Annotated in this window: 49 protein-coding genes and 13 tRNA genes; 52 read left to right on the top strand and 10 right to left on the bottom strand. The window is 43.6% G+C overall.

The window, feature by feature from the left end; genetic code table 11:
- Positions 1-187: 187 nt before the first annotated feature.
- The 8 genes from AC0YN6_RS20830 to AC0YN6_RS20865 all read left to right on the top strand — a co-directional run bounded on the left by AC0YN6_RS20830 (position 188) and on the right by AC0YN6_RS20865 (position 1,019).
- A tRNA-Asn gene (locus AC0YN6_RS20830) sits at positions 188-263 on the top strand.
- 4 nt (positions 264-267) lie between these two features.
- Positions 268-343: transfer RNA gene (locus AC0YN6_RS20835), tRNA-Thr, on the top strand.
- 41 nt (positions 344-384) lie between these two features.
- A tRNA-Glu gene (locus AC0YN6_RS20840) sits at positions 385-459 on the top strand.
- Positions 460-491: 32 nt separating this feature from the next.
- A tRNA-Val gene (locus tag AC0YN6_RS20845) sits at positions 492-567 on the top strand.
- A gap of 9 nt (positions 568-576) precedes the next feature.
- Positions 577-651: transfer RNA gene (locus tag AC0YN6_RS20850), tRNA-Gln, on the top strand.
- Between the two features lie 10 nt (positions 652-661).
- Positions 662-737, top strand: a tRNA-Lys gene (locus AC0YN6_RS20855).
- 19 nt (positions 738-756) lie between these two features.
- A tRNA-Leu gene (locus tag AC0YN6_RS20860) sits at positions 757-839 on the top strand.
- Between the two features lie 97 nt (positions 840-936).
- A tRNA-Leu gene (locus tag AC0YN6_RS20865) sits at positions 937-1,019 on the top strand.
- Positions 1,020-1,115: 96 nt separating this feature from the next.
- Here AC0YN6_RS20865 and AC0YN6_RS20870 read toward each other — a convergent pair.
- The gene (locus AC0YN6_RS20870; protein ID WP_475749198.1) at positions 1,116-1,607 is read right to left on the bottom strand and encodes a GNAT family N-acetyltransferase; all 492 of its coding nucleotides are present in this window, start codon (positions 1,605-1,607) and stop codon (positions 1,116-1,118) included.
- 594 nt (positions 1,608-2,201) lie between these two features.
- Here AC0YN6_RS20870 and AC0YN6_RS20875 point away from each other — a divergent pair.
- The 8 genes from AC0YN6_RS20875 (at position 2,202) to ppc (ending at position 9,858) form a co-directional block, all read left to right on the top strand.
- Positions 2,202-4,628, top strand: coding sequence for a phosphodiester glycosidase family protein (locus AC0YN6_RS20875; RefSeq protein ID WP_475749199.1), 2,427 nt, complete (start codon positions 2,202-2,204; stop codon positions 4,626-4,628).
- Between the two features lie 239 nt (positions 4,629-4,867).
- Positions 4,868-5,725 carry an ABC transporter ATP-binding protein gene (locus tag AC0YN6_RS20880; protein ID WP_475749200.1) on the top strand — a complete coding sequence of 286 codons (858 nt, stop codon included), beginning with the start codon at positions 4,868-4,870 and terminating at the stop codon, positions 5,723-5,725.
- 319 nt (positions 5,726-6,044) lie between these two features.
- Positions 6,045-6,119, top strand: a tRNA-Gly gene (locus tag AC0YN6_RS20885).
- 8 nt (positions 6,120-6,127) lie between these two features.
- Positions 6,128-6,204, top strand: a tRNA-Arg gene (locus tag AC0YN6_RS20890).
- Between the two features lie 35 nt (positions 6,205-6,239).
- A tRNA-Pro gene (locus AC0YN6_RS20895) sits at positions 6,240-6,316 on the top strand.
- Positions 6,317-6,331: 15 nt separating this feature from the next.
- A tRNA-Gly gene (locus AC0YN6_RS20900) sits at positions 6,332-6,405 on the top strand.
- Between the two features lie 125 nt (positions 6,406-6,530).
- Positions 6,531-6,604 (top strand) — tRNA-Gly (locus AC0YN6_RS20905).
- A gap of 449 nt (positions 6,605-7,053) precedes the next feature.
- Entirely contained in the window at positions 7,054-9,858 is a 2,805-nt protein-coding gene (ppc, locus tag AC0YN6_RS20910; RefSeq protein ID WP_475749201.1) for a phosphoenolpyruvate carboxylase, read from the top strand.
- A gap of 159 nt (positions 9,859-10,017) precedes the next feature.
- On the opposite strand, the gene AC0YN6_RS20915 is transcribed toward ppc, so the two are convergent.
- Entirely contained in the window at positions 10,018-10,800 is a 783-nt protein-coding gene (locus AC0YN6_RS20915; RefSeq protein ID WP_475749202.1) for a phytanoyl-CoA dioxygenase family protein, read from the bottom strand.
- Between the two features lie 200 nt (positions 10,801-11,000).
- Here AC0YN6_RS20915 and AC0YN6_RS20920 point away from each other — a divergent pair, with 200 nt between their 5' ends.
- On the top strand, positions 11,001-11,828 hold the full coding sequence (locus AC0YN6_RS20920) for a helix-turn-helix domain-containing protein (protein ID WP_475749203.1): 828 nt from the start codon (positions 11,001-11,003) through the stop codon (positions 11,826-11,828).
- A 109-nt stretch (positions 11,829-11,937) separates the two neighbouring features.
- Here the strand turns inward: AC0YN6_RS20920 and AC0YN6_RS20925 are convergent, their stop codons facing one another.
- Positions 11,938-12,786 (bottom strand): phytanoyl-CoA dioxygenase family protein, encoded by an 849-nt coding sequence (locus AC0YN6_RS20925; RefSeq protein WP_475749205.1) that lies wholly within the window; start codon positions 12,784-12,786, stop codon positions 11,938-11,940.
- A 129-nt stretch (positions 12,787-12,915) separates the two neighbouring features.
- On the opposite strand from AC0YN6_RS20925, the gene AC0YN6_RS20930 reads away from it, so the two are divergent.
- From AC0YN6_RS20930 to AC0YN6_RS21035, 22 genes are all read left to right on the top strand, one after another.
- Complete coding sequence (locus AC0YN6_RS20930) at positions 12,916-13,815, top strand: helix-turn-helix transcriptional regulator (RefSeq protein ID WP_475749206.1); 900 nt, start codon at positions 12,916-12,918, stop codon at positions 13,813-13,815.
- A gap of 172 nt (positions 13,816-13,987) precedes the next feature.
- Positions 13,988-14,632, top strand: coding sequence for a class I SAM-dependent DNA methyltransferase (locus AC0YN6_RS20935; RefSeq protein WP_475749207.1), 645 nt, complete (start codon positions 13,988-13,990; stop codon positions 14,630-14,632).
- A 195-nt stretch (positions 14,633-14,827) separates the two neighbouring features.
- Positions 14,828-15,952 (top strand): S1C family serine protease, encoded by a 1,125-nt coding sequence (locus AC0YN6_RS20940; RefSeq protein WP_475749209.1) that lies wholly within the window; start codon positions 14,828-14,830, stop codon positions 15,950-15,952.
- Positions 15,953-16,273: 321 nt separating this feature from the next.
- Positions 16,274-16,840, top strand: a complete 567-nt coding sequence (gene sigW / locus AC0YN6_RS20945; RefSeq protein WP_475749211.1) for an RNA polymerase sigma factor SigW — start codon at positions 16,274-16,276, stop codon at positions 16,838-16,840.
- Positions 16,841-17,045: 205 nt separating this feature from the next.
- On the top strand, positions 17,046-17,684 hold the full coding sequence (locus AC0YN6_RS20950; protein WP_475749212.1) for a zf-HC2 domain-containing protein: 639 nt from the start codon (positions 17,046-17,048) through the stop codon (positions 17,682-17,684).
- A 139-nt stretch (positions 17,685-17,823) separates the two neighbouring features.
- Entirely contained in the window at positions 17,824-18,666 is an 843-nt protein-coding gene (gene cdaA / locus AC0YN6_RS20955; RefSeq protein WP_475749213.1) for a diadenylate cyclase CdaA, read from the top strand.
- Positions 18,659-20,056, top strand: a complete 1,398-nt coding sequence (locus AC0YN6_RS20960) for a CdaR family protein (protein WP_475749215.1) — start codon at positions 18,659-18,661, stop codon at positions 20,054-20,056. Before cdaA ends, AC0YN6_RS20960 begins: the two co-directional genes overlap by 8 nt.
- A gap of 62 nt (positions 20,057-20,118) precedes the next feature.
- Positions 20,119-21,459, top strand: coding sequence for a phosphoglucosamine mutase (glmM, locus tag AC0YN6_RS20965; RefSeq protein ID WP_475749217.1), 1,341 nt, complete (start codon positions 20,119-20,121; stop codon positions 21,457-21,459).
- Between the two features lie 549 nt (positions 21,460-22,008).
- Positions 22,009-23,841 carry a glutamine--fructose-6-phosphate transaminase (isomerizing) gene (gene glmS / locus AC0YN6_RS20970; protein ID WP_475749218.1) on the top strand — a complete coding sequence of 611 codons (1,833 nt, stop codon included), beginning with the start codon at positions 22,009-22,011 and terminating at the stop codon, positions 23,839-23,841.
- Between the two features lie 509 nt (positions 23,842-24,350).
- Positions 24,351-24,872: a GNAT family N-acetyltransferase gene (locus tag AC0YN6_RS20975; protein ID WP_475749219.1), complete on the top strand. Its 522-nt coding sequence runs from the start codon at positions 24,351-24,353 to the stop codon at positions 24,870-24,872.
- A 108-nt stretch (positions 24,873-24,980) separates the two neighbouring features.
- Entirely contained in the window at positions 24,981-25,169 is a 189-nt protein-coding gene (locus AC0YN6_RS20980) for a hypothetical protein (protein ID WP_475749221.1), read from the top strand.
- 296 nt (positions 25,170-25,465) lie between these two features.
- The gene (locus tag AC0YN6_RS20985) at positions 25,466-25,816 is read left to right on the top strand and encodes a hypothetical protein (protein WP_475749223.1); all 351 of its coding nucleotides are present in this window, start codon (positions 25,466-25,468) and stop codon (positions 25,814-25,816) included.
- A gap of 110 nt (positions 25,817-25,926) precedes the next feature.
- On the top strand, positions 25,927-26,577 hold the full coding sequence (locus AC0YN6_RS20990) for a hypothetical protein (protein WP_475749224.1): 651 nt from the start codon (positions 25,927-25,929) through the stop codon (positions 26,575-26,577).
- 193 nt (positions 26,578-26,770) lie between these two features.
- The gene (locus AC0YN6_RS20995; protein WP_475749225.1) at positions 26,771-27,115 is read left to right on the top strand and encodes a hypothetical protein; all 345 of its coding nucleotides are present in this window, start codon (positions 26,771-26,773) and stop codon (positions 27,113-27,115) included.
- A gap of 188 nt (positions 27,116-27,303) precedes the next feature.
- Positions 27,304-27,498, top strand: a complete 195-nt coding sequence (locus tag AC0YN6_RS21000; protein WP_475749227.1) for a hypothetical protein — start codon at positions 27,304-27,306, stop codon at positions 27,496-27,498.
- A gap of 205 nt (positions 27,499-27,703) precedes the next feature.
- Positions 27,704-28,396 (top strand): hypothetical protein, encoded by a 693-nt coding sequence (locus tag AC0YN6_RS21005; RefSeq protein ID WP_475749228.1) that lies wholly within the window; start codon positions 27,704-27,706, stop codon positions 28,394-28,396.
- A 227-nt stretch (positions 28,397-28,623) separates the two neighbouring features.
- Positions 28,624-28,926, top strand: a complete 303-nt coding sequence (locus AC0YN6_RS21010) for a hypothetical protein (protein WP_475749230.1) — start codon at positions 28,624-28,626, stop codon at positions 28,924-28,926.
- 296 nt (positions 28,927-29,222) lie between these two features.
- Complete coding sequence (locus AC0YN6_RS21015) at positions 29,223-29,618, top strand: hypothetical protein (RefSeq protein WP_475749232.1); 396 nt, start codon at positions 29,223-29,225, stop codon at positions 29,616-29,618.
- A 199-nt stretch (positions 29,619-29,817) separates the two neighbouring features.
- Positions 29,818-30,498 (top strand): class I SAM-dependent methyltransferase, encoded by a 681-nt coding sequence (locus tag AC0YN6_RS21020; protein ID WP_475749234.1) that lies wholly within the window; start codon positions 29,818-29,820, stop codon positions 30,496-30,498.
- Between the two features lie 108 nt (positions 30,499-30,606).
- The gene (locus AC0YN6_RS21025) at positions 30,607-30,981 is read left to right on the top strand and encodes a DUF2750 domain-containing protein (protein ID WP_475749236.1); all 375 of its coding nucleotides are present in this window, start codon (positions 30,607-30,609) and stop codon (positions 30,979-30,981) included.
- Between the two features lie 152 nt (positions 30,982-31,133).
- Entirely contained in the window at positions 31,134-31,601 is a 468-nt protein-coding gene (locus AC0YN6_RS21030; protein WP_475749238.1) for a GNAT family N-acetyltransferase, read from the top strand.
- 204 nt (positions 31,602-31,805) lie between these two features.
- Positions 31,806-32,456 (top strand): hypothetical protein, encoded by a 651-nt coding sequence (locus AC0YN6_RS21035; RefSeq protein ID WP_475749240.1) that lies wholly within the window; start codon positions 31,806-31,808, stop codon positions 32,454-32,456.
- 546 nt (positions 32,457-33,002) lie between these two features.
- On the opposite strand, the gene AC0YN6_RS21040 is transcribed toward AC0YN6_RS21035, so the two are convergent.
- A complete protein-coding gene (locus AC0YN6_RS21040; protein ID WP_475749242.1) occupies positions 33,003-33,704 on the bottom strand; it encodes a copper amine oxidase N-terminal domain-containing protein in 702 nt (233 codons plus the stop codon).
- 302 nt (positions 33,705-34,006) lie between these two features.
- Here AC0YN6_RS21040 and AC0YN6_RS21045 point away from each other — a divergent pair, with 302 nt between their 5' ends.
- The 6 genes from AC0YN6_RS21045 (at position 34,007) to AC0YN6_RS21070 (ending at position 39,985) form a co-directional block, all read left to right on the top strand.
- Positions 34,007-34,315, top strand: coding sequence for a hypothetical protein (locus AC0YN6_RS21045; RefSeq protein ID WP_475749244.1), 309 nt, complete (start codon positions 34,007-34,009; stop codon positions 34,313-34,315).
- Positions 34,316-35,546: 1,231 nt separating this feature from the next.
- Entirely contained in the window at positions 35,547-36,155 is a 609-nt protein-coding gene (locus AC0YN6_RS21050; protein WP_475749246.1) for an SGNH/GDSL hydrolase family protein, read from the top strand.
- A gap of 126 nt (positions 36,156-36,281) precedes the next feature.
- Positions 36,282-37,178 carry an AraC family transcriptional regulator gene (locus AC0YN6_RS21055; RefSeq protein WP_475749248.1) on the top strand — a complete coding sequence of 299 codons (897 nt, stop codon included), beginning with the start codon at positions 36,282-36,284 and terminating at the stop codon, positions 37,176-37,178.
- A gap of 112 nt (positions 37,179-37,290) precedes the next feature.
- Positions 37,291-38,376 (top strand): fatty acid desaturase family protein, encoded by a 1,086-nt coding sequence (locus AC0YN6_RS21060; protein ID WP_475749249.1) that lies wholly within the window; start codon positions 37,291-37,293, stop codon positions 38,374-38,376.
- Between the two features lie 32 nt (positions 38,377-38,408).
- Positions 38,409-38,732: a MocE family 2Fe-2S type ferredoxin gene (locus tag AC0YN6_RS21065; protein WP_475749250.1), complete on the top strand. Its 324-nt coding sequence runs from the start codon at positions 38,409-38,411 to the stop codon at positions 38,730-38,732.
- Positions 38,733-38,746: 14 nt separating this feature from the next.
- Complete coding sequence (locus tag AC0YN6_RS21070) at positions 38,747-39,985, top strand: NAD(P)/FAD-dependent oxidoreductase (RefSeq protein ID WP_475749251.1); 1,239 nt, start codon at positions 38,747-38,749, stop codon at positions 39,983-39,985.
- A 3-nt stretch (positions 39,986-39,988) separates the two neighbouring features.
- On the opposite strand, the gene AC0YN6_RS21075 is transcribed toward AC0YN6_RS21070, so the two are convergent.
- Together AC0YN6_RS21075 and AC0YN6_RS21080 are read right to left on the bottom strand one after the other, a co-directional pair.
- On the bottom strand, positions 39,989-40,228 hold the full coding sequence (locus AC0YN6_RS21075) for an IS3 family transposase (RefSeq protein ID WP_475749253.1): 240 nt from the start codon (positions 40,226-40,228) through the stop codon (positions 39,989-39,991).
- Between the two features lie 235 nt (positions 40,229-40,463).
- A complete protein-coding gene (locus AC0YN6_RS21080; RefSeq protein WP_475749255.1) occupies positions 40,464-40,784 on the bottom strand; it encodes a helix-turn-helix domain-containing protein in 321 nt (106 codons plus the stop codon).
- 425 nt (positions 40,785-41,209) lie between these two features.
- Between AC0YN6_RS21080 and AC0YN6_RS21085 the strand changes: the two genes are divergently transcribed.
- The 6 genes from AC0YN6_RS21085 (at position 41,210) to AC0YN6_RS21110 (ending at position 48,809) form a co-directional block, all read left to right on the top strand.
- The gene (locus AC0YN6_RS21085) at positions 41,210-42,952 is read left to right on the top strand and encodes a sensor histidine kinase (protein WP_475749257.1); all 1,743 of its coding nucleotides are present in this window, start codon (positions 41,210-41,212) and stop codon (positions 42,950-42,952) included.
- Positions 42,949-44,421: a response regulator gene (locus AC0YN6_RS21090; protein WP_475749259.1), complete on the top strand. Its 1,473-nt coding sequence runs from the start codon at positions 42,949-42,951 to the stop codon at positions 44,419-44,421. Before AC0YN6_RS21085 ends, AC0YN6_RS21090 begins: the two co-directional genes overlap by 4 nt.
- A gap of 171 nt (positions 44,422-44,592) precedes the next feature.
- Positions 44,593-45,888: an ABC transporter substrate-binding protein gene (locus tag AC0YN6_RS21095; RefSeq protein ID WP_475749261.1), complete on the top strand. Its 1,296-nt coding sequence runs from the start codon at positions 44,593-44,595 to the stop codon at positions 45,886-45,888.
- Between the two features lie 45 nt (positions 45,889-45,933).
- Positions 45,934-46,824 (top strand): carbohydrate ABC transporter permease, encoded by an 891-nt coding sequence (locus AC0YN6_RS21100; RefSeq protein WP_475749263.1) that lies wholly within the window; start codon positions 45,934-45,936, stop codon positions 46,822-46,824.
- Positions 46,809-47,630 (top strand): carbohydrate ABC transporter permease, encoded by an 822-nt coding sequence (locus AC0YN6_RS21105; RefSeq protein WP_475749264.1) that lies wholly within the window; start codon positions 46,809-46,811, stop codon positions 47,628-47,630. The genes AC0YN6_RS21100 and AC0YN6_RS21105 overlap by 16 nt, the downstream gene beginning before the upstream one ends.
- A gap of 39 nt (positions 47,631-47,669) precedes the next feature.
- On the top strand, positions 47,670-48,809 hold the full coding sequence (locus AC0YN6_RS21110; protein WP_475749266.1) for a glycoside hydrolase family 88 protein: 1,140 nt from the start codon (positions 47,670-47,672) through the stop codon (positions 48,807-48,809).
- 121 nt (positions 48,810-48,930) lie between these two features.
- On the opposite strand, the gene AC0YN6_RS21115 is transcribed toward AC0YN6_RS21110, so the two are convergent.
- Together AC0YN6_RS21115 and AC0YN6_RS21120 are read right to left on the bottom strand one after the other, a co-directional pair.
- A complete protein-coding gene (locus AC0YN6_RS21115) occupies positions 48,931-49,746 on the bottom strand; it encodes an MBL fold metallo-hydrolase (RefSeq protein ID WP_475749268.1) in 816 nt (271 codons plus the stop codon).
- Between the two features lie 38 nt (positions 49,747-49,784).
- Positions 49,785-50,645 (bottom strand): DMT family transporter, encoded by an 861-nt coding sequence (locus AC0YN6_RS21120; RefSeq protein ID WP_475749270.1) that lies wholly within the window; start codon positions 50,643-50,645, stop codon positions 49,785-49,787.
- A gap of 479 nt (positions 50,646-51,124) precedes the next feature.
- On the opposite strand from AC0YN6_RS21120, the gene AC0YN6_RS21125 reads away from it, so the two are divergent.
- Positions 51,125-52,234 (top strand): GerAB/ArcD/ProY family transporter, encoded by a 1,110-nt coding sequence (locus AC0YN6_RS21125; protein WP_475749271.1) that lies wholly within the window; start codon positions 51,125-51,127, stop codon positions 52,232-52,234.
- Positions 52,235-52,295: 61 nt separating this feature from the next.
- Here AC0YN6_RS21125 and AC0YN6_RS21130 read toward each other — a convergent pair whose 3' ends face one another.
- Together AC0YN6_RS21130 and AC0YN6_RS21135 are read right to left on the bottom strand one after the other, a co-directional pair.
- The gene (locus tag AC0YN6_RS21130) at positions 52,296-54,446 is read right to left on the bottom strand and encodes a fibronectin type III domain-containing protein (RefSeq protein ID WP_475749272.1); all 2,151 of its coding nucleotides are present in this window, start codon (positions 54,444-54,446) and stop codon (positions 52,296-52,298) included.
- A gap of 827 nt (positions 54,447-55,273) precedes the next feature.
- Positions 55,274-56,551 (bottom strand): IS110 family RNA-guided transposase, encoded by a 1,278-nt coding sequence (locus tag AC0YN6_RS21135; protein WP_475749273.1) that lies wholly within the window; start codon positions 56,549-56,551, stop codon positions 55,274-55,276.
- Positions 56,552-57,671: the final 1,120 nt, after the last annotated feature.

Here is a 57,671-nt window from a genome sequence, read left to right on the forward strand (position 1 = left end):
AATCGGTCGAGGGCTTATCCTAAACACGTTTGCCGTGACCCATACATCCGGTAGACAGCAGCATAAAAGGTTTTCAGCAAACCTTATCTTTCGTATCCAGTTTTCAGGGCGCAATACGCCTTGATATTCAACCGTGCCTATTTTGAAGTTCGATGCTTTGGTAATATGTCGAGTCAAAATACAATGTTCCCTGATAGCTCAGTTGGTAGAGCACTCGACTGTTAATCGAGTTGTCACAGGTTCGAGTCCTGTTCGGGGAGCCATTATGCTCTCATAGCTCAGTAGGTAGAGTGCATCCATGGTAAGGATGAGGTCACCGGTTCGAATCCGGTTGAGAGCTCCAGAAAACTTTCAACTGTAAGGACAAGCATCAATTTTTAGCATGGCCCGTTGGTCAAGTGGTTAAGACACCTCCCTTTCACGGAGGTAACAGGGGTTCGAGTCCCCTACGGGTCACCAAATTATTTTCACAAATAAGGCGCCTTTATTATGGACGCTTAGCTCAGCTGGGAGAGCATCTGCCTTACAAGCAGAGGGTCGGCGGTTCGATCCCGTCAGCGTCCACCATATCGCTCTTGGGGATTAGCCAAGCGGTAAGGCAACGGACTTTGACTCCGTCATTCTCAGGTTCGATCCCTGAATCCCCAGCCACTTATACTATGAGTCATTAGCTCAGTCGGTAGAGCACCTGACTTTTAATCAGGGTGTCGTAGGTTCGAATCCTACATGACTCACCATTTTCTTTACTTGATACGCGCGCGTATGGCGGAATTGGCAGACGCACTAGACTTAGGATCTAGCGGGCGACCGTGGGGGTTCAAGTCCCTCTACGCGCACCATCTTTAACACCCTTCATAGGGAAGCACTCTGTATGTCAACAGAGTAATGTAGGTGGAAGCCCTACAAAACATGGTTTAGCTTCAAAGAATCACATATGCGCGTATGGCGGAATTGGCAGACGCACTAGACTTAGGATCTAGCGGGCGACCGTGGGGGTTCAAGTCCCTCTACGCGCACCATACCATGAAGAAACCCTTGGCGAACAAGGGTTTTTTGCTGTCTATAAACATAAATATTGCCTCGTTAAACAAAACCTCATGTCATAAAATCAAAGTTCACGAATGATGTTCCATACCGTACAGCGCTTGTTCAGCACCATATCGTTGCAATGTACTTTCTAATTTCATCCCTAATTTCTCTAGGAGCTTGCAGGAAGATACATTTGCTGTTTGCGTTTCGGCTATTACTTTGCCAAGCTTTAACTCATGAAGGGCGTACAATAGTAGTTGATTAAGCACTTCCGCTGCATAGCCATTTCCCCAGCTTTGAGGCAGAAATTCGTATGATATTTCTTTATGTTTTCCGTCCGTGTGATTGTCTAGAGAGATAACTCCAATAAATTCATTGTTTGCTTTTAATCTAACCGTCCACGCTAATGACTCCTCTGTGCGGGAGCGATCTAAAGCCTCTAGAAACTTGTGCAATAGATGTTCCTCAGCGATAGTTCCTCCTAAGTATTTTCTCACTTCTTCATTGGTGTATAGGCTTCTCATATTCTCAAAATCGTTTTCTTGTAAATGTTCTAATTTGCATCTCGTTGTTTCCATGAAATATTGAACCTCCTTTTCCGTTATTGCATACAGGGCGTTAAGTTTAAACGAGGTTAATCGTTTGGGTGATTAATCGTAAATCGTATTATTAATTTATAGAAAGAAGTGATAGCAGCATTAAACGTACGTTATAAAGGTCTAGAAAATAGACCTAATGTACGCGGAAGCGACGGATATGAGCTCAAACGTGGATTGGCTGACGGAATAGATCTAGAAAGTAGATCTATTCCACAAACTAAGGCTTGTTTCAGTGAAATAGGTCTAGAAAATAGACCTATTGCTCGCGGAAGCGACGGATATGAGCTCAAACGTGGATTGGCTGACTGAATAGATCTAGAAAGTAGATCTATTCCACAAACTAAGGCTCGTTTCAGTAAAATAGGTCTAGAAAGTAGACCTATTGCTCGCGGAAGCGGCGGATATGAGCGATTTTTCCGTGATCGTATCATAGGATATGGAATTTTGACAAGCTATTCGTCTACTCAGCAAGAGTGACTACTATCCATATAATCCCTTCATTTTTACAATTAACCTGTCGATATAGTTCAATGGGACTAACTAGTATTTAAACAGGAGAAGGAGATAGGCATTATGTATCAACAGACAAGTAAATGGAGCATGAGAGTTTTAGCTATTCTAATTATAATAGCGATGAATGTCAGTTATATAGGAAGCAGTGAATTATCTTCTAATGGAGCTTATGGGGATAATGTGGTTTCCGCAGCAGCGGCTGACACAAAGGTTGCTTCTGCTAGCAAAGCAAAAATTGAATATTGGAGATTCACAGCAGAAGGAACCTTGTATCCACCGATTGCAATGCCAAACGGCAAGCTGCTTGTCGTAACTAACAATGGATGGGTATCTTTGATAGACAACGATGGGAAAGAAGTAAAACGAATAAATACATACTCAAAATTATCTGCTCCAGCTATAAACGATAAGGGACAGGTGTTTGTGGCAGGAACGGGTGCCAGACTTTTTCAGTATGATGAAGCAGGTAATGGCGGTCAGCAGGAGATCTTTTATTTTAAAGGGAAAAAGGAACAATTACAGTCATCAAAAATGGTAACTGATGCGGAAGGTACGCCTTATTTCACTTATCAGCATGCGATCCTATCGCTAACTGGTGAGGGAGGAAAGCAGGCAGCTCTACTTCCTGAGAATGTGACGGCTACGGAGCTGGTCGCAGGTAAGCGCGGCGTATATGTGCTGGGCAGCAACGGGATATTGTATGCCGTGCGCGGCGGTGCTGTTGTGTGGGAGGCGTCGCTTGAGCAGACGCTGCAAGGGGCGAAGCTGATCGCCGATCGAGTGAGCGGAGGCGTCATGCTGCTTGCGGGCAAAGCGTTGGCTGCGTATGAAGAGGACGGTAAAGTCCGCTTCACACGCGAGCTTGCGGCAGCGCCCGCAGGCGGCTGGACGTCCCCGGTGCGTATGCCCGGGGACACAGGGGCTGCCGTTGCCGCTGAGCTTAGCGGCAACGGCATAGCTGCGTTCCGCCTCGCAGACGGGGCGGAACTATGGCGCATAAGCGCCAGCGGGGCGGCCGGATTCGGCCCCGCGGCGCTGGCGCCGGACCTTGCTGCCGGCACGGTGCTGGCCGGCAGCCGTTCCGGCGCTGTGTACGCGATCGACGGCTCTGCCGGGTCGATCTTGTACACTTATCACGCCGCGGCGGTTCCCGCGAGCGGCGTGGCGCCGCTAGGCAGCGGACGCTTCGCTTATGCGTCCGCCAACAAGCTAATCGCAGCGGGGCCATTTCGCCCCGTTGCGGTAACCTATGCAGCAGCGTCGATTAAGCTGCCGCTGGGGACAAGGCTCCTGCTCACGGACAGGCTGAAGCTATCCGCTCCCGTCGCTGTAAGTTTTCGCTCAGACAATCCAGCGGTCGTTCGCATTAATGAAAGAAGCGTCGTAACCCCGGTTGCAGCTGGCAAAGCTAACTTATATGTAAAAGTTACAACAAGCGGCTACAAAGGGCAGCTGAAGCTTCCAGTTCAGGTTACGGCACCAGCTCTAAACCTAAAAGTGAAGCATGAATCCAAGAAGGTTGTTGCAGCAGGCAAGTCGTTTACCGTTCAAACGGTAACGATTCCAAAGGGAATGCCGGTTACTGCGGGTTTTGCGAGTCGAAAAGTAGGTGTCGTTCAACCGCTTCTCTCGATTGCCAAAGACTATGGAGCAGACGCTGCCATAAACGGTACGTATTTTAACGCTTATGAAGGCATACCGGAACCTTACGGAACGGTTATCGCAGACGGTAATGTGGAGCATATTGGCAACACAGGTACAGCGATTGGTTTTACATGGGATGGCACGGTAGTCATGGATACGCTTCGTGTTAAGATTTTAGGAGGAACGAATGGCTCCTTCAAATCACCAAACAACTGGTATGCGTACTTTATGAACCGCACACCTGCGCCAGGTGCATCCTCCGCGATTATGTTCACGCCTAAGCGCGGAGCCAAGCTTGGATTTGCCCTTGGTACAGCGGTAACTGTAAGCAACGGTGTAGTGACCAAAATAAGCAAAAAAGAGAATGTCAGCATACCGGCAAACGGATATGTCCTCGTCTATACAGGCTCTGAAGAGAAACTGGCAGCACGCTTTCAGGTTGGTACTAAGGTTGACTATAAAATTGAAATGACCAATGTGGCTAATGTTCCGATTAATTGGTCTCGCGTTCATACTGCAATTGGTGCCGGACCGAGGCTGGTGAAGGATGGGAAGCCAGCAGTTGATCCGGTAAAGGAAGGCTTTAGCAGTCCAAAAATATTAACTGATTCTGCAACAAGAAGCGGAATTCTTGTCAAAAAAGACGGAACCATTATTATCGCTACCGTACCTAGCGCAACGATCAAGCAATGGAGCCAAATCATGATTCAGCTTGGCGCTCAGCAAGCGATGAATTTAGATGGTGGAGCCTCCTCTGGTATGTATGCCCAAGGAAAGCTCATAACCGTACCTGGCAGACAGATTAGCAATGGGCTTGTATTTGGCACAAAGCTGAAATGGTGACTTCTTCTTAATTAATAAAAGCGGGGCTTTTTATATAGGGAAGTCTCGCTTTTTCTATATCAGGCAAATTCATTATCTTCCCGTATGCACGCTGCTAATATAGTCATTGACTTTTAATATGAGAAACATTATCATTATGAAATAAATGATAATCGTTATCAACATTCGTTACTAAACGAAATATAAATATATATTGAGAAAATGTCTGCCACTGGCAGCAGAAGGAGCGTGCAAATCCAATGATTCGTTTAACAACCTCGGGTCTAGATATTGCTTATGATGACCGTCTTATCGTTGAGAACTTAAACATTGCTATACCTCAAGGGAAAATTACGGCGCTTGTAGGAGCGAACGGTTCTGGTAAATCTACTATTTTGAAGACAATGGCCCGTATTATGAACCCCTCTAAGGGTAGTGTGCTTCTGGACGGTAAATCGATTCATAAGCAATCGACGAAAGAGGTTGCGAAGCAGTTGGCAATTTTGCCGCAAAATCCGACCGCGCCAGATGGGTTAACAGTAGCAGAGCTTGTTTCTTATGGCCGTTTTCCATATCAGAAGGGCTTTGGATCTATGAGCAAGGATGACCGCAGCATTGTGCAATGGGCTATCGAAGCGACTGGCATGACTGATTTTGCGGATCGTCCCGTCGATCATTTATCTGGCGGCCAACGCCAGCGTGCATGGATCGCGATGGCCTTGGCGCAGGAGACTGATATTTTATTTCTTGATGAGCCTACTACTTTCCTCGATATGGCGCATCAGCTGGAAGTTCTTCATTTGCTGCAAAAGCTAAACGCCGCCAACAATCGTACGGTTGTTATGGTTGTCCATGATTTGAATCATGCGACACGTTATGCTCATCATATGATCGCGATCAAGACGGGTGTTGTTGTTGGTGAAGGTACGCCAACTGAGGTTATGACACCAGATATTATGCGTGAAGTATTTAATATCGAAGCAGACATTGTGCCAGATCCTCGTACAGGTGTTCCGCTTTGTTTGCCGTATGCGCTTGCTGGTCAGCCAGCAGCTGACAAAGTAGAAATGATTAACCGCACTCCGTTGGAGAGACCGCTTGCGGCTGCAGGAGCTTAACAAGCTTATATTGCTTATATTGAAGCAAACAATCCGTGTTCCTTTGGGAATGCGGATTGTTATTTATATGCTGAATAATGTCGTAACTATGGTTTAGCGATTCGAATGGTGGAATAGGCTGCTCTTAATGTTGCTGGTCAAACAGGTGAAATTCCGCGTCATATCAGGCTTTTTACGTATATTGAACAAGTCGATTTAGGGTGATTTAAAATAATTTAAAACTTTTTTAAAAAAACAGTTGCATTTTGTTTTCAGGGGTGATATATTATTACTTGTCGCCGCGATGATAAACGAAACAAACGGCTGACAAAAATACCGTGCGGAAGTGGCTCAGCGGTAGAGCATCGCCTTGCCAAGGCGAGGGTCGCGGGTTCGATTCCCGTCTTCCGCTCCATAAATTGTGCGGCCTTAGCTCAGCTGGATAGAGCGTTTGACTACGAATCAAAAGGCCAGGAGTTCGAATCTCTTAGGCCGCGCCATTTTCCCAATCTTCAGACAAAATTCATTTACACTTCGGGACGTAGCTCAGCTTGGTAGAGCACCTGGTTTGGGACCAGGGGGTCGCATGTTCAAATCGTGTCGTCCCGACCATATTCATTTTTTCACGCGGGTGTAGTTCAATGGTAGAACTTTAGCCTTCCAAGCTAATAGCGTGGGTTCGATTCCCATCACCCGCTCCAACTAACTAAATTTAGAAAGCCTTGCTATGCAGGGATTTTTTTAATTTCTAATCTTTATGTACCTGGTTTGAGACCAGAGGGTCACATGTTCAAATTGTGTCGTCCCGACTATATTCTTTTTTTACGCGGGTGTAGTTCAATGGTAGAACTTTAGCCTTCCAAGCTAATAGCGTGGGTTCGATTCCCATCACCCGCTCCAACTAACTAAACTCCGAAAGCCTTGCGATGCAGGGCTTTTTTTTATTTTCTTCTTTTAATGAAATTACTAATAAGATAGTAAAAGGTACCACGGAAAGGTGATTGCGGTCTTTTTTTATAAATCTTGCTTGGTATTATATACTGGATAATATGCAAACTTTCGTTTGCTTTGTTCCAATAAATGACATGCTTGTCGTTCTTTGTTGATAGTTGTCAGTTTTTTCTGAATTATAATAGCTAAAGGCAAGCGGGTACCTGCTTCGCTCCTATTGGTTTGTTTTTGTGAGGATGGCTTTAGGGCTTCAACCCTGTAGGATTTTGTAGTATGATGGTAGAAGTCAAAAAAACGTTCATGTTGTACAAGCAAGCTTTCGTAGCGATTATTGCTTCGAAAAACAAGTAAATGCTTACGAAGCGATCATTGCTTCGCAAAAATTTAGGAGGAACAGTATGTCGGATCAATCTGCATCTACTTTGACCACAAATCGGCAGCAGGCTAACAATTTGTTGCGACGCGATGTCCGGTTTCTAGGCAACATTCTCGGTGAGGTTCTTGTCCATCAGGGCGGCCGCGAGCTACTTGAAATCGTGGAACAGATTCGTGAGCAAAGTAAATCTCTTCGCGCTGAATTTGTACCGGAATTATTTGATCAATTTAAAGGAAATGTATCTTCTCTAAACCCAGAAATACGTCATCAAGTCATTAGAGCTTTTGCTATTTATTTTCAGCTTGTCAATATTGCTGAGCAAAATCATCGGATTAGACGGAAACGTGATTACGAAGTATCTGCCGGTGAGGCGGTACAACGGGGTTCCATTGAGAGTGCGATACAAGATCTGAAGGAACGCGATATTGCAATCGATGAAGTTCGAGATATTTTGAGCAATATTTCGCTAGAGCTAGTAATGACTGCGCACCCGACCGAGGCGACTCGCCGTGCGGTGCTTGATATTCATAAACGGATTGCTGTAGATGTGATGGAGCTTGATAATCCAACACTGACATATCGCGAGCGCGAAAAGCTGCGTGAGAAGCTCATGAATGAGGTTCTAATTTTGTGGCAAACAGATGAGCTCCGTGACCGCAAACCAACCGTTATCGATGAAGTGCGTAACGGCTTGTACTATTTTGATGAGACATTGTTCGAAGTGCTGCCCGATGTTTATGAAGAACTTGAGCGCTGCTTGAGCAAGTACTACCCTGATGAGCACTGGCACGTGCCTGATTACTTGCGCTTCGGCTCATGGATCGGCGGCGATCGCGATGGTAACCCATCCGTGACAGCACAGGTAACTTGGGAGACGCTAACGCTGCACCGCCAGCTGGCGATTCGCAAGTATGAAGAAAAACTAGGCGAGTTTATGGATCTGCTCAGCTTCAGCACAAACCTCGTAGAGGTATCGGCTGAGCTTGTGGAATCGATTCGTTCGGACCGCGAGCATGTCGAGCTGAAATGCGTTGATTTATGGAGAAATACGACGGAGCCTTACCGTATTAAGCTTGGCTTCATGCTAGAGAAGCTTGCGAATACACGCGATGAATCGCTTAAGGGATCGGCAATGCGCTATAACCACCCTGAAGAGCTTCGTGAGGACTTGCTCGTAATTGATCGCAGCTTGCGTCATCATTTCGCTGATTATGTTGCAGATACAGCACTTGCTAAGTTAGTACGTCAAGTTGAGCTGTTTGGTTTCCACCTTATGGCACTTGATGTTCGTCAGCATAGCCAAGAGCATGAGAATGCAATGTCTGAGATTTTGGCGAAAATGAATGTAGCAGCAGACTATGCCTCACTTCCGGAAGAAGAGAAGACTGACCTGCTTCACCGTCTCCTTAACGATCCGCGCCCGCTTACTTCGGGGCATCTTGATTATTCGGAGTCTACGCGTGAATGCTTGAACGTGTACCATACGATTTATAAGGCGCAGCAAGAGTTTGGCGTTAATTGTATCTCAAGTTATTTGATCAGTATGACTGAAGCGGCTAGCGATATGCTTGAAGTTATGGTATTCGCGAAGGAAGTCGGCCTGTTCCGTAAGGAGTCAGACGGCACTATTCGTTGTACTCTGCAATCAGTACCTCTATTTGAAACGATAGATGATCTTCATGCGGCACCAGCTATTATGAAGCAGCTATTCGAAATGCCGATTTACCGTCAAGCGGTAGAAGCTCGCGGCAACATGCATGAAATTATGCTTGGTTATTCCGATAGCAACAAAGACGGCGGAGTTGTTACGGCGAACTGGGAGCTGCGCGTGGCGTTGAATGATATTACAGCTGCTGGCAAAGAGTATGACGTCAAGCTGAAATTCTTCCATGGTCGCGGCGGAGCACTTGGTCGCGGCGGCATGCCGCTTAACCGCAGTATTCTAGCGCAACCGCCTCATACTGTTGGCGGCGGCATTAAGATTACCGAGCAAGGTGAGGTTCTTTCCTCGCGTTATTCGATGCAAGGTATTGCATACCGCAGCTTGGAGCAAGCGACTTGGGCGCTTATTACGGCCGCTCGTCTGGCGAAATACCCAGAGCAAGCGCCGCAAGCAGAAGCTGAGTGGGAAGAAATTGCACGTTCGATTTCCGAGACAGCACTCGAGAAGTATCAGGATCTTATTTTCCGCGATCCAGATTTCTTGACGTACTTCAAGGAGTCAACACCGCTGCCTGAGGTTGGCGAGCTGAACATCGGTTCTCGTCCTTCTAAGCGGAAAAACAGTGATCGTTTCGAGGATTTGCGTGCCATTCCTTGGGTATTCGCATGGACGCAAAGCCGTTACTTGCTGCCTGCATGGTATGCAGCGGGTACAGCGATGAAGCAATATATCGGTGATGACGAGGCGAAGCTGAACACACTTCGTACAATGTATGAGAAGTTCCCATTCTTCCGCTCGCTTATTGATAATCTGCAAATGGCGCTTGCTAAAGCAGATTTGCTTATTGCGAAGGAATATGCAGATATGATTAAGGACAAAACGATCCGCGATCGTATTTTTGAGCAAATTGAACAAGAATACAAGCTGACGTCTGAGCTTATTCTAAGCGTCACTGGCCAAACGGAAATTTTGGATAATGTTCCTGTTATCCAAGAATCGATTCGTCTGCGTAACCCGTATGTCGATCCGCTTAGCTACATGCAAGTACAGCTGCTTACCGAGCTTCGTGCGCTTCGCGATAACGAAGAGGATGATCAAGATCTGCTCCGCGAGGTGCTTCTTACGATCAACGGTATTGCTGCAGGACTTCGGAATACAGGCTAACTTGAGGTAAATATAAAGTATTTAGAAAGCCAACCATGGTAATAACTGTGGTTGGTTTTTTTTCGTTGATGCAGCGGCGGTAAAGGGGGAATTTGAAGGCTGTGATTTCAACTAGAGACTACCCCCAAAAAAAACAGAGCAGTCTCAACATTCCAATATCTAAATTCCGAAATTCTCGCAGCCTAAGAAGCTCATATGGCGAGACGAATCATATTTAGGAAGCGGGAGATAATTGTTCGGTACGTCGCCCTTATTGCCTCGCAAGTGGTAAATAGGGTGATTTCCTTTCGTGACCAATGTACTCGTAGGAATATATCGAATGGTCAAACCGCAACGGCGCTTTGGAGACAGATTCGCTTTAGAGCCATGGATGATGTTCGGGTGATGGATGGAGACGCTTCCCGATTTTAATACGAGATCCACTGCTTTGGACTCATCGACGAATTTCTTCTCGATTTCCGAGCTCAGTACGTTATCGACTTCGAAGCTGCCTTTCATTTCCTGCAGTTGTAGACGATGTGTCTCGGGGATGACCCGCATGCAACCGTTCTCTGTTGTAGAGTCATCGACCGCAAGCCATAACGTAATGACTTTCATGGGTTCCAAGGGCCAATAGCTTCCATCTTGATGCCATAACACAGGCTGGCCGGTGAAAGCTGGTTTACAAATGTAATGGGAAGCAAACAAAGCAATATCTGGTCCGATAAAGGTTTGCGCGATATCCAATAGCCGGTCATCGCTTATAAGCCGCAGCCAGAATGGATCATCATGAATCAAATTAGTATGAAGCTGCTCTGGACGAAGATTCGAATTTTTATTGATCAGCCATTGCACATGCTCCTTAGCTTCCCCCATCAGCTCCGCATCAAGGACATCTGGAAAAGTAAGATACCCCTTATTCTCGTATTCATTGTGCAATTCTGAGGTTATTAAGTCTGTCATCGTCATCTTCTCCTTTAACTATGGTTAAATATCATCTTCTCTTTAAATTTATTTCAATTTCACCTTCCAGTCTTTGTACCTTCATGCCCTTGTTTTGTATCAGTACGCCATCCTATAATTAATAGGAATTATAGAACGGAATGGAGGCGTGACCCATCAACATCAATCAACTCAATTCGATGATTCACGAGCTCCGAGGCTTGGAGGCTGCATATCATGTACATTATTGGGGCAGTATCTCTGAGCATTACACCCATGCTCTCCATAAGCATTCCTTCTTCGAGATCTGCTATGTCACCCGAGGCGATGGATTTTATCTAGATAACGGCATTCGGTATACGTTGCACCCTGGCGACATGTTTCTCTCAAAGCCAGGCGTATGGCACTGTATTGAAGGCGGAAGCTCTGGCATCGGGCTCGTATATCTTGCATTTGAATTAATAGAAGAATTGTCGGCTTCCGATATCGTAAGCGGATATCGCCGATTATTGAACAACGAACGGGTTTACGTGCCTTCAGAAACCCCGTCCACTGCCGCCTCGTTATGGAAGACATTGATGGATGGTGAATTTAATGGCTTAGGCAATCAACAATTGCTGCAGCATATCGCCCTGTCATTGATCTTATCCCTATTCCAGTTATTTCTTAATGAGGATAATCCTCAAAGAAAAACATCTATGCCAAGCGAATCCGTCATACTATATCAGGCGAAGTTATATATAACCGACAATTTATCGATACGGATTAAGTTTCAGGATCTAGCCAAGCATTTGCATATTTCGGAAAGGCAGCTTTCCCGTCTCTTTAAGGAAGAGCTAGGAGAGAGCTTCTCGGAATATTATCTTAAGGCCAAAATCCATGCAGCTAATTCTCGCTTGGAAACGACCGGATACTCATTAAAGCAAATTGCCGAATCGTCTGGGTTTTACTCCATCCACCATTTTACGAAAGCGTATAAACAAGCTACCGGTTATACCCCTGGACAATGGAGAAAAATGAAACAAATGGAGAGACGGCTCGAACACTAGTCGATCATGAAAAAGGCGTAATTGCATAAAAAATGCACCCCCTAGAATTTTATCGGATAAACCTGAGGGGGTTTTCCAATGTCTATTCTAAGGGGTGCACTTCCTTCAATTATGCCGTTTCGCCTTTTTTGTGAGTGATCGGGAACATGTCTCCCTGAACGATATCGCCATCTTTGCCGCCTGAAGCAATAAATTGTTTAATCGATAAGTACATGTGTCGCTCATCGTACCGAAAGCGTGTTTCGCCGGTCATTAAGTGAAGCGCCGACGAGCGGCGTACCCGGTCCGAAATGTTAGGTCCGCTTCCGTGTAATGTCAAGCTGTGATGGAAGCTGACTTGACCCGCTTTCATAACGATCGGCGCAGTCCGAAACACTTGTCCCGCAGGCACGTTCATACCATTTTTTTGATTATCTAAATTTTGTTCGTAAAAGTCACTGCCATTTAGCAGCCCCCAGTGGTTGCTGCCCGGCACCATCATCATGCAGCCATTCTCTTCGTCAACGTCATCGTAAGCTACCCATGCAGTAAGCAGCGTCTCTGGGTTCTGAAAGCACTTCCAATACGTATAGTCCTGATGCCAACCGACGTTTGAAGCATGTCCTCCTGATCGTTCAGGTTTATGCAGAAGCTGATCGGCCCAGAAACGGATTGTATCGCTCTCCGTCAAAGCAGCGGCAATCTCTCCGATCACCGGATCGAGGGCGAGTGCACGGATCGTTAAGTCAGCATAGCTCGCCATATCTGTTTTGCGAAGCGTTTTCGGGTGACCTTTTTCGTAGCTCCAGATGGCTTCGGGAGGCGTTCCCGTTTCGAATTCGTTCCGGTAAACTTTCTCCATTCTTTCGCGAAGCATGGACAGCCTTTCATCGTCGATAATTTTTGGAGACACCCAGTAGCCATTTTCCTTGAAAAATTTAACGTCATCTTGCGTCGGTATTCCATTTGCATTTGGCACTTCAGCTCATCCTCTCGGCGCGAGTTCACTCTCGCTTATAACATCATTATGATTTGATGCGGGACATTCTGTCTTTGTCTGAAAATATTTAATTTATCCGATTGTATGATAATATTACAATAAAGGTTGGTGATTACTTTCAATCCTATGTTCGTTTGTCCATTTGTACGATTCGCGATTCGTGTCCCCTTGCTCGCGGGCGATCGGCATGGTCCACGGATCTGTTATGTCCCCTCCCTGTATCTCATCGAGTCCGGCTGTGGCAGCATCATCTACGAAGACCGCCCGAATATACGGTTGCAGCCAGGAACTTTGTTATTTATCCAGCCTGGCGTAGCCCACACTTGGGAGGTGGATGTGGATAGTCCACTCACGTTTCGTTGTGTATTTTTCGAATGGACCTATCGATTGAAGACAGGGATACGGATTCCCAATGATTTATTGTGTCAATGTTCCGAGAAATCAGATGATCGTTTGACCGACGTACAGCTCGAATGTGGGATTCCTTACTCGTTAGTCGTGGATTCAATTAGCATATGGAAAGGATTGTTCGAGGCGGTAACGTCTGAGTTCGAGGTGGTATCTCCCGATTTAACGGTTCTCGATCACGAGAATTATCCGAATTCACTAGCCATCACTGGTCATTTCAACCTCCTGCTTCACCAAGTCTATCGGCTAGCTAGGCGTCAATCCGATATTACAGATCCGCGCATTACCAAGCTGATAACATCGATGGAACGGCTGGCAGGTGGTGAATATGAAGACGTCGAGGGTTGGGCGGATAAGCTTGGACTTAGCCGCAGCCATTTCCATGCGCTTTTCCGGACGCATACCGGCTTTACGCCCAAATGGTATTGGAATCGGTGCCGTATCAACAAAGCCAGGAACGACCTGCTAAGTACGAACGATACGGTAACGATGATCGCCGAACGGTACGGTTTTTCCTCGGTTCATGCCTTTACCAAATTGTTTCAAAAGATGGAAGGCGTAGCTCCGACGGTCTTCCGCCGTCAATATCGATTGATCTAATGAATAACAATAGAAAAGTCAGTCACGGTGCCTACACCGCGGCTGGCATTTTTTTGCGTTAGGAGAAGTTATTCTGTCGCAGGAGCGTACCAATTCTCATATGCTGAATAAATACATGCTTAATTCCATGAATTTAGTAGGAATTAGACCTTTTTGAAGGGTGGATAAGGCGATGGGAAGAGAGTTTATCGATCTGTTTGACCATTGGGCGGAACAGTATGATCAAACGGTAAGCGGGCATGACAAGGAATATGAGGAGGTTTTCCGAGGCTATGACTCCATTCTCGAGACAGTAGCGGATCTCTCCTATGGTACAGTGCTTGAATTTGGCCCCGGAACGGGCAATTTGACGGAGAAGCTTCTTCGGCAGTGCAACAGCGTTTATGCAGTTGAACCGTCGTCAGGAATGCGAAAGGAATTTGCAAAAAGAGAGTTGAATGCTGTGCTGCTGGATGGCGATTTTTTACAGTTCCCGTCTATTCCGGTTCAACTGGATACAATCGTGAGCACATATGCCTTTCATCATTTGACAGATACGGAGAAGGAGCGGGCTGTCGCTTTTTACAGCACACTGCTTGGAGAGCGGGGACAACTTATTTTTGCGGATGGTGTTTATGAGAATGAAGAATCACGCGAACAAATCAAGACCGACGCAGAGCAAGCAGGTTATTTGAATCTGCTTCAGGATTTGCAGAGCGAATACTATACAACGATTAATGTGCTCGAAAGAATATGCAAAGCCAATGGCTTCGAAGTCTCATTTCAGCAGCTTAATCGTTATGTCTGGCTGATGCATGCTAGAAAGGAATCCGTTTAAGGTGGTGGTATTTACGGCAAACGGGTATGGCGCATGAGCACCGATGGAGAATGGTTGCGTTAGGCCGGGATTAGCTTATCCGCCTAAGCACCATTTTCTTATGTTCATTTATAAACCGCTTAAGTTTCGTTTAAGGTACATCCTGCATGATAGGTACATAGGGAACAGCAACCTACCATTGAGAGGATGATAGTGATGAACGAGGAAAACAAACGCACGAATACGAGCGATGATACTTATATGCGGAATACGTCGAACCATACATCGAATGAAGTGAACCGGACTCCTGTCACTGCTTATATTTATGAATCTAACAAATCGACAAATGAGCTTAGAGCATCTTATGAGAGGGAGCTTGAGCTGCGAGAGAGTAGGATCAGTTCGGACAAAGATAAAAAAAATCGTTCGAAACGCGCAGGGGGCAGCTCTTTGAAAACGCTGCTTGCTTCGTTCTTGATCGGTGCGTTCGTCATTGGCGGGCTCTCTTACATGGCGGATAAAAACAATCTGTTCACAGGCAAGGAGCAGGCGATGCAGAGCACAGATCCCAGTGTAGTTAGCTCAGCACAGCAGGAAGCGGGCTTGACTAATGTATCGTTAAATACAAGTGAAGATATTGCTGCTATCTACGCAGCAGCAAGTCCAGCGGTAGTGAAGATAGAAAACTATGCAGAGCCTGCACGTTCGAACTCGATGTTCGATGACCCGCGTTTTCAACAGTTTTTTGGAGACGGGCAACAGCAGCAAGAACAGGAGCAACGTTCTGCTGAGCTGGCTCTGGTAGGTTCAGGTACTGGATTTTTCTTTGAGCAGGATGGTTATATTCTGACCAACGAGCATGTTATAGCCGATGCGAAAGAAGTTAAGGTTACCGTCCAAGGCTATGATGAGCCGTTAACGGCTAAAGTGCTTGGTTCGAGCTACGAGCTGGACTTGGCGGTATTGAAGGTGGAAAGTCCGGATGGCAAAGCATTCCCAGCGCTTAAGCTCGGAAACTCAGATCAGACACAAATCGGTGACTGGGTCATCGCAATTGGCAATCCATATGGCTTTGATCAGACACTGACTATGGGTGTGCTAAGTGCGAAAGAGCGTCCAATCACCATTGCAGACGAGGAAGGTAATCACGATTACGAGCATTTGCTGCAGACAGATGCATCCATTAATCCGGGCAACTCCGGAGGACCGCTTCTCAATGAGAAGGGGGAGGTTATCGGCATCAACACGGCGGTTAATGCTGAGGCGCAAGGCATTGGCTTTGCAATCCCGACTACGACGATCACGAAGGTGCTGGAGCAGCTTAAAACAAATACCCTCTAATTAAATTGAGGCGCAATATGAGAAAACGGTCTGGGAGCATATGTCTCCTAGACCTTTTTCGTTCTGATTTATACGATTCCTAGCCAAAAGTCTGAAAACAACTAGTCTAAGGTCGATTGCTGACTGCAGATCAAACCGATATAATTATTAGACCGAAAAGTAATTATAGCAGTGTATATTGGAAGTATCTTTCTCAATTGTCTTGCTTTTTCAGTTCATGTGCATTACGATTTTTCTAGTGCATGGCATTGAGAACATGATAATCGCAAAAAATAGAGCAAGGCGATCAACCGATCGAATGGAAGGTTTGGAGGAGTTTAGGTGATTGTATTGGAAGCACGCCTAGCGAAATTATCGCTTAAAGGCGATCAGCAGGCTTTTGCTGAGCTTGTAGACCTCTATCAAGACAAGCTCTTTCATATGGCTTATCGAATGTTAAACAGTCGCCAGGAGGCGGAGGATGTTGTTCAGGATACCTTTCTTCGCGTTTACAAAAACCTGGATAGATATGATGAAACCTTGAAATTTTCTACATGGATATATAGAATTGCTACGAACTTATGTATTGATCGCCTGCGTAAGCGCAAGCCGACTTATTCGCTGGATGCGGAGTCATCCGAACATGAAGGACTTGATGGTTATTCGATGATACCAAGCGATAATCGGACGCCTGAATCAGAGCTTCTTCTGTCAGATACGCAGCGAATTATTCATGCCGCTATCGCATCGTTGCCCCCGAAATATAAGAGCGTGATGACGCTTAGATATATGCAGGATCTGTCGCTGCAGGAGATTGGCGACGTGATGGATATGCCGGTCACAACAATCAAGACCCGTGTTCATCGCGGAAGAGAGTTTCTTCGGAAGAAGCTCGAGCATAAACTATAAAGAAAAATAAAAACACGATTCGTCAAAGGAAGGCCATGTCATGGACATAGGCTTCTTTTTGGGAGAAATCCAGGTTTAATCTCTACTTGTAAAGATTACTTATACGAATTCGAAAAAAAGTGAAACATCCTTCTTGCTAACAACGTATCCTAATAGCGAGATAAGAACTTAATGCGCGAGCAACTGAAAGAAAGGACTGGCTGCTATGAATTGCAACGTCGCTATCGTATGGATGCATGATTATTTGGACGGCGAGCTGCCGCGTGAAGATATCGTAACGTTAAAATCTCATTTGCTTTCCTGTCCCGCTTGTCGCAGCCGGTTTGAACAGCTCCAGATTACGGACGCCTCGGTGTTCCAGACTTTAGAAGCGGTTAAACCTGCGGCGGATTATGACAAGAAGGCATCGGAGCTTTTGAACCAGCGAATTATGGAGCAGCTGCCGAAGAAGAAGAGTTTGCAGAGAAACGGAATCGTACGTTTTATCTATCGGTACCCCGGAGTCACTGCCGCTGCTGTGTTTGTGCTGGTTATGTTAGGCAGCTTCTTCACGATGTGGGAAGAGGATACCAAGCTGATTGTAGCTGGCGAGGATCTTCAGCAGGTCATTATAGAAGGTAATACAGTCATTGTACCCGAGGGTGCTCATCTAACGGGTAACTTGACCGTTGAGAACGGAGTAGCTGATGTTAAGGGCGAGGTTGATGGTAACGTAACCGTTATTGACGGCACCTTGAATTTAGCTTCTACTGGTCATATTGCGGGGCAGAGCAGAACGATCGATCAAGCACTTGATTGGTTCTGGTATAAGGTTACGCAAACTTTTGGCGGTAACGCTCGTTAAAGTAAGCTGCCTCCCTCTTGTAGGGGGGCATTTTTTATTTTTTTTGAAAAAAAGGATTTCCAATCCCATATATAGAAAATAATAAGGTTGAAAACCGAAATTAGATAAGAATAAGGGGACGGCTGTTGGGGGTTGGCATATGAGTTATTTCTCGGATTTAACATGGCATGACTATATAAAGGACATCATCGATGTTGGCATAGTCAGTTTTATTATTTATAAAATGATTTTGCTTGTGCGCGGAACCCGTGCAGTTCAGCTTTTGAAAGGGATTTTTATTCTCGTTGCGGTATGGGCGATCAGTACTTGGTTCAATCTGTATACGCTCAAATGGCTAATGAATCAGATGTTCACATTCGGAATCGTGAGCGTGCTCATTATTTTCCAACCAGAGCTTAGACGTGTATTGGAGCAGCTCGGCCGTGGTAAGCTGTTTGCGCGCTCCTTCTCACTCGATCGGGATGTCGTTAATGAACAAATTGACGGCGTCATTAAGGCTGTACGATTTATGGCCGAACGAAAGATCGGGGCGTTAATCGTATTTGAGCGAAGCACAGGACTTAGTGAATTGATTGAATCAGGCATCCGCATGGAATCAAAAATTACATCGGAGCTGCTGATTAACATTTTCACACCGAATACACCGCTCCATGACGGGGCTGTCATTATTCGGTCTAATCAAATTATGGCCGCGGGCTGTTATTTGCCTTTGTCCGAGAATCCTTTTATAAGCAAGGAGCTTGGAACACGCCACCGTGCTGCCATTGGAGTGAGTGAGGTAACAGATGCGGTATCGGTAACTGTCTCGGAAGAAACGGGGCAGATATCATTATCGCTTGGCGGTATGATTGTAAGAGATATTAATGAGGAATCGCTGATCTCGAAGCTCTTTGATGAGCTGACGCCGAAGACGAACGGTCGCACGAAGGAACGTGTAACGATCTCGTCGCTCTGGAAGCGGAAAGGAGGCCGTGATGGATAAATGGCTTAGTCACCCTACCTCACTCAAAATCATTTCCGTTATTGTCGGATTGCTGCTCTGGGCTGTTGTACATATTGATCCTGACACATCACCACAGACGGCCACATCGAATATTGATACAAAAACAATCGAAGCATCGGTTATTACGACAGATGGTTTAGATACAGATAAATACGTGCTTACAGCAATGGAGCCTACCGTTGTTCGGCTTGATGTGCAAGGAAGGCTCACCGTTTTGTTCAATGCTTCTTCGGTAGATGATTATGTCGTTAAGGTGGATTTGCGGAACGTAAAAGCAGGCATTCAGGAATTGCCCCTGACTGTAAAACTGCCAAAAGGGGTTACGCTTGTAGAGATGTCGCCTCGTACCGTTACGGTACAGATCGAAGAAATTGTAACGAAGACATTCGAGCCTCAGGTTGTGGTAGAAGGAAAGCCTGCTGAAGGTTATATTGTCGGCGATGCGACCATTGTCGCTCCAACGACAGGCGTTGAGATTACGCTGCCTAAGGATGATATGAACAGAGTCGGAGCTGTAACGACAGAGATTAATGTCGAAGGCGCAGATAAATCGGTTGTGAACAAAAAGTCGAAAGTTGTCGTATATGATATAGATGGAATAGAAATGACGAATGCGATCGTCTCTCCGGAAACGCTGCATGTCGAAGTCAAGGTAACGCCTCCCCTCAAGCAGCTGCCTCTGCAGGTGCGCTATACGGGTACATTGCCTGATGGACTAAGCTTAGTGTCAGTGAAGCCTGCAATCGATAAGGTGACGGTTTACGGCGAACAGAAGGTGTTAGACGGACTCCAGGTTTATGACGGGGTCGTGCTTGATCTCTCGAAGGTGAAGCAGACAGGAAACGTCAAGGTGAAGACGGAATTAATCGATGGCATTAAAGGGATTGATCCGGCAGAGATAACGCTGGAGGTCGTTGTCGCTCCAGTAGTGACTAGAACCTTTAAAGGAATGGATGTTGCGATAGAGGGTACTGCTGAAGGGGTGTCCGCTGCAATCAAGACACCGGCGGATGGAAAGATAGATTTAACCGTTAGCGGTGCAGAACCGGTGCTGACTGCACTTAAAGCTGATGCAATCAGCCTGATCGCGAATATAGAGGGTCTAGCGCCTGGAACACATGTCATCACGCTTCAGGTCGATGTGCCCGCCTATGTGCAGCCAGTACTCGCTGATGGGCAAACATTGACTGTAACCGTTGAAATCACAGACGACTCGATTCCAGGGTCGGGTGGTGAAGACTCGGAGGAGGTCGGAGGCACTCCGACAGAGGAGTCTCCGCCGCCTACTGGGACACCGCCTCCGGATACCAGTGAGGAGACTGGCGATGGAGACGGCAACGCAGCAGGCGGTTCGCCTGCGAATCCTTAAATAACAGAGCAGAATAATTTAAAAATAACGAAAGCAATATATGATAAAGGAGCTTTTTAAATATGGGGAAATATTTCGGTACTGACGGTGTTCGGGGCGTTGCGAATCGCGAGCTGACACCTGAGCTAGCATACAAAATCGGTCGCTGCGGCGGCTATGTTCTTACACATAAGGCTCACAAGCCTAAAGTAGTAATCGGGTTAGATACACGTATCTCCGGTCCAATGCTTGAATCAGCACTTATTGCAGGTTTATTATCGATTGGCGCAAGTGTAGTACGTCTAGGTGTCGTATCCACACCAGCAGTTGCTTATATTACGCGTGAGTTGAATGCTGACGCAGGCGTTATGATATCCGCATCACATAATCCTGTAGAGGATAACGGCATTAAATTTTTCGCTGGCGACGGCTTTAAATTGTCGGATGATACCGAGCTCGAAATCGAGCGGTTAATTGATGCTCTAACTGATGAATTGCCGCGTCCTGAGGGCGGGGATATCGGAGCGGTATCAAGCGATAAAGGCGCTAAACAGCGTTATTTGGATTATTTGAAAACAACGATCAAAGGCGATTTTAAAGGTCTGAAAATCGTGTTGGACTGCGCGAACGGCTCCGCTTACGAGCTGGCTCCTTCTGTATTCCGCGAGCTTGGAGCGGACATTATTACAGTTGGCGCTGAGCCGGACGGTTTGAATATTAATGCTGGCGTTGGTTCGACGCATCCTGAATATTTGCGCGAGCAGGTACTGGCACATGGGGCAGACCTTGGGCTTTCTTTTGACGGGGATGCTGACCGCCTTATTGCCATTGATGAGAATGGTGAAGAAGTAGACGGTGACTTTATTTTGTGCATCATCGGTGATGCGATGAAGCGGGCAGGCAAGCTTAAGGAAGATACGGTTGTTACGACGGTTATGGCGAACATCGGTTTCTTCAAGGGCGCGGAGCGCATTGGTCTGAAAACAGCGCAAACAGCAGTAGGCGACCGTTACGTAATGGAAGAAATGCGTCGCGGCGGGTTCAACCTAGGCGGCGAACAATCCGGCCATGTTATTTTCCTAGATCATATTACGACTGGTGATGGCATTCTTACAGCGCTGCAGCTTGTTGATACGATTGCAGCTTCCGGCAAGAAGCTAAGCGAGCTCAAAGGGCTTATGCGTAAATACCCGCAAAAGCTTGTGAACGTACGAGTAGCAGACAAGAGCTTGTATCAAGGCAATACCGCGATTGAAGAAGCAGTTAAACGTGTTGAACTTGAGCTTGGCGACAACGGCCGTGTGCTTGTTCGTCCATCTGGTACCGAGTCTTTGATTCGCGTCATGGCTGAAGGACCGGAGAAAGATCAGGTTGAAGCTTACGTGGATCAAATAGCTGATGTCGTTAAACGTGAACTAGGTTAATCCTAGAGAAAATAAGGTCGAGGGCTTGTCGGTTCTTGGAGCCGACAGGCCTTTTTGCGTATTATTTTGGGAAATGTTTGCATCTATTTTCGACGAAAGGTTGCATACCAACTGGAAAATGAATATGATAGGTAGTGTGATTCAAGAAGGAAAGCGAGGATCGAGGTTAAACAATAGATTAAGCGCCAGAGCTTGCGTGATGAACGATCGGTGGTAGAGCGGGAAAAATTGCTTGAAGCGGGTGTTCATACGGGAAGCTGACGAGGTGAAGGTGTTCGAAACATTCGGCGGGGACCTTCCGGTATTACAAGCCAACCGAAAGCTGTTACGTAAAACGTCCGGGCGACCGGTCATACAATCGTGCAGCAGGCTTCGATTATTCATTACTCCCGTATGTCCAAGATGCCACCAGCGGGGTGGGCATGGGCAGTGGGGTTACATTTTCCGCACTCATTCGGATTATTTTGTGACAACTTCATAGTGCCTGTGCCACGCATTGGCGGCATCCGATTAGGACGGGGAAATAACCTATCGGAGGCCTATTAAATTATGTGTGGAATTGTAGGATATATTGGTAAACGCGACTCGCAGGACATTTTGCTCGAAGGATTGAAGAAGTTGGAGTACCGGGGTTATGATTCCGCTGGTATCGCTGTCTTCACGAAAAACGGGCTCGAAATTACGAAGTCCAAAGGACGTCTCGCGAATCTTGAGGGATTGCTGCGCGAAGAACCGCTCGAAGGATTTGTAGGAATCGGTCATACGCGCTGGGCTACTCATGGTAAACCATCTGATGTGAACTCGCATCCACATACGGACAACTCGGCTAAATTCTCCGTTGTTCACAACGGTATTATTGAAAATTATTTGAACCTGAAAGAAGAATTGACGGCTAAGGGGCATGTTTTCGTATCGGAGACAGACACGGAAGTCATTTCCCATCTCGTCGCTGATGAATATAACGGCAACATCGCAGAAGCTGTTCAGCGTGCAGTTAAACGTATGCGTGGAGCGTTCGCGTTAGGCGTTTTGACAGAGTTTGAACCTGAGCGTCTCGTTGCGGTTCGCTATGCAAGCCCGCTTGTTATCGGTGTTGGAGAAGGCGAAAACTTCATTGGTTCGGATATTCCAGCTATTTTGGAGCATACGCGCGACGTATATATTTTGAACGACGGCGAAATGGCAATCCTGACACGCGATGCTGTCGAAGTGATGACGACTGAAGGCGAAAGTATTTCCAAGGAAATATTTCATGTCGATTGGGATCTAGTAACAGCAGAGAAAGCTGGATTTGATCACTTCATGCTGAAAGAAATTCATGAACAGCCAAAAGCATACCGCGATACAATGATGAGCCGTGTTACGGAAGACGGCAAATCCGTTGATTTAAAAGAGATAGGTATGTCTGCTGAATATATTAAATCGATTCGTAAAGTACAGATCGTAGCCTGTGGAACGGCTTACCATGCGGGTCTTGTCGGTAAAACGGTCATTGAGTCGCTTGTTCGCATCCCGGTAGAGACGGATGTTGCATCCGAGTATCGTTACCGCTCACCGATCATTACACCGGATACACTCGTTATCGTTGTAAGCCAATCAGGCGAAACCGCTGATACACTTGCAGCTCTACGTGAAGCACAGCGCAACGGTGCTCGTGTCCTTGCGATCACGAACGTAGTAGGCAGCTCGGTAGCCCGCGAAGCGGACCATGTACTTATTACTTGGGCAGGTCTAGAAATCGCGGTTGCTTCGACAAAAGCATACAGCTCGCAGTTGATTGCTTTCTATCTGCTTGGTCTACATCTAGCAGGTACGCTTGAGACAAAAGAAGCTTCATATATTGCAGAAGTTATTGCAGCTATGAACGAGCTTCCGGCACAAGTTGAGCGCATTCTAGAGCAAGCGCACGTGGTTAAACAAGTTGCAGAATCGATCTCGCATCACAAACATTTGTTCTTCATCGGCCGCGGCGTTGACTATGCAGTCGCACAAGAGGGATCGCTGAAGCTGAAGGAAATCTCGTACATTCACTCTGAGGCGTACGCAGCAGGAGAACTGAAGCATGGAACACTGGCACTCATAGAGGATGGTATTCCGGTTATCTCTCTTGTTACGCAAGAAGAGCTGTACGAGAAAACACTTAGCAACATTAAAGAAGTAAAAGCGCGCGGTGCTCATGTTATCGGCATAGCGAACGAAGGTGCAGAGGAAGAGGTAGCGAAATCTGTCGACGAGCTATTCGCAATTCCGAAGACACTTCCGATCTTGTCGCCAGCACTGTCGGTTATTCCGCTTCAACTGATTTCCTATTATGCTTCTCTAGCTCTTGAGCATGACGTGGATAAGCCGCGGAATTTGGCTAAGAGTGTTACGGTGGAGTAGGGACTGGTTATCTCATAGATATTTGTTTGTGAGTTATAACTAATACTGTCACAAGTTATATTTAATAATGTCACCGAATTATAACTAAAATGTGTCACAAAGATAAGCCTTGATTTCAGCCGAAATGCTGTAAAATCAAGGCTTCTTTTTATTTATTAACGGAAAGTTTTCTTATGGTCGATAAGTTGATTGTTTGATTATAAATCTGCAATACTTCGCAAACTTCTTATAATAAATATTGTCATAATCTGTAGACCGCAAAATAATTCTCCAACTACCACAAGTCCACCCCTAAGCACTTAAAGTTTAACGCTGAGCCGACCGATCTTCAGGGTTTCCCCTGATCTTCGTTCGGCTTTTTTCTCGCTCTTTTCCCCAGTCACCCCCTTCAAAGCCGCCAAACCTTTTCCTCAGGCATTCCCTGATCATTTCCCCTACCTTTTCTGAATCCCAGAGACCAGTTCCACGCCTGCATTCTCAAGCATTTCCTCGGCTCTTTTAAATGTTAAATGATTTTAGAAACTCAACGACTACTATTAAGACAATTTAAAAAAGATGATTGTATTCCTCTCCACAGGATTTTCTTAGACCCTCAAACGATGGAATTTTATCCAGCTCCCTTTAGTATCCATCAAACTGAAGACTGGATTGAACGGAATTTAAACAGATACCACGAAGATGGTTATGGACATTGGGCTGTATGTTTAAAGGATAATAATGAACTTATAGGCGATTGTGGACTTGTAAAACAACAAGTTGATGATAAGACAGAAGTTGAAATTGGATACCACATCAATAAGGAATATTGGTTAAAGGGTTATGCATCAGAAGCAGCAAGAGCTTGTATGGAATTTGGTTTAAATAAATTATCATTGAATAAATTGATAAGTATCATTGACCCCAAAAATGTTGCATCAATTCGTGTTGCAGAAAAGATTGGTTTCACTAAGGAAAAAGAAGCATTTATCTTTAGAAAGAACCATTACATATATTCAAGTGTTAACGCTTCTGGGGTAGGATTGTTAAACTAACGGGGAACGATAGTGGAGCATGCTGCCGCGGTGCAGATGCTCCATTTTTCACTCAACTAACTGGCAGTTATGTGTAACAAAACTAAATGAATCAAAAGGAGAATGTATATGAGCATGTTTAATCCAATGGGGGTTGTTTGGATTTTAGTATTACTGGGAATTGTCTTCCTAATTTTAACTAGTATTATTAAATACTCGATTGATAGGTCTAACCTAAGTAAAGAATTAAGAAAAGAGATAAGTGATATTAAGCTTGAGATCAGGGTAGTAAGAGAATTGCTTGAAAAGAAAGAGTGAATTTTACCACTTGGAGAAGCGAAAAATATGATGCTACTTTATTAGACACCTGTAGATATGCTTGAAACTGCGAAATACAATTTCAGCAACAACCTACTTGAAAATTAGACTTTGAAAAAGCAAAGCTTTCTCGTTTAGCTACATCACTTGTTAAGCTAATGGGACACGATAGCACAATGCTGAAGGACTGTCTCGCGCCAGCCCTTCGCTACGCTAACGGGCAGGTTACGGCAACATAATGCAAATAGGATTCGTCTGATATTACTGAATCCAAAAGAACGGGGTGCTTAATCTTCTTGAAGAAAAAAACCATTATATTATTACTATTTATCCTGTCCATTGGAATAGTATCATCATGTACTGATACTAAAAACCCAGAAGCATCAGATAGTCAATCATTGAAGATTATCATTTTTCAGGGATTAAATTTGAGGGTAACTGATGAAAAAGTCAATGACCAAGACATTGAACAAAAAGTTGGAGAAGTAAAGTCGTACTCAAATAAAAGTGGCGAGCACTATGTTGAAGACGCTTTCTCAAACACATACCAAATCGGCACTGAACTTTATAAAATCAAAGATAACGACGTGATAGAGGCTATTGCAGTAAAAAATGAGGACACATATCTTAAAGCAGTTAGACGGTGAGATTATGCTGACGGACAGTATAGTTATAAAAAAGCCCTATCGGTTTAACGCAACAAAATGCTTTGATATTCGTTTAATAACAAGAAGTTTTGAAATATAAGGTGGGGATAATGAAAAAAATATGGTTGTCTGTCGGACTGAGCTGTGCCACCCTTTTAACGGGTGTCTGTATCGTAGTTTTTCAACCAAAGGAAATCAAGGCGGACAGAGTTTTCGGAACTGGAAAATGCATGAATAAATATAGCCTTTCAATTAGTCCTGCAGGCGAAAACATGATCCCCAGCACACTGGAACATTACAACGAGGTAAGTGATGATTCCGCAACTAATATTTCTTATACGGTCGTCTATGAGCAGAGCAAATGGTTCAAGAACGATCAGCGCATTCTTAGGTTACTTCGGTTCGAGAGACCATTTCCTGCCGATCAAAATGCAAAAGTGCAAAGCTTTTATTACAGACTGGTGGATGAATCGCTTGACGTGTTCAATGATCACACCTCTGTTTTTACTCGATTGTATGAAAAACGTGAAACCAACAACAATCTATTTGATCTGATTCCGCAGTCTATTGTTATTCCTGGAAAAACAGATATCAAAGAAGCAAGGCTGTGGTTGCAGCAGCACGATCCGCAGTTTTTATATCTGAAGGATAAAACCATCATCAATACCTCTGTGCTTGATAGTTGGAAACAGGATGGTTACCACCAAAGTTACAGTGACACATCTCCTGAGGGGCTTTCGCTGAAGGATATTATCGAATAAACACGATGAAACGGCTGCCGTGAATCTGGCTGCCGTTTTCTCAACTAACGGGCAGGATAGTTGAGTTGGCTATCAATTTACATAATTTAACTCTAATTGGACAAATAAATTCTATTAAATACTCCCCTGTCATAGAAATAAATTAGGAGAACGCCATATCGGATTAAATGATACAAGTAACTGGGAGGAGTCAATGATGAAGTTTAAGTTTGTTATTCTAATTTTCCTGTTTATTTTGTCTGCTTGTGGTAATTCTCAACTAGCAACATCTGTTCAAGTAAAAAAAGAAAGAATCGGATTGCTTCCAAGTCATGTTAAGTGGAATCAACAAGATTATAAAATAACTGGGCAACAAGTTGTATCAATTGGAAAGCCTTTAGGTACAACAGAATCCAACAAGGTGTTCGGTTCAAAAAAAGTTTATCAAATACCAGGGATAGACTATCAGAAAGAAATTGCAATTCTTCTGTCTTCCAAATACTTTATAGCATCATATAATGTCACGCATGATAATGTGGAACTCATCACAAGTGAATAAAACGATAAATTAATTTATTAACTTAACGGGTAACGTTAGTTGAACAAAACAAGGAGCAGTATGCCGCGGCAGCTTCTCCTTGTTTATTAGGCTAACGGGCAGGATTGCGTGAAGGAAAGGGGCTTGTTTAGCGAATGTATTTAAGGCTCTCTTGTTAAATCAAACGGATTTTGAAGGGAGGTCATAAAATGAAATCAATTGGATTTTTACTAATGGGGCTTGCATTGTTAACATTTGCATTAATAAAAGTAATAAATGAAGCTATCTCAATGCAACAGAGTGTCAGTAATGATTATGTACCTGGTTATGTATATTTGATAATTCTCCTTGTATTTATAATGGGTGGGGTTGCTTTTATCAAAAATTTCAGTAGTGAAAAATAATCCTTTTTTGCGATGTTGTTAAACTAATGGGAAACTATTGCGTAACAATCAACAGGACGAGGCTGCCGAGGAACGGCAGCCTCGTTGAGATAAGAAATTTAGTTCTAATTATGGTAACATAAGGCTTATTTGATAGTTTAGATCAAATCTTATTAAGAAGATGAAATCACAAAAATATAAACTTTCTGATCAAGGAGAAATCTCTGTGAGTTATGATCTGCATATTACTAAATCCAATCACTGGATTGATAGTGAGAATCTTCCCATTACATCAAATGAATTGCTCATGATTGCTCATATTATGGAAACATATAAAGGAATTCCTTTCCTGTTTCAGAGTGGGCGTATTACACTGTGTGGAGCGGACGAGCGCGTAATTGGTCTTATGATTGAAATGGCGGAGAGGATCGGAGCTCGCGTTCAAGGCGATGAAGGGGAGTATTACGATAACAGTAGCTTTGATTATCCTCCACCACCTGATTATTTTTGTGAAGATTTCGAACTGAAGCAGAATGCACCAAGTATAGGAAATGACGGCTCAATTCATATCAATCTATCAAAATCAGTTATAGAAAAACCTACAGAGCGCAAAGAAGTATATCGACTTCAGGGACAAAGTAACAACTGGCAAGTAGAACTGATGCAACATATGGGTTCGGGTAGAGTGACTTGGAAGTTAACGTATATTGGAGAGGAGACTTTCATCAAAACCTTGAGCTATCATATTACGAGTAACCACAGAAAGTGTAAAGGTGGAATCGGCAGCTCCAGGGATAAAACCACAGGTTTCATATATAAGTTGGTTACTAACTTGGGTGAAAGTGGTCTATTGAAAGAGCAAACAATTTTAATAAAGCTAAAGTGGAATGATCATGAAGAGGAAATATCGTTCCCTTAAGCTTATTGGAAATATCAACTCATTATATATTGATTATTGAGCTAACGGGGAACGATAGTTCAATCAGACAGGGAGTAGACCGCCGCGGCAGTTGCTCCCTATTTTCATTGAAGTAACGGGCAGGATAGTTTAATTCACTTCGCGAATACCTCAAATATGGAAGCTTCGTTAAGATTAATTAAGACGGTAGCTGAATACCCTGAAAACATGTAAAAGAGGAAGATAACATGGATATTTTCTTAAATGCTTGGGGTGTATATCAATCGAAAGTCTACATTTGCAAGTCAATACAAAATAAACATCTAATTATTCAAAATGGTAGAACCGAACTGAAAATACATTTTGATGATTTCAAAAGAATTAAAGAACCAAAGTATCATTTTGGAGTACAAGTAGAAGTCATGTATTCAGAGAAAACAGGACATGTCGAAGATATTTATTGGCATTACAAGTCTGAAAAACACATTTACTTTTTAATCATTGATGGTAAGAAAAAATCAAGACGATTTTATGAGGAAGAGCTCATGTAAGTCAATCAATGTATTTCAAATAACACCTTTCACGCATCGGGCTATTCGTCCCTTGGTCCGCCAGAGGCATTCCGTCGAGGTGGATTAAGACGGAAAACCCTGCGAAACGTAGTTACTTGTATCGCAGTAATCATTAAGCTAACGGGTAACGATAGTTCAATACCATGAGGCTGCCAGCGGGCGGCCCTTCGTTACGTTAACGGGCAGTAATGCTGAGAATAAAACAACCAATGCATTGAAGGTGGCTTCCACTTCATAAATATAATCAAAGGAATTAAAAGGGGCAGGATGAAAAGATGAGATTCAGAATTATCGTCACAACAATAATAAGCCTCATTGTACTAACCGCTTGCAATACTTCTTTAAGTCGAACCGATGCAATAAGATTCACTCTGTCGGAAGTTAATAAATTAAATGAACCCCATTTAAATGTGGATTTTCCTAAACGGACTGGAACTAAGAAAATGAAGGTCCCAATAGGAGGCCCCTTAGGTTCAAAAGCAAATTTAGAGTTAACCACAAAGGTTGCTGTAATCGATAAAGATACTTACGAAGTTACACTTATCAAAGATTGGAACATGAAAGTCAATGATGTGGTTGTTCTTAGTTATTGGAAATTCAGGGTTGTAAAAGGAAATATAACTCTTTTAGAAAAAGATGACAAAGACGATATAATGTCGGTAATTGCTTGAAGTTAATGAATTTCATATTGAACTAACAGGCAGGATAGTCAAAACGTTGGTGTCGTTGATTATCTTATGATAGGATTGGAATATATAGGAAATGGAGGCGATTTACATGAAAAGTAATAACTATAATGGGCCAAAAAACGGGGAACACAGCGCATAATTAGCCCTTTAACTGCGACTCCCCATAAGGGAGAAAAATGTCTTGAATAATCCTTTTCTAAATATCCAAAACCCAACTCCATTAGGCGCGGGATCATACGAAATGGCTCTGCCACTGATTACTGCTTTAGAATTGAAGCCAGGTATGCGTGTGTTGGAAATAGGCGCTGGCACTGGTCAAGTTGCGGCAACGTTAGCTAAACATTGGGGAGTAGCTGTTATTACTTTAGAACTGTGGGAAAATTTGAATGTTATCCAAGAATACGCATCAGTTCTAGGCGTAGAAAATAACGTTCTGGCAGTGAAGGCGAACGCTGAACTTATGCCATTTCCTGACGAATCATTTGATGCAGTCTTTAGTATCGGTTCCTTTTTTATGATTGAGGATAGGAAACAAGCTCTGGAAGAAATCACACGCGTTACTCGTATTAACGGTTTTTTTGGTTTTGCGGAGCCTATGTGTACATTGAATCCAGTGCCGCCTGGTTTGGAAAATTTCGATATCTTTCAATCTTATAAAAAATGGCTTCGGACGTTGGACTGGAATCGTAATTTACTTCGAGGTCAAGGTTTTTGTATTACGGAAAGCTATTACTTCAGTGAGGGTTACCAATGGATGCTCGATAATTTCCAATATTACGATGGCGAAAAGGATTTTATTCTGCATGATGAAGGACGTTGGTTGGGGCTAGGGCTCACTGTTGGCAAGAAAGTACGGCGGTGAGTGTTAATTTAACAGGGAACGATTTTGAACAACGAAAGGGCTACCGAGTGGTAGCCATTTCGTTAAGCTAACGGGACACTTTAGTTCTATTCTTAAGGAGAAGATATTTTGAATCAGAAAGAATTCGAAGCCGTCATCAAGCTTCCAGCGAATATTCGATATGAGTACTTTATTAAGAAGATTGCTGACTCTGAAGAAGTTTGGGGATTGTACGATGACGGTTGGGCAATCACTTCAGACATTAACGGGAAATTGCTTATTCCATTCTGGCCAAAGAAAGAGTTTGCGGAGTATTGTGCCTTTGAAGAGTGGTCTAATTATAACGCACAGAGTATCTCATTGGACGAGTTTATTAATGACTGGTTACCTGGTATAGAGGAAGCACAGCATAAGCCGTCCATCTTTTGGAACAGAGATGATTCTGCAGTTCTTGAGGTTCACGTGCTGCTGAATGATATAAAGCAGGAACTCGAAAATTATTGAACCATCGTTACGCTAACGGGGAACGTTAGTTCAATAGCACACAACGACGAGCAGGCACTGCGGTAGCCTGCTCGTTTTATTAAACTAACGGGCAGGATAATGGAAAAGTTTGGCGTATTCTGAATAATGAAATGTTATTTAGGGGGTGCGTTATGAAGCTTTTCATTGACAAGATGAGTGCAGATGTTGCTAGCGATATATTAGGTTGGACGTACGATGAACCATATGACTTTTACAACAATGAACTAACCCCTAAAGCGGTAAGTGAAATGCTTGCAGAATCATATTTTGCTGTACTTGAAACTGGAAAAGGGTTAGTCGGCTTCTTTTGTGTAGGTAAATCAGCACAAGTTCCAAATGATTTATATACATATTCCCAAGATTTTATCGATATTGGCATAGGAATGAGACCCGAGTTAACAGGTCAGGGATTTGGAACTTCGTTTTTTAGAGTTGTTCTTAGCCATATTAATAAAACGTTTGAGAATCTCCCAAAAAGGCTAACGGTGGCAAAGTTTAATCACAGAGCGATACGCCTGTATGAAAAATTTGGATTTAGCCAGGAAGTCGAATTTATTAAAGGATCCACTGAATTTATCACTATGATTCATAGACATTAATTGAAAGAGTTTTTAGAGAAATAAAAAGGCGATTTTGTTAAGCTAACGGGAAACGTTAGTTCCACCAACTAACTAGGACGAGGCTGCGGCAAGATCGGTGGCCTTGTGCCCTTTTGCCGCAACTTGGTCGATCTATAAAGAGGGGAATTCTGTTATAATGACGATTGCTTGATTGTTAATTACTCTGTACGAGGGAGAATGATTATGGGGTCCATATGGTGGAAAATAGTATGTTATATCGTCGCGTTCGTATTTGCCCTATTCATGACAGTCAATGGTTATTCTCCGGTTCTGACAGTCGGAATCGTTGCCGTTGCCGCCTTTCTAGTGTTTCTTTTGCCCTTCTATTATGCTCTGTTGCTGGAAAAGCGCATAGACCGCCTGGAAACCTTTCTGTGCAAGCAGAAAAAAACGCCAGCGATTTACATCAACTTTGTCCTTGCGAACAGGCTTGAGGATGAAGCGATATCGATAATGGAGCAGCTTATTCTCAAATATAAACGGCGAGAGACGCAGGCGCCGTTCAAGGCGGCTTACGGCGTATATCGCAAAGACATGATTGCCGTTCGGGAAGCCGTTCCATATATCCGGGTATCCGATTATCGCTTGTATTACGAAGCGATCCTGCTATCACACGACGGAAGAAGCGATCAAGCGCGAGAAACCCTTCAGTCCATCAAGAAGTTCTGGATGAGATCTGCGCTGCTCGCCGAAATGGAGCTCAGAGCGGGTCGCCGCGAAGCAGCAGTCCAGCATGCTAGGGAAGCAGTACAGTCCTCCAGAGGCGTCCACCGCTATGTGCTATATAAGGAATACGAGAGGCTATTGCCGCAAGCTGTGGAAGCCACGTCGTGACCTCGACGCGTTCGGTTATAAAGGAAAGGCAGCGTGAAAAGAGTTCACGCTGCCTTTGTTAATCAATTGTATCGTTAATTATCGGTTCTACATGAACAAGCCGCAGACTTAACCCGCTAAGAGGACCGCGCGAGAAACACGAGCTGCAGCAATGTACGGATAAGAAGCTTAGGTGTGGGTCTCCCACCGATTCCCGGTTGGCAGGGAACATGGTCAGGGAATAGGATCATGTTCTTGTCATTTGTGGGGGATAATGTTATGTATCCGACAGCTGGTAACAATACTGGTATCGAGTCTAGTCAGCTTGAAAAGGCTGCAAAATCGAGATTAATATTACACATCACACTAGATATGCGCGCGGACTAACTATAAAAGCCAAATAGACATGTGATTCCACGCTAATTACTCCTTGTAAGTCACATATCCCTTGCCGCTACTACTGGAACCGAGAAGGCAGCTGTTGAATTGCAACAGTGAAAATAATTAGCGGCCAAACCATTACTCGCTTATTTCGGTTACTAATGGTGGGAGCAAAGACACCAATACTCACTTGGACGAAAACGGATCTATTTTGTAAGTAAATCCAGGGAATACACGATGTTCAGCTACCGGAGTTGAAGTTTTTTCTCCTATTTTTTTCACTATATACCCCATCTTATTAGGATCACCAGTTTGAACTACAGTAAGATCCCAATAATCGATGATTGTAATGTCATCTAGTGTCCAAGTTTGAACCGCTACTTTAACTTGAAATTCTGAAGGTTTCCCTTGTGCCACCTTTAATCTTCTTATATCAACAATCTGAGTAGAAAGCATGATTGGTCCCATTGAAAAATGTGCTTCCGCCAATTTATTAACATCCAAATCACTTGTAACTGATTTTTCAATAAGGTCTGGTAAACCCTGGTCCATTCCAGCCATGAATACCTGTACAGTATTATTTATTGCAGCCATGTCGAATTGAATAAGATTCACATCTTCTTTCCAAACATCCACAGGCGTTATTCCATAGCTCATAACTCCAACCGTATGCGTTTTCTGATCCCATGAGATATCTGCACCAAGTGCCTTGGAAACAAAACTGATTGGTACCATAACACGATTGTTAATCATTCGTGGTGCAACATCAGCTGCAACGTTTTTACCATTCACAACTATTTTTATTGCACCACTTGCATACACTACACCGAAAATCATACTTACCGTCAGAAGAGTAAACAAAACAGTAAGTAATACTTTTTTCTTCATTATAAAAAAACTCCTCTCAATTTGGCAAAAATGGTTTTCATTTCTATAAACTATAGACGCAGTGCTCCATAAAAAGTTACTAAGACGAATTGCATTACAAAAACCAACCCTAGTTTTTCATAAACTTATCATCGCCATTGCAATAACGAGGAACGATAGTTAAACAAACAAGGGTTTGCTGCGGCAGTTGCTCCATTACTTTGTTAAGCTAACGGGGAGGATAGTTCCAATATGTGGTATATTTAGGATTGGAACCATTATAGGCATGAATGCTATTATTCATATTTCAAGGAGGGAAGGGTATGGAGATTGATTTGGAAAAAAGGTTGAAAGAAATATGTAAAGATCTGGTTGTGAAGCTAAGGGGAAATCAAGGAGAGAATGGAAATGCAATTATTGATCGGGACTTAATTAAACTTTTACATATAACTCTGGATGATTATAAAGATTCAATTGATAATGAAGGATTGGTTTCTAAAGAATTGGTAGGTGCACTTTTTTATACCTGTAGCAGGTTTTATATACAAAGTAAATATTCTAATAACGCTGAAGACCTGTTGAAGGAATTCGATAAATTAAATACTAAGTTACTTAAAGTATTCTTCATATAAATTAACGATTAAAAAATCAATCGTACGTTGAACTAACGGGTACGTTAGTTCAATAAAACAGCGATAGTCTAGGACTTTATTTTCTCGTCCTTGGCTGTCGCTGTTTCAATTTCTAGGCTCAGTCTAAAACTTATTTTATGGAGTCTGACGGTATGATAATTCGAAAAGCCGCGTGGAATAAAGACATCCAGTCTAATACTTTATTTTCTGCTGACACTTAATAGCATTTCTATATTAATTCTTATCAAACTTTATTATAAAAACTTTTTAGGTACATTAATAATGTATCATTCTTTTTATCAATCATTATTACAAAAGTACTTGATGTTCGCAAAGGAATGTCAAGTATTTTTGTTAAATAAATTATCAAACCTTATTTTAAAGCTACATATGGTGTTAGAAAAAAAAGTATTAGACTAACAGTGCTTCATTAAGCTAAACGGAGTATAGTTTATTTTTAATTGTGAAGAGATATAAGATCCATTAGACCGATAGAATCAACGATGTATCTGTAGACATCCATTTCAGTCTGCACTTATCCCACAAAGTTTACCTCTCATCAAAATAAGTTTACCTATAAGCCGACGATTTTCGGGATTTCCTCCTGAATCTCGCTCGGCTTTTTTCTATCCCTTTTTCTCAGGATAACGCCCCAAATCCCTTGATCTTTCATGCTTTTCTCGATTTTTTACTCGATTTTTCCTCGAATTTTTGTGTTTTCTCATGTCTTTTTTCGGGTTTCACATCAAACTTTCAGTGGTTTAACGTAATAAAGAATGGGAGGCGAAAAGTGGCGGGAAGCCTTGTGGGAGTAGGCGGTAGCGGGATTTGTGGAGGGGGGGAGTGTGGGAGCTGTAGACTTATTTGGATGGGGACAATGACTTCTATCCGCTTTTTTGCGCCACGCTTTGCTTGTTCGGCGAACTAATGGATTGGTATATGATGACTGTTAGTTATGGCAGGAAATTATAAAATATTACAATGACGTCTGACACTTACTTCTTGTTGAATTTATCTATAAATCTTCTTGGTGTTATTTCCATAATCTCGGTAAAGACTCTTTGAGTGAAGATCCTACAGCAGCGGTCAATAAAAATGAGTTAATTAAACAAGCCGCTTCTTTCGATGAAGGAAAGCGGCTTTTCTTGTCCCAACGAATTTTTGGTAATTGTAATACAATCGTATCTGAGCTACATTTATTCCAGATTCAATTTAAGTGGGGGATATAATCATGCATGCTTTGAAGACGATTGCTAATCTTGAAGCTGGCAAAAGCCAGTGTATCGTCACATATGGAACAAGCTTGACTGATGGAGCAGCCTGGGTGGAGGATATGAATGCTCAGCTACAGGAGCGATATCCTGGACTTGCTACAGTCATCAACAGCGCGAAAGCCGCCATGTGGTCACAGTGGGCGATCGACAACTTGTCGGAAAAGGTGCTCGCTCATAAGCCCGATTTAGTTTTTATCGAATTTGCCATCAACGACGCTTATTTGCCGTATGAAACGACCATTGATCAATGCAGAAGCCGTTTGAAATCTATGATTAACCAAATTCTTGAAATTAATTCCGCATGCGAAATCGTACTGATGACCATGAATCCTCCTGTAGGAGTTTCGCTGGAGTCACGACCTATTTTTAATGACTACTACGATGTATACCGCTTGGTTGCCAAGGAAAGGGATCTGCGTCTGATCGATCATTTTGAACAATGGAATACGATATTACAACACAATCCAGAACAGTTTCATCAATGGGTACCAGACAGCATCCATCCGATTCCCGAGGGCAGCCTGGACGTGACGGCAAAAGGGGTCCGCGAATTGTTATTCAGGTAGATTTCATATTGGGTGCAAGATAGTTCTTGAAGTGAAAGAGTCCTCATCTTGAGGGCTTTTCTTTCTCATTTTGTATAATAAGCAGTAGAGTAAACGTGTAAAATTTATAGATTGGAAGGGGTCCCCATGGCAGTTAAATCTGATTACAAGAAGATGAGCCGTTTACTGAATGAAGCTGCCATAAATTTGCATGGTGAAGATCTAAGCTTCAAGGTGCATTATTGGGGGGCTGTGCCTGAACATTTTGATAATCCGATGCATCGTCATTCCTTTTTTGAGGTCTGTTATGTGCTAGCGGGGGAAGGGAGTTATGTGGAGTCGGGTGAAGAATACCCCTTGCAGCAAGGGACGTTGTTTTGCTCTAGGCCTGGCCAATGGCATCAAATTAAGAGTGAGTCAGGCATTGAACTCTACTATGTTGCCTTCGAGCTGGATCCAGCTTGTTCAACAGAATCGACATTGAATCGTTATCTGCACATGATGAATCTAAATAAAATTATTGTGCCTATGGCTGACGAAACGGTGTCGGCGCAAACGTGGCGCATGCTATTTACGCTATGCAAGCAGGATCGTGCCATGATGAAGGAGATGATAAGCAGTTACGCGTATGCATTGCTTATATCTTTTTGCAGTGAATTTGTAAATGTGAGTGAAAACAACGAGGTTCCGGAGCATCAGCAAATTGCTTCATATTACTTAGAGAGAGCGAAGCTATTTATCGAAGATAATCTCATGTCAGCTCTAAATATTCAGCAGGTAGCTGCCTATTTACATATAACCGAGCGACATTTGTCACGCTTGTTTGCCACAAAAGTCGGACAATCCTTCGCTCATTATGTGCAAGAACGAAGGGTTCGTAAATCGATAGAATTTCTGCTCGAAACCGATTGGACTATCAGTCATATCGCACAGGAAACTGGGTTTGAATCGGTGCACTATTATACAAGAGTTTTCTCTCGCAAAATAGGCGTCCCCCCAGGAAAATTTCGTAAATCCCAACTGTCTGAATTACTTAGTCATTAAAAGTGAAATGTCTGTATAGTGCAAGTGACTGTCTTGCTAATTCAAAGACAATGAGCCTTTGATCTTTTACTATAATAGTAAGCGCTAACATGATGATTAAGGAGGGAATACAGTGTCTACGACCTATACGAAAAGAGATTATTCGCTGACAGGACCAGAGAACAAGCGTGCACAGGATAAAGGCTTAGCAGCTGCTGAATGGTATGTGAGCCCGATTCCACGGAAGCGCCTCAAAGAGCTCATGAAGCGCAAGGATGGACCTGCAATAAGGGATACGATTTTAATGTTCCTTTGGCTGATCGGAACGGGGATACTTGCCTACTATGCATGGGGTTCATGGTGGGGAATACCTGCGTTCGCTATATACGGAATTAGCTATGCTTCGATGGCGGATTCAAGATGGCATGAATGTGGCCATGGCACGGCATTCAAGACACCATGGATGAATGATGCCCTTTATCAAATTGCCTCCTTTATGGACTTGAGACCGCCAACGCCTTGGCGTTGGAGCCATGCTCGCCATCATACTGACACGTATATCGTTGGTCGCGATCCGGAAATTGCGATGTCGAGACCGCCTGTTTGGCGTATCATTTTTGGAGAAATTGTACACATTTATGGAGGCGCTAGAGATCTCAAAAGCGTTATCTTACACTGTTTCGGCAAGCTTACGCCGTCAGAACAGGATTATGTGCCAGAGTCAGAGTATAAGAAGGCGGTTTGGATTTCACGTATTTGGGTGTTGATCTTACTAGGATTCATTATTTGGTCGATCCAAATTGGCAGTATTTTACCGCTGATGTTCGTGGGTCTTCCGACTTTTTATGGACCGATTCTCCTATTATTAGTAGGACTTACTCAGCATTTGGGACTGCATGAAGATGTGCTGGATCATCGTTTAAATACACGTACCATTTATTTGAATCCTTTCTTTAGATTCCTCTATTGGAACATGAACTATCACATTGAGCATCACATGTTTCCGATGGTACCTTATCACGCCTTGCCTGCTCTGCACAAAGAATTGATGTTCGATTACCCAGCGCCAAATCCTAGTCTGTGGGCGGCTCTTAAAGAAGTTATTGCAGCATTGATTAAACAGAAGGAAGATCCGACATATGTGGTTGATCGTCCTCTGCCATCTACGGCTCACCCGTATTATTACGGTGTACAAACAGAAGAAAAAGTAGCTTATTAAACAAACCAACACTTATTTACTTGGGGGTACTTATGCAGCATTTATTAGGTTGGGTTGAAGCATGTGAAGTGGATGAGATTGATGAAGAGGATGTTATCCGATTCGATCATGGCAATCGCACGTTTGCTATTTATCGTTCCGCGAGAAGCGATTATTTTGCAACAGATGGATATTGTACCCATGAGAGGGTTCATTTAGCCGACGGGCTTGTGATGGGCAATCTTATTGAGTGTCCGAAGCATAATGGTCGCTTTGATTATACAACGGGTGAAGCAAAGCGTACGCCAGTTTGCGAAGCTTTAAAAACATATCCTATAAAGATTGAAGATGACAAGATCTTCATCAAGATTGACTGAGGAGAGAATAGAACATGGCTGATTTAGGAATGGTGATTGTCGGTGCAGGTGAAGCGGGTGCGCGTGCTGCCGTGGAGCTTCGAGCGGAGGGCTGGAGCGGGCAGATCACGCTAATAGGAAAAGAAAAGCTGGCACCGTATGAACGACCGCCGCTTTCCAAAAGCGTATTGGTGGGAGAAGATGAGCCTACTCCAATGACTATTCTTGACGAAGCTAAGCAATCCCAGTACAACATTCAATTCATAACGGATAGCTCGGTAGTTAAGATTGATCGGGACCACCACGTTACAGAACTAAGCAATGGGCAGCAGATCAGGTACGAGAGACTCTTGCTTGCCACAGGTGCCTATCCACGTCGATTAAACATCGAGAGCTCCGATTGTTCGGAATTATTATATCTCCGTACCTTCGCTGACTCGCTTGTTTTACGCGCTAGATTTCAATCCGGAAAGCACATTGCTGTCATTGGTGCTGGCTTTATTGGACTTGAAGTAGCGGCAAGCGCACGGGAGAAAGGTTGTAAGGTTACTGTTATTGAAGTCGGACCTCGTATTCTGATGCGAGGCGTACCTGAGGAAATTGCTAATATTGTAGAAGCGCGTCATCATCAAGCAGGTGTAGCTTTTAAACTAGGAGTAGGGATTCGACGCATCGAAAAAACGAGAGAAGGACATTTGATTACACTTGTAGATGGATCCGTTGTCCAATGTGACGAGATTGTCGTAGGCATCGGTGCGATCCCTGAAACAACATTAGCTGTTCAAAGTGGACTTATAGTTGATAATGGCATATGGGTGGATGAGAGACTCGCAACGAGTGACGCTGATATTTTTGCAGCAGGTGATTGTTGTTCCTTTCCGCATCGTCTCTTTGGAGGCAAGCGTATTCGTCTGGAGGCTTGGCGAAATGCACAAGATCAAGGAACACATGCCGCACAAAGCATGCTGGGTTCATCCGAACCATATCTCGCTATCCCTTGGTTCTGGTCGGATCAATATGAACAAACCTTACAAGTCACTGGATTACCAGATTGCGGCGTGAAGACCGTGGTTAGACATGTGACGGAGTCCGATAAGCTGTTCTTCCATTTGTCGGCCGCAGATCAATTGGTTTCAGCCAGCGCGGTTGGATTGAACGGAAAAATTGCCAAGGATATTCGATTTGCGGAAATGCTGATCCAAAAACAGGCAGTACTCGATCCTACAGTCTTAGCAAATCCGGATGTGAAATTAAAGGCGCTTTTGAATTCATAATCCTCATTTTAAGGAGTAAAGAATGAGTAATTGGAATTGTATTAATGATGGGACCCACAAACTGCCCAATAGTCCTACAAGTGCCCAGTATTCATTTTTGTGAACAACAAGAGTTGAACTAACGAGGAACGAGAGTTGAAAAACGGCCTTAGTCCTGAATTCCATTGGACTAAGGCCGTTTAGTTTTGCCTGTAATCGTTCGTTATTGTAAAAGTGAATGTAGGCTTCTCCGTTTCTTTGCATAAGTGAAGGGTTAATCGACAGTACCCGTAGATACCGCCTACCTTCTCATGCAGCGAGATCATCGCTCTTGTGAGTTTTTGGTTTTCCAGTTCACGTACACTAGGCTTGCGTTTCAGCCATTTGTAATAGCTTGAGCGTGGAATCTTTGCAATTTCACACAGTATCTTTATGCTGAACTGCCCGTCTTGCCGTAGAGCTTGAATGGCAAGATAGATGTTTTCTTGACATACTTGACTTAGCGTCGCCTTCTTTCGAGTTCCTCTAACTTTTTTAGGAATGCATTTTCTGCGCGTAGACGTTCAATTTCAGCCTGCATCTTCTTCATGGCAAGCTTTTGTCGGTCTATGTCAGTTAATTCTTCATCGGTCTTTTTACGTCCCCGTCCATCCTGCAGCGCATCTTGCCCGCCGTCTTGGTATTTCTTCACCCACTGATATACCTGTTGGTATGAAACCTGATGTTGCTCCGCAGTCTTCCCATAGTCATCATTATTTGTCAGACAATATTGAACAATCTCTATCCGTTCTTTCCATGTCGTAGAACGTCCTTTCGTCATAGTTTTTGCTCCCCCTTTATAGGCTTTTAAGCTGCTATGACTATTATGCTTCTTTACCAGTTCGATAGCTGTGTTCTACTCGCAATCTTGTATTTATCAATGGTTCTGCGGAATAGACATGAAAATGCTCCCCTCATCGCAGCAGGTGAATTTAGCTATCTAAACTAAAGCATGGATTAAATGAGCCTGCGATTTGATCAAATACAATTATTAATTACATTAAGTCTATTATTCAGGTATTAAGAGCTACGTATAATCAATACCATGATAGTATTGAGAAAGTTTTGGGGAACATCAGCGTCAAGATTCATTTTACTCTGTTGTTATAGATGAAAGGCAGTCGCACACAGAGCTCGACTTTCGACGCAGTTAGGCAAAATGAATGTACGATCAACAAGTGGGTTAATGCAAGAGGGGGCCGCTGCATGGAACGAGGGCGTATAGGGATGCGAATGACGCTGCGCACGAAATTTATTATTGTGCTGCTTGCTGTTGGTGTGTTACCGATGCTGCTCATCGGTTGGACGGGTTATTATGTCTCTCAAAATCTCATTATCCGCCAAGCGAGTCATATACAGCAGCAAGCGCTGCAGCAAAGTGTAGCTAGTCTTGAGGAGAAGATGTCGATGATGCAAACATTAGCTGGCTCGCTCATTCTAGAGGATAAAATGGAGAAGATGCTTAATCCGAATGCGTCTTCCCGCAATTTAGCCGAGTATGGACAAGAGTGGGGACAATTCGAGTCGATGCTCAATAAGCATACATTCATGAACTTTATGCATACGCCGATTGTAACGATTTACGGCTACAATGGAAAAGTGTTTTCCAGCTGGGTGTCGAACGGCGAGCCTTTATTTGAATTTCTGCACAACAATCATGAATTTATCCGTCTGCTTAAGGAGGGCGGCGATTCCAAGTTTCATTGGGCAGCTCCGCATGAGAATTTTACGGCATCAGGCGGACAAGAGCCGCTAGTGTCGTATGTTCTTGGATATATTGAAAGTGATACAGGGAAAGAATGGGGTAAAATTATTATATCAACAAAAATAGAGTTGATGACTGCCCCCTTTAAAGATTTGTTAGGCCAGTTTACGATTTATGACATAAATCATAAGGCTATCTATAGCTCGATAGATTCGCAATTTGTCTCCAAGAGTTCAGATCCATACGACAGCGAGAAAATGCTATATGTAAACAGCACATTGAATAACGGCTGGAGCATCGAAGAGAGCATCCCATACAAAAGCATCCTATCCGAATTAATGAATTTTCGGAATATTATGTTCGCAATTGTCGGTTTTTGTGCAGTCGTATCGATTGTGCTGGGTCAAGTGTTTATCGGACGTATCGTCCGTCCGATCAAGCAGCTTGTTCAGCTAATGAAGCAATTTGGACACGGACATGTGGAAAGCGATACCAGTATTACAGCGGATCCTGAATTGAGCATCCTGCAAAAGTCATTCCGCGAGATGAAATCGGATCTTAAGTCGCTTCAGGATCAAGCTAAGCAGCAGCAACGCGTAGAGCTTGAGCTGGAATTCAAAGCTTTGCTATCGCAAATACAGCCGCATTTTGTTAAAAATACACTTGCAGCGATCAATGGGCTAGCGCTCCAGGGAGATACGAAGCAAATATGCTTGCTGGTTGACTCGCTGGGATACTTCCTAGCTACACGCATATACCTAGATCGCCCTGTCGTTACGTTAGACGAAGAATTAACAGCGCTAGACCATTATTTAAATATTATGCGCATCCGATATCCTGACAAGTTCCATGTAATTGTTGATGTACCCGATGCGCTTCGGAATCAGAGTATCGTTCGGTTTGCTCTGCAGCCGATCGTCGAGAACGCCATTTATCACGGTATGCATAGTGGCGATTCTGTTCTGCATATTTGGATTCAAGCTTATGATGTCGGTGACTTATGTACGGTCATGATTGCTGACGATGGTAAAGGCACAGAGAGGAATCCTCTTCACAAACGGATTGTCCAGAGCGGAATGGCAGACAGCCTGCAAAGCTTCTCTGGTATTGGACTTCACAATATTGAGCAGCGCATACGCATCTTATTCGGTCCATCGTATGGATTGCATTTTGAGAGTGAGCTTGGAAGCGGTACGCAGGTAGAAATTCGAATGGCAAGACAGAGAATGGAGGAGCCCAAATGATCCGTGTTATGTTGGCTGAAGACGAAATGCTCATACGAGAAGGACTAAGAAGGATGATCCCGTGGCAAACATATGGTTTTCAGGTAGTGGGTGAGGCGGACAATGGGGCTGAAGCGCTGACCATGTTCGAGCAGCTCCGGCCGGATGTGGTATTTACCGACATACGAATGCCTGTTATGGATGGGATGACGCTCATTACTCATATTCGAGAAATAAGTCCTAAAACGCCAGTATGTGTGCTAAGCAGTCATACTGATTTTAATTTAGTGCAGCAGGGCATTCGCAACGGCGTATTCGAATATTTGGACAAGCTTCATCTATCCTCGGGCGATATTGAGGAGTGCTTAAAGCGACTGAAGATGAAATTCGAACAATCAGATACGGATTCAGGCGCGTCATACAAAGCAGAGCTTTTGCCGAACAAACCTAACGTAGAGCTTAATCCGCTGACTTGGTTGAAAGCATATCGCCATAATAGCCAAGTGGAAGGTCGGTGGTGTTGGATTATTGGAGAAATTGCCGAGTCTAACTTCTACCCTTGGGAGCATGATGGGTTCTTGGGGGATTTTCCTTATGTGAATGCGGTTAAGCAGAACAGGATTTTCCTGGATGCGAGCAAGCGGATTCATATGGTGCTGAATGCAGCTGAAGAAAATCCTGAATTTTTCCGAACGTGGTTTAATCCTTATTTGAAATGTGCATTCGCTGTCAGCGATGAAGTTCAGAGCTTCTCACAGTGGGAGCATGCGTTTCGGCAGGCGGAGGAGCTGCTTACGGATTTGTTCTATGAAGGCTGGAACAGTTTTTTGAAGTACTCGAATAAACGCGATTACAGGCTAGATGCCTCTGTATTTAATAAACAATTATCGGACGAAATGCTTCGTCTTCTATCAACAGACCGTGCAGAAGCGTGCATTCAAGCTATGGAAGAGGCGATGAATCACGCTAATCAAGCCGGAGTGCATCCACGCAAACTGAAGCAGGCTGTTACGATGCTGCTGCTAAAGGGTGTTCAACCGAATCGATCGGAGCACGCGAATTCAGCGCATATTGGGGAAGCAATTGGCCAATTGCAGAAAAGTCGTACCAGGGAAGATATGATGAGTGCGCTTGCTGCCTTTGTGCATGAGTTCGCTGATCTAACGCCGCAATCCACTTATTCGGAGGAAGTAGCCAAGACGCTTTCTTATATGGAAAAGCATTTGAGCGAGAAAATTTCGATCGGACGCTTGGCGGAGGTGGCTCATTTGAACCCGAACTATTTTGCGACCTTATTCAAAGGGCAAACGGGTGTAACTCCAATGGGGTACTTAACCGAGCTTCGCATGAATCGTGCCAAGGAGCTGTTACTAAATACGAATTTATACATTCAAGAAATAGCCGAGCAGACAGGATTCGTAAATCTCAGCCATTTCTCGAGATTGTTCAAGCAAGTTACAGGCCGTTCTCCGTCAGAATATCGCCTCTAATTCAGCACGATCTAAGGAACAGAACAAGCATGCTGAGAAGCAGCACAATGAACTTGGCATAATATGAATGCGATTACATTTTGACTGAATCTCAAGCAAAGACGGCGTGCTGCCCTCCCGTATATACTCGGAATGTAAGAACCAACACAAACAAACTAGGAGGGCAATATTATGAGAAAGTGGATTTCGGCTTTGCTCACAGTGGGACTTAGTGTCTCCTTGCTGGCTGGTTGCGGCAACAAGCAGGAAGCGGCATCTACAGAGGCACCTGCACCTGCACCAACAGAAGCGGCTAAAGCGCCAGTATCAATTAAGTTTATGCATTGGACAGACACAGCATCAGAGCGTATGTACGCAGATCTTGTGAAAGCGTTCGAAGAGAAGAACAAGAATGTTAAAGTTGAGCTTGTAAAAGCAGACATCAAAACATACTCCGAGAAATTAACAATAACGATGACAGGCGGAAATGACATTGATGCTTTTGCTTTCAAGAGCTTAGGAGACTATTACAAATTCGCAACAACAAATCGCGTTCCAGCGCTTGACGATCAAATCAAGAAAAACGAGAACGATTTGAAAGGCGTTAACAGCAAGTTAGATGTCGTTAAAGTGGACGGCAAAGTATACGGTCTTCCTTTCCGCAATGACGTATGGGCGCTTTATTACAACAAAAAGCTGTTTGATGAGGCGGGCGTTCCTTATCCAAAGGACGATATGAACTGGGAAGAATACTTGGAACTGGCTAAACAAATGACCAAAGGAACAGGCCAAAACAAAATTTGGGGTTCCTTCATGCCAGACTGGGCTCAAACATGGTATATCTACGGTAGTCAACTAGGCAAAACATTGTTTGACGAAGACTTGACACCGTTCCAGAAAGGTATTGAGCTGCGCAAAGAGCTTTCTACAAGCGGTGCGCAACCTACTGTAGCGGAGAATAAAGCAACAAATGCGCACTATCGCACAGCATTCCTGACAGGCAAATATGCAATGGTAGTAACAGGAACTTGGTTCCCAGGCATGCTTGAGCAAGACAAGAAAGACGGTAAGCTGAATTTCGATTGGGATATGACTTATGTTCCGCATCCGCAAGGCGTGGAGAGAGGAACGAACATGTCTACGCCTGTTGTTCACTCGCTAAACGGTCAATCTAATCACAAAGATGAAGCATTCGCATTCATTAGCTTTATTTCCAGCGAAGAAGGACAAAAAATTGTAGCGAAATACCAAACACCTGCTTCAAACAGCGACAGCGTTATAGAGATTTATAAAACAAGCTTCACGCAAAAATTCAATTTGAATCCTGTGTTTGATGTAATCCCTGTTCCAGAGCGTGTTCTAAAAAATGGACTGGCTCAACTTGACACGATCATCGATCAAGAAGGCGTACGCGCGCTGCTTGGAGAAATTACGCCAGAAGAAGCACTTAAGAACATTAAGGATCGTCGTTCAAAAGAAATCAAATAAAAAGTCCTGCATGCGCAAACGGGTTTAGGATAGGAGTGACATACTATGCATAGTAGTTTTTTTAAGCGAGCGTTTCATCCTCAAGCATTAACAGCGTATTTGTTCCTGCTGCCCAATCTGATCGGTTTCCTGATCTTCATCGCGGCTCCAGGCGCAATGGCCTTGATGCTGGGCTTTACGAAATGGGACGGCTATAATCCGATGGAGTGGGTCGGTCTGGAAAACTATAAGATGATGTTAACAGACGAGAACTTCCGGATTGCGCTAGTCAATACATTGCTCTATACGTTCGGCTCTTGTCTGTTTGTCGTGTTAGTTGCGATTGGACTTGCATTACTTGTGAATCAGAAGTGGAGAGGCATCTCGATTTTCCGAGCTGCCTTCTTCTTTCCCCATATCGCATCATTCATAGCAGTAGCGGTCGTCTGGCAGGCGATTTTCCATCCGACACTTGGACCGATTAATATGTTTTTGAGTAAATTTACAGATCATCCTCCAGGGTGGTTGGTAAGCGCTGATTGGGCGCTTGTAAGCTTAATTATCGTTACAGTATGGAAATTATCCGGCTATTATATGGTGCTGTTCTTAGCAGGTTTACAGGGAATTCCGGCAGATTTGTACGAAGCAGCCAAAATCGATGGCGCGGGTGCATTTCGCAGATTGTGGAAAGTAACGCTGCCATTGTTGGCGCCGGTAACATTCCTCGTGATCATTACTTGCATCATCAGTTTGTTCAAATCGTTCGATCTGATCTACGTGATGACCGAAGGCGGTCCAGGAAGAGCAACAACGGTCCTTGTATACGATATTTTCGCGCAAGGCTTCCGAAATTCTAATTTCGGGTATGCTTCAGCTGAAGCTGTGGTGCTGTTCGCCATCGTGATGATTATTACATTAATTCAATTTAAGGGGGAGAAAAAATGGGTGAACTATTAAAACGTGCCAGTCTGGTTATGCTTCTAACCGCTGTTGCAGCTGCCATGGTTCTGCCTTTTTTCTGGATGCTTTCTACCTCTTTTAAATTGGAAGAGCATGTATTTGACTATCCGATTCGGTGGATTCCTAAGGTTTGGGCACCAGAGAACTACGTGGAAGTATGGACAAGTATTCCTTTCTTTCTGTACTACTTCAACTCTTTGAAAATTTCTATACTCGTTACGGTTAGTCAGCTTGCAACATGCTTATTAGCTGGATATGCGTTTGCGCGCCTGGAATTCCCTGGACGGAATAAAGTATTTCTCATCTATTTAGCGTCTTATATGATTCCTTATCAGGTTATTATGATTCCACAATATTTAATTATGAAAAAGCTGCATCTGGTCAATTCGCACTGGGCGCTTATTTTTTTGGAAGCATTTAGCCCATATGGCGTGTTTCTGATGAGACAATTCTTCATATCGATATCGAAGGAATTGTCCGAAGCTGCTCGAATCGACGGCTGCAGCGAACTCAGGATTTTCTGGAACGTCATTCTGCCGCTAGCTAAGCCTGCGGTCGCTACACTTGTCATCTTCGTGTTCTCTTGGGTTTGGAACGATTTTCAGGCGCCTCTCATTTACCTGAATGATGATAAATTGAAGACGATTCCGCTTGCACTCGCAAGCTTCCACGGCGAGTTCGCTTCACAGTTTCAGCTCATTATGGTCGGAGCAGTATCATCGCTGCTGCCTGTTATCGTAATCTTCTTCATAGCACAGCGCTATTTCATTTCGGGACTGAGTGTTGGAGCTGTAAAGGGTTAACTGGAGTCCAATAACTTATAGAAGGGACGAATACTTAAGATGTGGATTAAGGAGATTGAGGATGCGGTTAGAAAAATTCGCCGCAATTTAGAGCGGAACGGACTGTCGTTCCCGCATATTACCAATGAAAAACGATATGAATGGTCGGCAAATGATGATTGGATTGAAGGCTTCTATACGGGCATGACATGGCTGAGCTACGAATATACAGGGGATAGCTTCTTCAAAGAACAAGCTAAACTGCAAGTTGATGATTTCAAGAATAGGTTGGAAAATCAAGTTTTCTTGGACCATCATGATATCGGATTTCTGTATGGATTATCTGCGCTTGCCGGCTGGATCGTAGACAAAGACACCGATGCTCGCGACCTCTCACTTCAAGCGGCAGAATTGCTGATGCGCAGATGGAGATCGAAAGGGCAATTTATTCAAGCGTGGGGAGCAGAGGATGACCCTCAGAACGGCGGACGAATTATTATTGATTGCTTATTGAACTTGCCTCTTCTGTACTGGGCATCTGAGTACACAGGCGATCCTGGATATGCCCAAATCGCGCTAAAGCAAGCGAAGCTGTCGCGGAGGTACTTGGTTCGCGGTGACGACTCTTCGTATCATACATTCTATTTTAATAAGGATAATGGAATACCGATCGGAGGCGGCACGCACCAAGGTTTTCAAGATGGATCGACTTGGACGCGCGGTCAGGCGTGGGGTATTTATGGGTTCGCGCTCTCATATCGCTATACGAAGGAAGAGGAATTCCTAGTAACTTCGAAGCGTATGCTGCGATATTTTATCGATCATTTGCCAGAAGATTTCGTCGCATATTGGGACTTCAATGTACCTATCGAGGAAGGAACAAGTCGCGACAGCTCGGCTTCAGCAATTACTGCCTGCGGTATGCTGGAGCTGCTGGAGCTAATGCCTAATGACGATGCTGATCGAGCATGGATTGAAGAGGCACTGCAGCGTACCATGAAATCGTTAGCTGCGAATTACGTGGCGATTGGCGAGGAAGCCGAAGGCTTGCTGAAGCACGGTTCTTATCACGTAAGAGGCAATATGGGACCTGATGGTTATATGATTTGGGGCGATTACTACTACTTGGAAGCGTTAATGCGTCTCGAGCGCTCGGTGCCTGGCTATTGGTATGAGCGGTCCAATGCTGCGGCTAAATAGTCTGAATCAAGAGAATGCTCTGAGCAAGTGAATAGATGAAATCGAATTGCAAAAAAACGACGGTATGCATAGTGTCAAGCGACTCTATCGCATACCGCCGTTTTCTTATGTAAAGCTAATGTTATAATTTCACGATTAAACCGTCATAAGCAACGGTGATACCTTTAGGTTCGAATATGTTCATCAAATCCTCATGCAGTAAACCCGCGTTATGCGAGAAGTGAGTGACGACGATTTGAGCATTCGGGCTCAGCACGCCGTTCGCTTGCATCCACTCCTGCGTATCAAGAACGGCATCAATGTTCATATGGTTATTTCGCTTCGGATATGCGCCTGTCGTGCACTCCAGAATTACGAGATCGAGCTTCTTGCCTTTTAGCCACTCCCATGTTTCTTCCGGAAACCAACCGCTATCGTTCCCGTAGAAAATTGTTTTGCCATCTTTTTCAATATAGAAAACGAGGCAGGTCTCGAGTTGATCATGATCTGCGGGCAGCGGCACGATGGTAGCTGTCTGTGTCTTCACGGTCTGGAATGGCTGAATTTTATGGAAATGATAGTGGTGAGGCATGTTGTCGATCGCTAACGCCTGTTTGCACATTTTTAGCGGCACATCATGTCCATATACATGAATGGGATTATTGCTCGATTGGGCGAAACCAACAGATCGTATAGCCATATCTTCGCCGTACATATGATCGGAATGCGAATGCGTGAATAACAGATCTTGAATGTTGTCCATATCAAGCCCGTAACGCAGTGAGTGGTAGAACGTGTCCGGAGGGAAATCGACCTTCAACACTTCATCAATCATGACAGACGTGCGGGAACGAATATTTTTCTCTCCTAATGAACGAGCCTTCTTACATGTGACGCATTGGCAGAAAAGTGATGGAATGCCTTCATAGGCAGCCGTTCCGAGAAAATGAACTTTCATGAGATAACCCCCGTCTTTACTGAAGTTTCGTGAAATGTTTAACCAAATAAACTAATCGCGATAATGCCAGATGCAATCATAATTGAAGATGATATCCGCAGAATTCCCTGCTGCTCTTTAAGGATGAGAACTCCAAGGAATGTAGCAAAAACAATTCCTACTTCACGAACCGGTGAAATATGAGAGATTGGCGCATATTTCATCGCAAGCAGGAACAATAAATACGAGCCTGGATTTAATACGGCTCCGGTTAGAATAAGTTTCCAATTGTGCCTCCATTCTGCTGCGAATTGTTTGGATTTGATCATCGCAGGCGTCAGAGTCATCATGAACCCGATATTTCCAATTTCAAGCAGTGACAAGGCGGACAAATTGTGAATGTTCATCTTGTCGACGAGCACATAGCAAGTTGTACTTAAACCGACTGCGAACGCAAGAAGAATTGGCTTATAAGTGATAGCTGCTGCGCGATCGCGAGAGGTCCAGCCGCTTAATAATACGAAGCCGCCAATAATGCACAGAAGCCCGAACCAGCCCCATAAGGAAAGTGATTCGCCGAGAAACACGACACCAATAAGCGGTATAAGCAGCGTGCTCGTGCCGCGCATAAGCGGATAAACCTGGGATAAGTCGCCTAGATCATAAGTGCATGTAAGCAGTAACGAATAGACACCCTGACAAACGATGGATAAGACGATCAGAACATAGCCTATCACAGGCAGAGGTGTATGCCACAGTTCGATGATTGTAGATGGCAATAGAGCTACTGAGGTCAGAAGGAGAATGGACCACAGGAACACACTTTTATTACGGCTTCTTTTGGCGAATAAGTTCCAGACGGCATGTGCGAGTCCAGACGTGACTACTAAGAGCACGGATAATGTTAGCAATGGAATCATCTCCAGAATCATGGTGGCGTAATAATAACATTTATCTATAGCTAAAAGGGGTTAAATCGATAGAAACTGAATAGCGGCATATTAACTCTAAACTAGAAAATATTCCGGTCTGAAGCTTCGTATAGAGAGCATATTTGAGCATGGTTACCCTCTGAAGATTGGAACAATTGGGCTGTGAGAAAGAACAACGCACCACATGAGCAAATCGAAGGTCTTCGTATGATGACAGTCGTAGATCCCGATGGAAATCAATTACGAATATGTACTCGTTTATAAAAAGTCTTATAAACCAACGGGAGACGAAGCCATTCCAACGAAGCGGTTTGTTGCCAATCAAATTGGCAACGGTGCTTGCCGGGATAAAGTGCGGGGATGTTAGAGTGAGTGGAAAACTTGGTTGGATATCAATTGCGAGAAGATTATTTCCCTATTACTTGTTAATACTTGTTGAATAGACATTTATTTGGGGGATAAAGGAAATGCTTGAAAACAACGAAAAAATATCATTTCGTCAATTTAGGGTATTAGTGTTCTTCTTTACGATTGGCGGGGCCATCATATTTATTCCATCGTTAACTAATAGTGCAAAACAAGATTCTTGGATAGGGTATATAATTGGGGCAGGAATCGGACTATTGTTTGTATTATTATATAACATCCTAGGAAGCTCTTTTCCTAATATGACCATAATCGAATATAGCGAGAAAATATTGGGAAAGTGGCTTGGAAAAACAGTTTCATTTTTATACTTTACTTATTTTTTTCATTGTACTGCTTATTTTCTTCGACAAATAGGTGATTTTATGATTACATACATCCTAATTGAGACACCGATTGAAGCCGTTTATATTTACTTTTTCATTATTATTATCTTGGGAGTGCGCTATGGACTTGAACCTTTTGCTCGAGCTTCTGAAATTTTTTATCCTTTGATCCTATTGCTCTTTTTTATTTTTGTTGTTTGTATTTCTCCTCAAATACAAATTAATAATATACATCCTATATTAGAGAATATAAATAAATTACCTAGTACTATTTATTATTCTATCGATTCTCCTTATTTGCAACTAGTGACGTTCTTAATGCTATTCCCTTATGTTATCCAATTAAAAAAAACTAAAAAATCCTTTATCTTAGGAACACTGATTGGCTCCATTGTTTTATCACTAATAGTATTATTAAGTATTTTAGTTCTAGGAGTTTATCAATCATCGAGTCAACAATACGCAACTTATATTTTAGCTAGAAGAATAAATGTAGGAAATTTTGTTCAACGGATAGAAGTAATAATAGCGCTTATATGGTTAGTGGCGTTATATTTCAAGACGACAATTTTCTTTTATGCAGCAAACCTTAGCCTTGCACAAATATTAAAATTAAAGGATTATCGTCCTTTAACTTTTCCTCTAGGAATGATTGCAATTGTCTATGCTATTGTGAGTGTTCCGAATATCGCTTTTCTAAAAGATTATGAAGCAAATGTTACAACATTACATCACTTAACTTTTGGACTGTTTTTGCCCTTATTATTGTTAGCTATAGCTAAATTACGAAAAAATAACAAAAATTTGTCTAAGATAAAACACTAGCGTTGCACGAGTAAGCGAAAAACCCCCTGATGCTAATCAGGGGGTTTTTCACTTTGTTATTTTAGAAAGAGGAGGGCAGCAGCTTAGAAAAACTACTGGCTGCTTGTACAAGATTATTTATGATCCTCTCAGTGGCATCTGTTATAGCTGCTTTGGATATCCTTAATGATTTGATCTGCTCGATAGCCTCTTTCCCCATATCTATCATGTCCATAATCTGCTGTGTCTGCTCTACGTGCGAGGTCGCGGCGTTAAGCTTGCTTTGCACCTCGTCCAGCTCGGTTTCAAATGCATTCATAATACTCTGGAGCTTGACGGCCGAGTCTTTGTCAGGCATTAGGATCACTTCTTTCTCGAAAATAACTTTATTTTCGCCATAAGGATTGACGAGCGCTGCTTGAATGACTGCTGTTGCGTTATACATTCCTTCAGGAATGGAGACGGTCCCGTCTGGCGTTACACGGATATCAGGGCTTCCGGATACCTTCTTCCATAGGAGCGCTTGAGGCGGAATGTCTAAAGAAGCTGCCTTCAAGCTGTAATTGTGCTGATAACCGCTATTGCTTACCTTCACTGATTCCTGCGCCTTTAAGCGGATATAAGCAATCGTCATCGCCTGAATTGCCGGCATGTCATGTTCCAGCCTGCGATGGAAACTTTGCAAAGTCAGCTGAACATCATAGGTGTAGACGTTTAAATTCCACAGCATCTTGCTGATTTTATAATAGGTTGTTTGCAACAGCTGATTATTGATGGCATCCATGAGGACGTCCATCATTTTCTGTTTATCGTTTAGTAGTCCTAACTGTTCCAACGGGGACAATCTTGATACAAAATAAAGGATTTGACCTTCGATCCCTCTATAATCGTTGCCATCCCCGAAAACGAACGTCAGAACATCCTCGGTTGTCAGGTTCGTTACGCCACCTGCCGCCGCTATCGTATTCAGTGCCACCATCAATTCGGGGTCCGACAGGATCTCTACTAGCCCGGTCTCTTGCTCATTGTAGGGGAGCGAACCAATCGCCAGTATGATATCAAACAGCTTCTTTTTCAATTGGGCCTGATTAACAGATGCAGGCAGCTTTAACTTGATTTTGTTCCAAATCGGGTCAATCAAGGATAAGTCTTCTATTTCGTCCAGTTTGGCAATCTCGGCGCTCAGTCTTCGTACATTCTCACGATCAGCCTGATCGCCTGCTTCAAGAGCGGCACGAAGCTTGCCGCTCCATTCTAGAAACGGTGCCCCCGTCTCATAGTCCACGGTAAAACTGCTGGTATGCTTCACAACATTCCCGTCCATATCTCTGGCGTAGACCAAGAGGGAATGAGTGCCACTTGGCAATCTGGGGGCAACCGCTGTCAGCGTCCCGGTTGACTCGTCATAACTGGACGGTACAAGCTTATTGTTTACTCCGATCCCAGTCATGATTGGATTAATGCCGGAATTTTCATCATACACATGAGCCGTAATCTTCGGCCACGCCGTCGTTAATAAGTCGCCATCAGCAGGAGTCACATATTCGATAATCGGGCTTACTCGATCCTGCGGCAATGTTGTTGCCGAAGCGATAGGACCATCCGTTGTCCAGCTGCCGTCGGAACGCTTCGCCTCCACTTTGAAGTTGTATGCGGTTTTTGGCATTAGACCCGTTGTATCAAATGAGGTGGTGTTTCCATCTACAGACCCAATGAGCAGGCTATTGCCATAAATTCGATAACCCAAGCTTTGTGTGGCAGGCGTCCAGGTTAAACGAAGTGACGTCACATCGATATTCTCCACTTTCATGCTGCTGTCTTTCCAAATCGAAAGCTGGACTTTGAAACTTCCATTGTACTCCTGCAATAGATTCATATCACGATCCAATACACGAATAATTAGGGAATGAGCGCCATCTTTCAAATCGGAAACATGCGTAAACACCATGCCATGCATGAAATTGATTTGACTCGGGTCAATGGGCTGACCATCAACGATAATGATGATATCGCCCTGATCAGCCAGCGGAATACCTAAAACAAAAGTGATGAGTGTAAAGCCCTCGGTAAGCAATGCGCCGTCCGGCGGGCTAACATTGCTGATAGTGGATGTAGAAGCAGTTGGTTCTCCCGTACCCTTAATCTCTTCCGCATGGGCAAACGGGGAAACGCAAAACAGGATGAATAAGGCTGCAACGAGCAAATAAGAAAGCCTCTTCGAAAAAGTTTTCATAATTCCCTCCTCAATCAAATTAATTTTTATATCTTGTAATAACATACCATTAAAGTTCTCGTTTTGAATAACTTTTTATTTCAATTATTGCTATCAGGATTATATTTTTTACTGCATGCGGATGATTGGCTGCAGGTGAATGATCTGGTAAAGTTCAAATCGCTCAAACAGCATTTAGATCCGAATGTTGACTCTGTCTACACGGAAAGATCGGAACTGCATTCCCTATTAAACTTATAGCTACGATGTCCCGCGCGCCGATTACGTCTGCCGGATCGCTTATTATTTTCATGAAAACCATGATTTCGAGAAAGCGGTTTTTTGCAAGGAGAATTTCAGTTTATTGAGGAGTGTCACCGCATACTAAAGGAAAGAAAGTACCAACCTTAGCCTGTACGACGGAGGTACATCCCACTCCCTTTCTTTATTATGCTCCCTCGGAGAATAAGTTTTTTCTCACGAATACTCGCGAATTCGCAGGATTTCACATATAGATTTAAATAGGAGTTTAAATGATTACATAAAATGGGCTAGGCAGTTCCGTTTGAGGGCATGCGGGAATAGAAGGTGTTGGTCTATTTACAACATCTTCCTAAGAAAGATTTGCTGCACGCCTCTCTCCACAAGGTCCTTGGGATTCACTCTCCCAAATCTCAACGGGTCTATGCCCTTACATTCCTTCGTCCTATCTATCCAAGGTGTGGAGTCCGATCAACGTTAACGGAACGGGTTTATGCCCTAAAGCGTAAAAATCTCGGTACTCCGTGCTTTCTTTGTGAAATCCTGCGAACGAGCTAATCTACGTATCTGGGTTGCGAATTTAGTCGTTAAGCTGCTAGTAGCGGTTGAGCCTTATCCGCGGAGAAAGTTTGTCCTTCTCGCGCCATGGCTACAAGCATTCGAGCCAATTTACCAATCAATTTCATCATGGATTGCATCTTCGTCATTCCTTTTACTTCAATATTGTGTGCATGCACGGCTTGGAATGCACGATTGTGAGATAAGAGGTGAAACACTGAGAAGTACAAATGCTTCCGTAATAACGAGCTTCCTCGTTTGGTTAACTTAATGTGCCCCTTATACTTACCAGAACTACGTTCCGCTAAGTTTAATCCAGCCTTTCGCAATAACTGATTTCCGTGAGACAGCTTACGTAAGTCCCCGCCAAATGCGAATATGGCAGCCATAGCGGGAACAGAAACACCGACGGATCGAACGAGATCAGAACAGGGGATCTCGGGCAATAGCTTTTTAATGATCTCGTCCGCTTCATCAATGATGTTGCAGATTCGTTCATATTCTTCGATGAGGTGCCTAAGTTCCCATTTGTCTTCTTCAAGGGCAGAAGCATCTCCAACGCTATGTCTAGCGAGTGTTTGGAGCTGGATAGCCTTGTTCCTGCCTCGCACACCGCCAGGTCTAGCCATGTAAACTCCCCAAGTTTGCACCATCTGCTCCGGAGTTAACTGCAATACGTCAGATGGGGCTGGGAAACGACGCAAAGTGGCTAATGAACGAGGACTAAAAATATCTTCGAACGCTTTGCAGTATTCTGGAAAACGGATATCCAACCAGCGGTGGATTCTGTTCTTAATCCGTCCGGATTTAACGACCCAATGCTCTCTGTTTGTGACAATAACCCGTAAGCGGCGGAAGTCTTCTTCCTTTGGAGAGAAGGGCGTACAAAACCCGCGGCTCACTGCATCGGCAATGACCAAAGCGTCCTTTGGGTCATTCTTTGATGGAGAGTTATCTCTGTTTTCCTTATTGCGTTTGGTCGTCATCGAATTAACAAGAACAACAGAAATCCCTTGTTGCATCAACCAATGAGCGAGATTGAACCAGTAGTGACCGGTACTCTCCATTCCCACAATGACGTCATTTAAGTTGTGCCTGTTCTGTAATTTACGAATACTGCTTATTAAATGCTCAAATCCTGCTTGGTCGTTCGAAAACATAATAGGGCGATTGGTGAGGACAATACCTCGAAAGTTAATAGCTTGAGCAGCATGTTTTTCCTTGGCAATGTCGATGCCAATGACAAGCGTAGAAGTGGAAACACGTTCTACACGTTGATTTTGAGCTTTAGTTAGTCTAGACTTCATAATAACGCCTCCTAAGGTGAGTTCTGAGGGCTCCAACCCAGTACATACTCATCCTAGCGGGGCGTTCGTTTTTCTGCAAATTGAATCTACTAACACCTACAGGAATGTTAACGGGTAACGATAGTTAAATACTGAAAAGGCTGCCGCTTGGCAGCCTTTTGTTCAACTAAAGGGCAGGTTAGTTGAAAATACACAGATGTATAATAGAACAAACATAAGACATTGTCGGAGGGGTTATATGAAATGCTGACTGAGAAGCAGAGATTACTTTTCGAAAACTTAAAGATGATATGAACAATCTCCGAGGTAACTACATGATATACCAAACACGCGTAAAGCTTGTGAAAACAGGAAAACATCACGAAAAACGGATTATTGAAATGCACTAATTTAATTTTACTTTTTCATCAAAAGGGGCTGTCCCAAAAGTCATAAAAATGACTAAGGGACAGCCCCTTTAACTTTTCAAAAAAATAGAAAAGAGAACGCCTTTTTGATAAAATGGAAGTACCACCAACCATCCCCAAGGTAGCGATCTCTCATGTCTCATTTTTATTTATTTAAAATTGTTTGAGTGTACGATGTGTAAGAAGTTTGAAATCTGTGCAAGATATATTTGACGGTATGAAGAGAGGTGTGGTTCCGTTGGACCATTCGGTGCTAGGGCTACAAGAGGAATTTAACTAATCACTAAGCCAACTGAAAGCGAGGGGTTGTGTCGCAGAGCATCTCTGAACACACACGCCTAGTAGCATTCCATTAAAACGGAAAGTGAACAAGCGGTGCCCAAGTATTTCTAATGATGTGAAGTGTGACTTTTGAAGATACTCGAACGATCAAACACCGTCGAAGGGGAGCCTGTAAAAGGGCTCCTTTTTCTATTGCTTAAACGCAGCAATCCATTCCGTAAATGTTATGGTTTTAATGGACTAGACGCTACAAAAAAAGGGGCTGTCCCATCATAAAAATGACTAAGGGACAGCCCCATTCTTCACTTAAAGGGTATGTTAACCTTCATTTGTAGACTTAAAACAAAGTTTGATAATTTGGAATAAAGATTGATAATATTTCCATTGCACTTCCGCACTAAATCAAATCTTGTTGTAGACTACAAAATAAA

The sequence above is a fragment of the Paenibacillus sp. J22P15 genome (assembly GCF_056269345.1).

Bases quoted from the DNA above. Each gene is read 5' to 3' on its own strand.
- AC0YN6_RS20870 (WP_475749198.1), bottom strand. From the start codon at position 1,607: ATGGAAACAACGAGATGCAAATTAGAACATTTACAAGAAAACGATTTT.
- AC0YN6_RS20875 (WP_475749199.1), top strand. From the start codon at position 2,202: ATGTATCAACAGACAAGTAAATGGAGCATGAGAGTTTTAGCTATTCTA.
- AC0YN6_RS20880 (WP_475749200.1), top strand. From the start codon at position 4,868: ATGATTCGTTTAACAACCTCGGGTCTAGATATTGCTTATGATGACCGT.
- ppc (WP_475749201.1), top strand. From the start codon at position 7,054: ATGTCGGATCAATCTGCATCTACTTTGACCACAAATCGGCAGCAGGCT.
- AC0YN6_RS20915 (WP_475749202.1), bottom strand. From the start codon at position 10,800: ATGACAGACTTAATAACCTCAGAATTGCACAATGAATACGAGAATAAG.
- AC0YN6_RS20935 (WP_475749207.1), top strand. From the start codon at position 13,988: ATGGGAAGAGAGTTTATCGATCTGTTTGACCATTGGGCGGAACAGTAT.
- AC0YN6_RS20940 (WP_475749209.1), top strand. From the start codon at position 14,828: ATGAACGAGGAAAACAAACGCACGAATACGAGCGATGATACTTATATG.
- AC0YN6_RS20950 (WP_475749212.1), top strand. From the start codon at position 17,046: ATGAATTGCAACGTCGCTATCGTATGGATGCATGATTATTTGGACGGC.
- cdaA (WP_475749213.1), top strand. From the start codon at position 17,824: ATGAGTTATTTCTCGGATTTAACATGGCATGACTATATAAAGGACATC.
- AC0YN6_RS20960 (WP_475749215.1), top strand. From the start codon at position 18,659: ATGGATAAATGGCTTAGTCACCCTACCTCACTCAAAATCATTTCCGTT.
- glmM (WP_475749217.1), top strand. From the start codon at position 20,119: ATGGGGAAATATTTCGGTACTGACGGTGTTCGGGGCGTTGCGAATCGC.
- glmS (WP_475749218.1), top strand. From the start codon at position 22,009: ATGTGTGGAATTGTAGGATATATTGGTAAACGCGACTCGCAGGACATT.
- AC0YN6_RS20975 (WP_475749219.1), top strand. From the start codon at position 24,351: ATGATTTTAGAAACTCAACGACTACTATTAAGACAATTTAAAAAAGAT.
- AC0YN6_RS20980 (WP_475749221.1), top strand. From the start codon at position 24,981: ATGAGCATGTTTAATCCAATGGGGGTTGTTTGGATTTTAGTATTACTG.
- AC0YN6_RS20990 (WP_475749224.1), top strand. From the start codon at position 25,927: ATGAAAAAAATATGGTTGTCTGTCGGACTGAGCTGTGCCACCCTTTTA.
- AC0YN6_RS20995 (WP_475749225.1), top strand. From the start codon at position 26,771: ATGATGAAGTTTAAGTTTGTTATTCTAATTTTCCTGTTTATTTTGTCT.
- AC0YN6_RS21000 (WP_475749227.1), top strand. From the start codon at position 27,304: ATGAAATCAATTGGATTTTTACTAATGGGGCTTGCATTGTTAACATTT.
- AC0YN6_RS21010 (WP_475749230.1), top strand. From the start codon at position 28,624: ATGGATATTTTCTTAAATGCTTGGGGTGTATATCAATCGAAAGTCTAC.
- AC0YN6_RS21015 (WP_475749232.1), top strand. From the start codon at position 29,223: ATGAGATTCAGAATTATCGTCACAACAATAATAAGCCTCATTGTACTA.
- AC0YN6_RS21030 (WP_475749238.1), top strand. From the start codon at position 31,134: ATGAAGCTTTTCATTGACAAGATGAGTGCAGATGTTGCTAGCGATATA.
- AC0YN6_RS21035 (WP_475749240.1), top strand. From the start codon at position 31,806: ATGGGGTCCATATGGTGGAAAATAGTATGTTATATCGTCGCGTTCGTA.
- AC0YN6_RS21040 (WP_475749242.1), bottom strand. From the start codon at position 33,704: ATGAAGAAAAAAGTATTACTTACTGTTTTGTTTACTCTTCTGACGGTA.
- AC0YN6_RS21045 (WP_475749244.1), top strand. From the start codon at position 34,007: ATGGAGATTGATTTGGAAAAAAGGTTGAAAGAAATATGTAAAGATCTG.
- AC0YN6_RS21050 (WP_475749246.1), top strand. From the start codon at position 35,547: ATGCATGCTTTGAAGACGATTGCTAATCTTGAAGCTGGCAAAAGCCAG.
- AC0YN6_RS21055 (WP_475749248.1), top strand. From the start codon at position 36,282: ATGGCAGTTAAATCTGATTACAAGAAGATGAGCCGTTTACTGAATGAA.
- AC0YN6_RS21065 (WP_475749250.1), top strand. From the start codon at position 38,409: ATGCAGCATTTATTAGGTTGGGTTGAAGCATGTGAAGTGGATGAGATT.
- AC0YN6_RS21070 (WP_475749251.1), top strand. From the start codon at position 38,747: ATGGCTGATTTAGGAATGGTGATTGTCGGTGCAGGTGAAGCGGGTGCG.
- AC0YN6_RS21075 (WP_475749253.1), bottom strand. From the start codon at position 40,228: ATGCAAAGAAACGGAGAAGCCTACATTCACTTTTACAATAACGAACGA.
- AC0YN6_RS21080 (WP_475749255.1), bottom strand. From the start codon at position 40,784: ATGACGAAAGGACGTTCTACGACATGGAAAGAACGGATAGAGATTGTT.
- AC0YN6_RS21085 (WP_475749257.1), top strand. From the start codon at position 41,210: ATGGAACGAGGGCGTATAGGGATGCGAATGACGCTGCGCACGAAATTT.
- AC0YN6_RS21090 (WP_475749259.1), top strand. From the start codon at position 42,949: ATGATCCGTGTTATGTTGGCTGAAGACGAAATGCTCATACGAGAAGGA.
- AC0YN6_RS21095 (WP_475749261.1), top strand. From the start codon at position 44,593: ATGAGAAAGTGGATTTCGGCTTTGCTCACAGTGGGACTTAGTGTCTCC.
- AC0YN6_RS21100 (WP_475749263.1), top strand. From the start codon at position 45,934: ATGCATAGTAGTTTTTTTAAGCGAGCGTTTCATCCTCAAGCATTAACA.
- AC0YN6_RS21105 (WP_475749264.1), top strand. From the start codon at position 46,809: ATGGGTGAACTATTAAAACGTGCCAGTCTGGTTATGCTTCTAACCGCT.
- AC0YN6_RS21110 (WP_475749266.1), top strand. From the start codon at position 47,670: ATGTGGATTAAGGAGATTGAGGATGCGGTTAGAAAAATTCGCCGCAAT.
- AC0YN6_RS21115 (WP_475749268.1), bottom strand. From the start codon at position 49,746: ATGAAAGTTCATTTTCTCGGAACGGCTGCCTATGAAGGCATTCCATCA.
- AC0YN6_RS21120 (WP_475749270.1), bottom strand. From the start codon at position 50,645: ATGATTCCATTGCTAACATTATCCGTGCTCTTAGTAGTCACGTCTGGA.
- AC0YN6_RS21125 (WP_475749271.1), top strand. From the start codon at position 51,125: ATGCTTGAAAACAACGAAAAAATATCATTTCGTCAATTTAGGGTATTA.
- AC0YN6_RS21130 (WP_475749272.1), bottom strand. From the start codon at position 54,446: ATGAAAACTTTTTCGAAGAGGCTTTCTTATTTGCTCGTTGCAGCCTTA.
- AC0YN6_RS21135 (WP_475749273.1), bottom strand. From the start codon at position 56,551: ATGAAGTCTAGACTAACTAAAGCTCAAAATCAACGTGTAGAACGTGTT.